The organism is uncultured Tateyamaria sp. (genome assembly GCF_947488715.1).
GTDB lineage: Bacteria > Pseudomonadota > Alphaproteobacteria > Rhodobacterales > Rhodobacteraceae > Tateyamaria.
Genome location: NZ_CANLAG010000001.1, coordinates 786,995 through 843,799, shown reverse-complemented (window position 1 = coordinate 843,799; position 56,805 = coordinate 786,995). Strand labels below are relative to the sequence as shown.

56 protein-coding genes and 1 tRNA gene (2 of these 57 only partly in view) are annotated in these 56,805 nt (G+C 62.8%); 36 read left to right on the top strand and 21 right to left on the bottom strand.

Going from position 1 to position 56,805, the window contains the following annotated elements:
* Positions 1-3,353, top strand: the 3' portion of a protein-coding gene (locus tag Q0936_RS04260; protein ID WP_299377898.1) for an ATP-binding protein. 628 nt of this gene lie to the left of the window's left edge; 3,353 of the gene's 3,981 nt are visible here — the last part of the coding sequence; its start codon lies off the left edge, out of view; its stop codon occupies positions 3,351-3,353.
* A gap of 85 nt (positions 3,354-3,438) precedes the next feature.
* Here Q0936_RS04260 and Q0936_RS04255 read toward each other — a convergent pair.
* The 6 genes from Q0936_RS04255 to Q0936_RS04230 form a co-directional block, all read right to left on the bottom strand.
* Positions 3,439-3,513: transfer RNA gene (locus tag Q0936_RS04255), tRNA-Phe, on the bottom strand.
* A gap of 100 nt (positions 3,514-3,613) precedes the next feature.
* Complete coding sequence (yacG, locus tag Q0936_RS04250) at positions 3,614-3,784, bottom strand: DNA gyrase inhibitor YacG (protein ID WP_299164633.1); 171 nt, start codon at positions 3,782-3,784, stop codon at positions 3,614-3,616.
* Positions 3,781-4,803 (bottom strand): ribonuclease E/G, encoded by a 1,023-nt coding sequence (locus Q0936_RS04245; RefSeq protein WP_299297355.1) that lies wholly within the window; start codon positions 4,801-4,803, stop codon positions 3,781-3,783. Before Q0936_RS04245 ends, yacG begins: the two co-directional genes overlap by 4 nt.
* Positions 4,800-5,396: a Maf family protein gene (locus Q0936_RS04240; protein WP_299297354.1), complete on the bottom strand. Its 597-nt coding sequence runs from the start codon at positions 5,394-5,396 to the stop codon at positions 4,800-4,802. The genes Q0936_RS04245 and Q0936_RS04240 overlap by 4 nt, the downstream gene beginning before the upstream one ends.
* 8 nt (positions 5,397-5,404) lie before the next feature.
* Positions 5,405-5,623, bottom strand: a complete 219-nt coding sequence (gene infA / locus Q0936_RS04235) for a translation initiation factor IF-1 (RefSeq protein ID WP_005978431.1) — start codon at positions 5,621-5,623, stop codon at positions 5,405-5,407.
* A gap of 82 nt (positions 5,624-5,705) precedes the next feature.
* A complete protein-coding gene (locus Q0936_RS04230) occupies positions 5,706-6,596 on the bottom strand; it encodes a carbon-nitrogen hydrolase family protein (protein ID WP_299297352.1) in 891 nt (296 codons plus the stop codon).
* Positions 6,597-6,741: 145 nt separating this feature from the next.
* Here Q0936_RS04230 and Q0936_RS04225 point away from each other — a divergent pair, with 145 nt between their 5' ends.
* A complete protein-coding gene (locus Q0936_RS04225; RefSeq protein ID WP_299164636.1) occupies positions 6,742-7,704 on the top strand; it encodes a LysR family transcriptional regulator in 963 nt (320 codons plus the stop codon).
* On the opposite strand, the gene Q0936_RS04220 is transcribed toward Q0936_RS04225, so the two are convergent.
* Entirely contained in the window at positions 7,701-8,420 is a 720-nt protein-coding gene (locus Q0936_RS04220) for a site-2 protease family protein (RefSeq protein ID WP_299297337.1), read from the bottom strand. The two genes, Q0936_RS04225 and Q0936_RS04220, sit on opposite strands and share 4 nt — an antisense overlap.
* A 67-nt stretch (positions 8,421-8,487) precedes the next feature.
* Here Q0936_RS04220 and Q0936_RS04215 point away from each other — a divergent pair, with 67 nt between their 5' ends.
* Positions 8,488-9,186 carry an NAD-dependent deacylase gene (locus tag Q0936_RS04215; protein ID WP_299297336.1) on the top strand — a complete coding sequence of 233 codons (699 nt, stop codon included), beginning with the start codon at positions 8,488-8,490 and terminating at the stop codon, positions 9,184-9,186.
* 2 nt (positions 9,187-9,188) lie between these two features.
* Here the strand turns inward: Q0936_RS04215 and hrpB are convergent, their stop codons facing one another.
* Positions 9,189-11,597 carry an ATP-dependent helicase HrpB gene (gene hrpB / locus Q0936_RS04210; protein WP_299297335.1) on the bottom strand — a complete coding sequence of 803 codons (2,409 nt, stop codon included), beginning with the start codon at positions 11,595-11,597 and terminating at the stop codon, positions 9,189-9,191.
* A gap of 90 nt (positions 11,598-11,687) precedes the next feature.
* On the opposite strand from hrpB, the gene meaB reads away from it, so the two are divergent.
* The 4 genes from meaB (at position 11,688) to Q0936_RS04190 (ending at position 14,120) form a co-directional block, all read left to right on the top strand.
* Positions 11,688-12,701 carry a methylmalonyl Co-A mutase-associated GTPase MeaB gene (gene meaB / locus Q0936_RS04205; protein WP_299297334.1) on the top strand — a complete coding sequence of 338 codons (1,014 nt, stop codon included), beginning with the start codon at positions 11,688-11,690 and terminating at the stop codon, positions 12,699-12,701.
* A gap of 106 nt (positions 12,702-12,807) precedes the next feature.
* Positions 12,808-13,098, top strand: coding sequence for a 50S ribosomal protein L28 (gene rpmB, locus Q0936_RS04200; protein ID WP_299164642.1), 291 nt, complete (start codon positions 12,808-12,810; stop codon positions 13,096-13,098).
* Positions 13,099-13,229: 131 nt separating this feature from the next.
* Entirely contained in the window at positions 13,230-13,577 is a 348-nt protein-coding gene (locus tag Q0936_RS04195; RefSeq protein ID WP_299297333.1) for a hypothetical protein, read from the top strand.
* Between the two features lie 51 nt (positions 13,578-13,628).
* The gene (locus tag Q0936_RS04190) at positions 13,629-14,120 is read left to right on the top strand and encodes a copper chaperone PCu(A)C (RefSeq protein ID WP_299297332.1); all 492 of its coding nucleotides are present in this window, start codon (positions 13,629-13,631) and stop codon (positions 14,118-14,120) included.
* Positions 14,121-14,170: 50 nt separating this feature from the next.
* Here Q0936_RS04190 and Q0936_RS04185 read toward each other — a convergent pair whose 3' ends face one another.
* From Q0936_RS04185 to Q0936_RS04175, 3 genes are all read right to left on the bottom strand, one after another.
* Entirely contained in the window at positions 14,171-15,160 is a 990-nt protein-coding gene (locus tag Q0936_RS04185) for a 2-dehydropantoate 2-reductase (protein ID WP_299377895.1), read from the bottom strand.
* Between the two features lie 4 nt (positions 15,161-15,164).
* Positions 15,165-16,070: an ornithine carbamoyltransferase gene (gene argF / locus Q0936_RS04180; RefSeq protein WP_299137943.1), complete on the bottom strand. Its 906-nt coding sequence runs from the start codon at positions 16,068-16,070 to the stop codon at positions 15,165-15,167.
* 75 nt (positions 16,071-16,145) lie between these two features.
* Complete coding sequence (locus Q0936_RS04175) at positions 16,146-17,318, bottom strand: aspartate aminotransferase family protein (protein WP_299297330.1); 1,173 nt, start codon at positions 17,316-17,318, stop codon at positions 16,146-16,148.
* 259 nt (positions 17,319-17,577) lie between these two features.
* Here Q0936_RS04175 and Q0936_RS04170 point away from each other — a divergent pair, with 259 nt between their 5' ends.
* Both Q0936_RS04170 and Q0936_RS04165 read left to right on the top strand, forming a co-directional pair.
* The gene (locus Q0936_RS04170; RefSeq protein WP_299377892.1) at positions 17,578-18,483 is read left to right on the top strand and encodes a DMT family transporter; all 906 of its coding nucleotides are present in this window, start codon (positions 17,578-17,580) and stop codon (positions 18,481-18,483) included.
* Between the two features lie 89 nt (positions 18,484-18,572).
* Entirely contained in the window at positions 18,573-19,148 is a 576-nt protein-coding gene (locus Q0936_RS04165; RefSeq protein ID WP_299296259.1) for a GcrA family cell cycle regulator, read from the top strand.
* On the opposite strand, the gene Q0936_RS04160 is transcribed toward Q0936_RS04165, so the two are convergent.
* Complete coding sequence (locus Q0936_RS04160) at positions 19,145-21,517, bottom strand: heavy metal translocating P-type ATPase (RefSeq protein ID WP_299296257.1); 2,373 nt, start codon at positions 21,515-21,517, stop codon at positions 19,145-19,147. The genes Q0936_RS04165 and Q0936_RS04160 overlap by 4 nt on opposite strands.
* 148 nt (positions 21,518-21,665) lie before the next feature.
* Here Q0936_RS04160 and Q0936_RS04155 point away from each other — a divergent pair, with 148 nt between their 5' ends.
* The 6 genes from Q0936_RS04155 to mdoH all read left to right on the top strand — a co-directional run bounded on the left by Q0936_RS04155 (position 21,666) and on the right by mdoH (position 30,747).
* Positions 21,666-23,315 carry a thiamine pyrophosphate-binding protein gene (locus Q0936_RS04155; RefSeq protein WP_299137954.1) on the top strand — a complete coding sequence of 550 codons (1,650 nt, stop codon included), beginning with the start codon at positions 21,666-21,668 and terminating at the stop codon, positions 23,313-23,315.
* Complete coding sequence (locus Q0936_RS04150; RefSeq protein WP_299296268.1) at positions 23,302-24,513, top strand: CoA transferase; 1,212 nt, start codon at positions 23,302-23,304, stop codon at positions 24,511-24,513. Before Q0936_RS04155 ends, Q0936_RS04150 begins: the two co-directional genes overlap by 14 nt.
* 181 nt (positions 24,514-24,694) lie before the next feature.
* The gene (locus tag Q0936_RS04145; RefSeq protein ID WP_299296254.1) at positions 24,695-26,041 is read left to right on the top strand and encodes a tetratricopeptide repeat protein; all 1,347 of its coding nucleotides are present in this window, start codon (positions 24,695-24,697) and stop codon (positions 26,039-26,041) included.
* Positions 26,042-26,111: 70 nt separating this feature from the next.
* Positions 26,112-27,380, top strand: coding sequence for an OpgC family protein (locus Q0936_RS04140; protein ID WP_299296252.1), 1,269 nt, complete (start codon positions 26,112-26,114; stop codon positions 27,378-27,380).
* Positions 27,380-28,912 (top strand): glucan biosynthesis protein G, encoded by a 1,533-nt coding sequence (locus Q0936_RS04135; RefSeq protein WP_299296249.1) that lies wholly within the window; start codon positions 27,380-27,382, stop codon positions 28,910-28,912. Before Q0936_RS04140 ends, Q0936_RS04135 begins: the two co-directional genes overlap by 1 nt.
* Positions 28,909-30,747 carry a glucans biosynthesis glucosyltransferase MdoH gene (gene mdoH, locus Q0936_RS04130; RefSeq protein WP_363323288.1) on the top strand — a complete coding sequence of 613 codons (1,839 nt, stop codon included), beginning with the start codon at positions 28,909-28,911 and terminating at the stop codon, positions 30,745-30,747. The genes Q0936_RS04135 and mdoH overlap by 4 nt, the downstream gene beginning before the upstream one ends.
* A 79-nt stretch (positions 30,748-30,826) precedes the next feature.
* On the opposite strand, the gene Q0936_RS04125 is transcribed toward mdoH, so the two are convergent.
* The 4 genes from Q0936_RS04125 to Q0936_RS04110 form a co-directional block, all read right to left on the bottom strand.
* Positions 30,827-31,336, bottom strand: coding sequence for a rhodanese-like domain-containing protein (locus tag Q0936_RS04125; RefSeq protein WP_299137969.1), 510 nt, complete (start codon positions 31,334-31,336; stop codon positions 30,827-30,829).
* A 1-nt stretch (position 31,337) separates the two neighbouring features.
* A complete protein-coding gene (locus tag Q0936_RS04120) occupies positions 31,338-31,862 on the bottom strand; it encodes a YHS domain-containing (seleno)protein (protein WP_299296264.1) in 525 nt (174 codons plus the stop codon).
* Positions 31,863-32,047: 185 nt separating this feature from the next.
* Entirely contained in the window at positions 32,048-32,836 is a 789-nt protein-coding gene (locus tag Q0936_RS04115) for an SseB family protein (protein WP_299296246.1), read from the bottom strand.
* Positions 32,833-33,414, bottom strand: coding sequence for a uracil-DNA glycosylase family protein (locus Q0936_RS04110; protein ID WP_299296244.1), 582 nt, complete (start codon positions 33,412-33,414; stop codon positions 32,833-32,835). The genes Q0936_RS04115 and Q0936_RS04110 overlap by 4 nt, the downstream gene beginning before the upstream one ends.
* Positions 33,415-33,513: 99 nt before the next feature.
* On the opposite strand from Q0936_RS04110, the gene Q0936_RS04105 reads away from it, so the two are divergent.
* From Q0936_RS04105 to Q0936_RS04065, 9 genes are all read left to right on the top strand, one after another.
* Positions 33,514-33,858, top strand: coding sequence for a metalloregulator ArsR/SmtB family transcription factor (locus Q0936_RS04105; RefSeq protein WP_299137975.1), 345 nt, complete (start codon positions 33,514-33,516; stop codon positions 33,856-33,858).
* Entirely contained in the window at positions 33,851-34,879 is a 1,029-nt protein-coding gene (locus tag Q0936_RS04100; protein ID WP_299296241.1) for a permease, read from the top strand. Before Q0936_RS04105 ends, Q0936_RS04100 begins: the two co-directional genes overlap by 8 nt.
* Positions 34,880-34,987: 108 nt before the next feature.
* Positions 34,988-36,235 (top strand): Na+/H+ antiporter NhaA, encoded by a 1,248-nt coding sequence (locus Q0936_RS04095; protein WP_299296239.1) that lies wholly within the window; start codon positions 34,988-34,990, stop codon positions 36,233-36,235.
* A 213-nt stretch (positions 36,236-36,448) separates the two neighbouring features.
* Positions 36,449-37,108 carry an ATP-binding cassette domain-containing protein gene (locus Q0936_RS04090; RefSeq protein ID WP_299137982.1) on the top strand — a complete coding sequence of 220 codons (660 nt, stop codon included), beginning with the start codon at positions 36,449-36,451 and terminating at the stop codon, positions 37,106-37,108.
* The gene (locus Q0936_RS04085; RefSeq protein ID WP_299296237.1) at positions 37,086-38,774 is read left to right on the top strand and encodes a capsule biosynthesis protein; all 1,689 of its coding nucleotides are present in this window, start codon (positions 37,086-37,088) and stop codon (positions 38,772-38,774) included. The genes Q0936_RS04090 and Q0936_RS04085 overlap by 23 nt, the downstream gene beginning before the upstream one ends.
* Before the next feature lies 1 nt (position 38,775).
* A complete protein-coding gene (kdsA, locus tag Q0936_RS04080; protein WP_299137987.1) occupies positions 38,776-39,609 on the top strand; it encodes a 3-deoxy-8-phosphooctulonate synthase in 834 nt (277 codons plus the stop codon).
* Positions 39,610-41,094, top strand: a complete 1,485-nt coding sequence (locus Q0936_RS04075; RefSeq protein ID WP_299296235.1) for a phosphomannomutase/phosphoglucomutase — start codon at positions 39,610-39,612, stop codon at positions 41,092-41,094.
* Positions 41,095-41,188: 94 nt separating this feature from the next.
* Complete coding sequence (locus tag Q0936_RS04070; RefSeq protein ID WP_299296233.1) at positions 41,189-42,031, top strand: hypothetical protein; 843 nt, start codon at positions 41,189-41,191, stop codon at positions 42,029-42,031.
* Positions 42,032-42,074: 43 nt separating this feature from the next.
* Entirely contained in the window at positions 42,075-44,063 is a 1,989-nt protein-coding gene (locus Q0936_RS04065) for a peptidoglycan-binding protein (protein WP_299377888.1), read from the top strand.
* A 225-nt stretch (positions 44,064-44,288) separates the two neighbouring features.
* Here the strand turns inward: Q0936_RS04065 and Q0936_RS04060 are convergent, their stop codons facing one another.
* Entirely contained in the window at positions 44,289-46,241 is a 1,953-nt protein-coding gene (locus Q0936_RS04060; RefSeq protein WP_299294655.1) for an AsmA family protein, read from the bottom strand.
* Positions 46,242-46,345: 104 nt separating this feature from the next.
* Here Q0936_RS04060 and rimO point away from each other — a divergent pair, with 104 nt between their 5' ends.
* The 4 genes from rimO (at position 46,346) to Q0936_RS04040 (ending at position 49,253) form a co-directional block, all read left to right on the top strand.
* Positions 46,346-47,716 (top strand): 30S ribosomal protein S12 methylthiotransferase RimO, encoded by a 1,371-nt coding sequence (rimO, locus tag Q0936_RS04055; protein ID WP_299294653.1) that lies wholly within the window; start codon positions 46,346-46,348, stop codon positions 47,714-47,716.
* A gap of 74 nt (positions 47,717-47,790) precedes the next feature.
* On the top strand, positions 47,791-48,138 hold the full coding sequence (locus Q0936_RS04050; RefSeq protein ID WP_299294651.1) for a hypothetical protein: 348 nt from the start codon (positions 47,791-47,793) through the stop codon (positions 48,136-48,138).
* A 54-nt stretch (positions 48,139-48,192) separates the two neighbouring features.
* Positions 48,193-48,573: a thiol-disulfide oxidoreductase DCC family protein gene (locus Q0936_RS04045; protein ID WP_299294649.1), complete on the top strand. Its 381-nt coding sequence runs from the start codon at positions 48,193-48,195 to the stop codon at positions 48,571-48,573.
* Between the two features lie 47 nt (positions 48,574-48,620).
* Positions 48,621-49,253 (top strand): hemolysin III family protein, encoded by a 633-nt coding sequence (locus tag Q0936_RS04040; RefSeq protein WP_299294647.1) that lies wholly within the window; start codon positions 48,621-48,623, stop codon positions 49,251-49,253.
* Here the strand turns inward: Q0936_RS04040 and Q0936_RS04035 are convergent.
* From Q0936_RS04035 to Q0936_RS04025, 3 genes are all read right to left on the bottom strand, one after another.
* Complete coding sequence (locus Q0936_RS04035; RefSeq protein ID WP_299294644.1) at positions 49,245-49,499, bottom strand: DUF6455 family protein; 255 nt, start codon at positions 49,497-49,499, stop codon at positions 49,245-49,247. The two genes, Q0936_RS04040 and Q0936_RS04035, sit on opposite strands and share 9 nt — an antisense overlap.
* Positions 49,500-49,580: 81 nt before the next feature.
* Positions 49,581-49,931, bottom strand: a complete 351-nt coding sequence (locus tag Q0936_RS04030) for a YigZ family protein (protein ID WP_299138009.1) — start codon at positions 49,929-49,931, stop codon at positions 49,581-49,583.
* Between the two features lie 40 nt (positions 49,932-49,971).
* Positions 49,972-50,682 (bottom strand): M48 family metallopeptidase, encoded by a 711-nt coding sequence (locus tag Q0936_RS04025; RefSeq protein WP_299294642.1) that lies wholly within the window; start codon positions 50,680-50,682, stop codon positions 49,972-49,974.
* Positions 50,683-50,816: 134 nt separating this feature from the next.
* Between Q0936_RS04025 and Q0936_RS04020 the strand changes: the two genes are divergently transcribed.
* The 3 genes from Q0936_RS04020 (at position 50,817) to Q0936_RS04010 (ending at position 52,507) form a co-directional block, all read left to right on the top strand.
* On the top strand, positions 50,817-51,056 hold the full coding sequence (locus Q0936_RS04020) for a hypothetical protein (RefSeq protein ID WP_299138015.1): 240 nt from the start codon (positions 50,817-50,819) through the stop codon (positions 51,054-51,056).
* Positions 51,057-51,133: 77 nt separating this feature from the next.
* A complete protein-coding gene (locus tag Q0936_RS04015; RefSeq protein ID WP_299294640.1) occupies positions 51,134-51,994 on the top strand; it encodes a branched-chain amino acid aminotransferase in 861 nt (286 codons plus the stop codon).
* Positions 51,995-52,051: 57 nt separating this feature from the next.
* Positions 52,052-52,507: a universal stress protein gene (locus Q0936_RS04010; protein WP_299138018.1), complete on the top strand. Its 456-nt coding sequence runs from the start codon at positions 52,052-52,054 to the stop codon at positions 52,505-52,507.
* 2 nt (positions 52,508-52,509) lie between these two features.
* On the opposite strand, the gene Q0936_RS04005 is transcribed toward Q0936_RS04010, so the two are convergent.
* Positions 52,510-53,508, bottom strand: coding sequence for a hypothetical protein (locus tag Q0936_RS04005; protein ID WP_299294638.1), 999 nt, complete (start codon positions 53,506-53,508; stop codon positions 52,510-52,512).
* A 166-nt stretch (positions 53,509-53,674) separates the two neighbouring features.
* Here Q0936_RS04005 and Q0936_RS04000 point away from each other — a divergent pair, with 166 nt between their 5' ends.
* From Q0936_RS04000 to Q0936_RS03980, 5 genes are all read left to right on the top strand, one after another.
* On the top strand, positions 53,675-54,238 hold the full coding sequence (locus Q0936_RS04000) for a NifU family protein (RefSeq protein WP_299294636.1): 564 nt from the start codon (positions 53,675-53,677) through the stop codon (positions 54,236-54,238).
* 16 nt (positions 54,239-54,254) lie between these two features.
* Positions 54,255-54,659, top strand: a complete 405-nt coding sequence (locus Q0936_RS03995) for a GFA family protein (RefSeq protein WP_299377885.1) — start codon at positions 54,255-54,257, stop codon at positions 54,657-54,659.
* Complete coding sequence (gene tsaB, locus Q0936_RS03990; protein WP_299294635.1) at positions 54,656-55,231, top strand: tRNA (adenosine(37)-N6)-threonylcarbamoyltransferase complex dimerization subunit type 1 TsaB; 576 nt, start codon at positions 54,656-54,658, stop codon at positions 55,229-55,231. The genes Q0936_RS03995 and tsaB overlap by 4 nt, the downstream gene beginning before the upstream one ends.
* Complete coding sequence (rimI, locus tag Q0936_RS03985) at positions 55,228-55,650, top strand: ribosomal protein S18-alanine N-acetyltransferase (protein WP_299294632.1); 423 nt, start codon at positions 55,228-55,230, stop codon at positions 55,648-55,650. The genes tsaB and rimI overlap by 4 nt, the downstream gene beginning before the upstream one ends.
* 191 nt (positions 55,651-55,841) lie before the next feature.
* A protein-coding gene (locus Q0936_RS03980; RefSeq protein WP_299138032.1) for a BMP family ABC transporter substrate-binding protein crosses the window boundary here: on the top strand, positions 55,842-56,805 show its 5' portion. 32 nt of this gene lie beyond the right edge of the window; only the first 964 of its 996 coding nucleotides appear in the window; it begins with the start codon at positions 55,842-55,844; its stop codon lies beyond the right edge, outside the window.

The window sequence follows — 56,805 nt, the reverse complement described above, 5'->3', positions numbered from 1 at the left end:
GCACCTGGACTAAAACGCAATTGGCACTGGAGCAGCAGGAGGAATGGCGTCATTGGAGCAGGGTTTGGCTTCTTGCCCCATTTGCCTCTCCGGTGTTCTTTGATCGCAAAGAATCAATTTCGGGTTTCTTGAGCGAAGACCATCGGCTCATCCGGCTCCTTTCTTCTTTCTTAGCACACAAGACCATCGAAAACCTTCTGGTCGTCCATGGTGCGTTCGAACTCGGCGGGAAAACGAAATTCGAAAAATTCAGAATAGCTGACTTTTTGTCTTGGCCCCGCCCTGTTCGGAATTGGAGGCGCTTTCTGATCTGGTTGCTTTCACTTGATTGGAACGAGGCAACGGCTGAAGACATAGTTGACACGTTCGACGTATGGCTGAACCTCTTTCAAAATTATCCCGACCGAATCAAAGATCGTTATGCTGAACGAATTGATCAAATTCTTACTGAGTGGGACGCCTATGACTATCGGGAGCGGGGCAAAAAGACCACTCCGCTGGGGTTTCGTAAGGACGGTTTCGGCGACAAAATTCGACAGGCTTTCTTGAGGTCCTCTCTCACCAACACGGACCTACTAAGTCGTAGGCTACAAGCGTGGACGACCGAGCGAGTTGACGACAAAGTTCAGTCAAGCGTCTTTGCGGGGAGTGTGCGCTTTGCCAGTGTGGTTCCTGATGCCCTAGCTGACTTTTCGTTCCAGGCGTTTGTCGAGCCACTGCCATCAGAGTCAGCTGAACGGTCACGAGGGCATATGATTGGTTGGTCGCCCCATATTACCGATTGGGATTCTCCGGGCATCAGTGACCATTCGCGCCACTGCCATCCAGCCTCCCCTATCCAGCAACCATTTGCGGCCCTTTTCCAGCACGCGCCTCAAGAAGGTCTTCGTTTAATTCGCAAGCTGCTCAGCCGGACCGTAGTCGCATGGAGAGAGCTCCCGCAATACGACTATCGCAACCGTGAAATTCCGGTTCCATTTAGCGTTGATTTTCCCTGGGGAACTGAAACGTTCTGGGGCGACCAAAGGATTTATGGTTGGTATCGAGGTCTGTTTTCTTGCGACATCCTCGAGTCGGCACTTATGGCGCTGGAAGATTGGGCGTTCTCCGAGCTCGAAGCCGGACGTGACATTGATGAGATCGTAAGGGAGCTTGTTACGGGACACGAAAGCGTGGCCACGCTGGGCATCGCTTTGGGGGTCTTGTTTGACAAGGACGCGCTGTCACCTGCGGCAGCCGCCCTCGTATGCTGCCAGCACATCTGGGCCATGGACGAATACCGCTGGCAACACGACGTCCAAGGCCTTCACTCAAACGAAATCGGAGCGAGCTTCGGCTTGTCCAACGAGACAACTCATCTTGAAGCGCTGAAACGCCTCAACTCGCGGCCTTCCCGGAAAAAGAACATCGGATGGCTCGCGACAGCATTCATTCTCACAGCTAACGACCAACGCGAAAAGGTAGCGGAAAAGCTTACCAGCTTTCCAAATGAGCTACCCTTCACCCACGAAGGCCAAGAAGATGATGATAAGCTAGTCGCATATTTTCTGCATCGAGCCGAGGAGTGGGCTGCGATGGCAGACCTTTCGAACTATGCTCAGGTGGAGAACAATGATGGGAAAGTCGGCGTCGCATTCCAGCCGTCAGACGAACGGGTGCAACAGGCCGAAGAGGCAGGTGAGCGGCTAGCCCATTGGAACGAAGGCTTCCAACTGCTGAAACAAGCTGAGTCTTGGTTCGAAAGCGGTGTTATTGATGATCAGGTGCGAGATGAGACCGTAGCTCTTGCCCGCGAAGTTGATAATGAGGAACTGTATACATCCGGTTTCGATGCTGGAGACCCCGGGAGCCGTCGCGCTGGCGGAGTGGCAGCCGTGTCATCAGCCCTCCTAAGTTTAGGTGCCTATCTTTCAAGGGATCAACAGGAATGGGCCGAAGGCGTTGCTTTCCGCGCCGCCAATACTGTTCCGGCAAGCAATGAGTTTTTCCATGCTGATGCTCCTGCCGACGACAGACCCGAAACATTTGCGTCAAAGGGATTGGCGGCGATAGTTGCGGGTCGCGGACCATTAGCAAGTTCGGCACCGGAAGAACTGGTTCGATTGTGCTTTCATCCCTACAAGGGCGTGCAGTTAGCTGCCTTGTCAAACGCCGTGTCATGTTGGCAAGAGCAAAAGGGCTTCGCGGACAAGTGCACGGCGCTTGCTTTCAAGCTGACGACTCTTGAATTGGTTCGTGGTTCGCCTGATTGGTACCGGCGACGCGATGAGAGAGACAGCCATCTGGCCGCCGAAAAACAGCGGCTGTTTGAGGCGACTGTAAAAGGTATAGCCTCTGGCGACTGGAACGGGCTGTCTGAGACGTACGCCGAAATTGGGCCGGAACACTTGGATCAATGGCGCGTCAAAGACTTCGCATCGATGTTGTCGATCATCCCGAAAAACAGGTTCACCGATGATGCTGGCTTTCGAGACGACGTGTTGTCGCTCTTGCGTAGCTTCGTAGCGAAGCTCGCCATAGCGATCAGTACTGCTGACGAGGCCGAACGCCGCTCGGGTTCAAGGCTATGGCGAGAGTTTTCCTCATGTATCTGGGGCTTAGCGTCGCTTTGTGAAGATTTGCCAACAGAACAGGTGCGCACCGAGATCATACCCATGTTGTCTCTATTGCCCACTGAACCGAAAAGCGAAGTCCTCTCTACCTTCGCGAATGCATACTCTTGCATGCGAGTTTTGGACGCTCCGGAGGTGCCATCAGGAATCTTCGACGTTTTCATTGATATCTTTGAAGCGGTTGCAGATCACCCCGATTGGAAACGTCCTGAGTGGCGAGAGGAGTATGGTCTTCCTGATCAGCTGCACAAATTGGTCCGTATAGCGATGGGGGCAAATTGGGACCGACCAGCAATGGGTGCGGCTCGCTTCGCCAACAATGAATGGTCTGATGCAGGTTTACTGGACCCATTGATCGATTGGATGCTTCAACGATTTGGGCATTTGCCTCAGGTCATGCAAGCGTTCTTGTTCCATGTTGAAAGGTCCTTCGAGAACCGCACTAGCGAGTTCCTTGCTTCAAGGTTGGGAGGCATCGCACCAGCCGTATGGCAGTCTAGGGGATTTTGGTCCGGGGGGCGAACTGCCCAGCTCGCCGGCCTGCTTCAATCTTTTGCCGAACGAGACACACCATTGAAGCCTGACGTCCACATTCAGTTCCTAGAGATTCTCGATCACTTGATTGAACTTGGGGATCGTCGTGCAGCAGCGCTTCAAATTAGCTCGCTCTTTGACCTTCCGCGCAGGCGAACATCACAGAGTGTTTCTTCGATAGAACCTGCAGGTGGCACGCCAACATAGATACCCGAATGATACCCGAGAACATTTAGGACAGCTTCTCGTTCGACGAAGAACCGCGCAAGTACTTGATTTTTATATATTAAAATGGTGCCCGGGGGCGGAATCGAACCACCGACACGAGGATTTTCAATCCACTGCTCTACCCCTGAGCTACCCGGGCACGGGAGACGGTCGGACCGTCGGGTCGCAGCGTGATAGGCCGAAGCGGGAACGCTGTCCATAGGAAAACAAACAAAAATCACCCAAGCGCGAACACAACTTCAATGCGGCCTCAGGTCTTGCTCCGGATCAACGTCCTGATCTTCTTCGCGCTGGGACGGCACAGCGTAGCCGCCATTCATCCAGCGGGCCAAATCCACGTCTGCACAGCGCCGCGAACAGAACGGGCGGTAGGCTTTGTGGGTCTCGGATTGGCAAATGGGGCAACTCACGCCATCACCTCTGCCAAAGGCAGGCGCGCGCGCTTGCGTTGCAGTTCAAAATGGCCCAACGGCGTCCAACCCGCCATCACAGTGTCCACATCATCGTCGCGCAACGCCGCACGCAGGGCCGCCTCGAAACTGCGGCGCTCCTTTTTCGGCATCGGAGCCAGGTCGATGGTGATCTGCCCGCCCAACCCCCTGACCCGCAAAGCGGCGGGCAAGGCACGAGCACAGGCGAGGTTGGCACGCAGCCCGGCGGCAAACGATCCATCCGCACCGGTGTTTACATCCACGGCCACCAAGGCGCGGGTTTGTTCAATAAAGAGCGACGCTCCACCCGGCAGCATTTGACGCGCGCCACAGGCAGCATCCACCGCATCGAGGACCCCTTGGTCCTCAAAACACCCGGCTTGCGTAACAAAATCCGCGGGCGCAACCCAATCCCGCCATGCCAACACGTGGGGGCCGTCACCTTCCAGCAAGACCTCTGGTCCAGAGCCTGCATCGGCCGCGACCTGTTCGGCCAGACTACGCATGGCAGCAACGTCTTCTGCGATGTCATCGGGTGCTGCATCGGCGGCGATAGACCGCAGGATGAGGCCCATGTCACTTCCCGCCATCGCATCATGGGCGATTTCCATCAGGGTGTCGCGCACGTCGTCATCCTTGATGCTCCGCGACAGATTGAGGCCCGGCGCGTCCGGCGTCACGATGGCATACCGGCTCTTGAACAGCAGCTTGTGCGTTACGGGGATCGCCTTGCCCGGTTCGGCGTAGCCGGTGACCTGCACCTGCAATGTCTCGCCTGCGCCGATGCCTTTGACCCCGCGCAGGTACGCGGCACCGTCCGGCGTTTTCAGGAATATGCCACCCTGACCCGGAACAGGCCGATCTGTCACGGCCCGGTACACCGTGCCGGGGCGTGGTGCGTCGCCGTCAATCAACAGATCATGCAACAACCCGTCCACCATGAGGGCCGCTGCCTCGCGCTGGCCGATGTGATCCAGCAATACTTGACGACCGTTCATGGCTGATCCTGACTGTTGCTGCGCGTCTTCCAGATGGCGACGCCCGCCGATTGCAAAAGACCCGCCGTTTCCGCCAAAGGCAGGCCGACGATGCCGGTGAACGATCCGCTGATCCAGGGGATAAACGCGCCTGCAGGGCCTTGAATGCCGTACCCGCCCGCTTTGCCGCGCCAGTCGTCGGTTGCGATGTACCCGTCGATTTCGTGGTCAGACAACGACTTCATCCGGACGGTGCTGACAACGTCGCGTTCCCACAATTGGTCACCGCACCGTACGGCGACGGCAGTGACGACCCTGTGCCGACGGCCCGACATCAGCCGCAAAAACGACGCAGCCTCGGCGGCATCCGCGGGCTTGCCCAGGATGCGGCGGCCTAGCGCCACAGTTGTATCCGCACAAAGGACAACGTCATTCGTATCGGCAATGACAGCCGCCGCTTTTTCGCGGGCCATACGCGCGCAATAGGGCCGCGGCAGTTCGTTTGGCGCAGGATCTTCGTTGATGTCAGGCGGCCGAACATCATCCGGCACAACGCCGATTTGCCCGAGAAGCTCAAGCCGCCTCGGACTGCCCGATCCCAGAATAAATCCCACGGGATGAACTATTTAAAGCGGTAGTTGATCCGGCCCTTGGTCAGGTCATAGGGGGTCATTTCGACCTGCACCTTGTCCCCTGCCAGCACGCGGATACGGTTCTTGCGCATTTTTCCTGCCGTGTGTGCGATGATCTCATGGCCATTTTCAAGCTCGACCCGAAACGTCGCATTCGGCAGGAGTTCCTTTACGACACCGGGAAATTCGAGCGTATCTTCCTTGGCCATGGTCTCTCCTTGCTTACACAATCCGCCGATAATGCGGACGCGCCACTAAATGCGCCTCTGCGTCCCATAATTCAAGGGCAAATCAGGGCAGTGGCGTGACTGTGACCCGTTCGGCACGCGGCGCACCCAACGCCCAGTCACGCCGGTTCAGAACGCCGCCGTCGCGCCGCACATCCGCAACCCGTGCCAGATCGACATCGGCATAGACCCATCCCGGAACGTTCAGTTCGCCCAGCGCCAGGATGCCAGTGTCCGGAAATCCGCGATCCGGTGGGCCAAAGATCCCCCCGGCCCCAACCGATACATCCACCGCCTCTGACCAATCCGCCGCTCCGACCACGGACGCCATGACCGTCACGCACTGATTTTCGAGCGCACGGGCCTGCGCACCGATCCGCACGCGCGAATACCCTGCTAGCGCCTCGGTCACCGACGGCACCAAAAGGATATCCGCCTCGGACAGCGCGCGCCCCAACAGCGGGAATTCGCTGTCATAGCAAATCAGCACGCCAATCTTGCCCAATGCGGTGTCAAACAGGCACAGCGGCCCACCGGGCACGACATCCCAGACTTCGGCCTCGAACCGGGTCATCACCTGCTTGTCCTGCACCCCCATGCTGCCGTCCGGGGCGAACAGGCGCGCGCGGTTCACCGGCCGGTGGACACCGTCAGGCAGGCCATGGGTCGCCGGGCCACTCGCCGCCAGAATGTGCACCTGAAATTGCCCGGCGAGATGCGCATGCAGCGCGTCCGCCTCCGGCAACCGATCCGCCACGGCGTGCAAAGACGCCTCTAGATCGCGCGCAACCTCAAGACCGGCCAAGGTCGCAAGCTCCATCGCGCCATATTCCGGGAACACCAACAAATCCGCGCCCTGCCCGGCGGCTTCGGCAACCCAAGCGGTCAGCTTATCCTCGTACGCCGCCCAATCGGGCAACACATCCAGCGGGTATGACGCAGTGGCGATTTTCATGCTCACACTGTGCATGTGCCCTCCGCCGCAATGCAATCCCCCCTTCAGTTTTACAAAATTGCAATTCACCAACGGTTTGATGCAAATATTTATTGACCCGAAGCCACCATAGTTTCAAAAAAAGCGAAACTAGAAAGGAACCGGCATGCTCAGCAAGGGCGTCACGCTCCGCGGTCTCGAAGTGTTTGAAGCATTGGCCGCCACAGGCTCCGTCGCTCAGGCCGCCACAGTGACCGGGCTGAGCCAACCTGCTGTCAGCCAGCAATTGCGCAACCTTGAAACGGCACTGGCCACCGATCTGATCGACCATGGCAAACGGCCCATGCGCCTCACCCCTGCCGGGCACAGTTTTCTGATCCGGGCAGAGGCGGCATTGTCGCAGCTGCGCCTTGCACAGTCCGAGTTGACGGTGATGGACCTTGCGCACCTGTCGGCCCTGTCCATTGGTGTGATTGACGATTTCGAGAATGATCTGACGCCCCGTCTGGTCACCATCCTTGCGGACAGCCTGACCCGGTGCAAATTCACGCTGGCGACGGCACCCAGCCATGAAATCCTGCAGTCCATCGCCGACAAACGTCTGCACATCGCGATTTCGGCCAGCGACGGGACGATGCGGGACGGCGTGCTGGAATACCCGTTGGCGCGTGACCCCTTTATCCTCGTGGCGCCCAAAGGCGTCGTGACATCAGACAACCCGCTTGCGGCCCTGCGCACCCTGCCGTTCTTGCGCTATGAGCGGGACCAATTGATCTCGCGCCAGATCGAGGCGCATCTTGCCCGTCAGAAAATGGACTTTGCCGACCGGTTCGAAATTGGCAGCCATCTGGCCCTCATGGCCATGGTGGCGCGGCGCATCGGGTGGTCGGTCACGACACCTTTGGGCTTCATGCGTGCTGGCCGCTTTCATGATCAGGTCGAGGCGTTCCCCCTGCCCTTCAAACCGTTTTCGCGGACCATCTCGCTCTATGCGTCGGCAGATTGGGCGGGGAACGTGCCAACGGATGTGGCCAACACCATGCGTCGCCTGATCATGACCCACATGATCGAACCGGCTTTGGGGCAACTGCCCTGGCTCAGCGGTGAATTGCGCCTGCTCGACGGTTAACGGCGGCGCAGACGGTCCAATCGCCGGCCACCGCGCACCATGTGCCAGTGCATTGCGATATTGGGCAGGAACAGCAGCACAAAGCCGAAGGTGACAAACATCACGATCATCGCTGGCAACCACACAAGCGCACAGACCAGACCAACCGCCCCAGCAACTTGCAATGCACGCGCCTCGGACATCACGCGCAACAGGCCCAGATGCAACAGTTTGCCACCATCCAGCGGCTGTACCGGGATCAGGTTCAGGGCGAACAGCATCAGGTTCAAGTGCGCCGCGAACCAAAGCCATTCAGCCACGTAGAGATAGACATATGGATCGTTCTGCGTGGGATCAGGCATGCTGAACCATATGGCCTCGGCACCCAGCGACAGAACGGCCCAAAGGCCCAGGTTCACAATCGGCCCCATCGCAACAATCAGCTCGGACGCGCGCGCGCCCGCCGCTGCATGACGACAAAACCCACCCCCGCCGTGCAAAACGATGCGATCAACGCGCACCCCTTGCACCATCGCGCCCCAGGCGTGGCCCAGTTCATGCAACAGGATCGATAGCACAAGGATCACCGCCAGGATCACCCCGTCCCCCAGCGCCGCACCGGCAGCGCTTGCATTCACCATCACAATCAGCCCGACGAGAAACAGAACCGAAGGCGCGATCTCGATCGGGACACCCCATGGGCCGCGGAATCGCAGGATCGACGTTTCGTTTTCCATAGGGACCCCTTGCCTTGTGCGCGTTGACTTGGTCAGGTGCGCTATAGGCGGCAATCAAAGCAAGAATATGGCACATCCTTCCATCGTTATCCTCACCGGCGCGGGCATCTCTGCCGAAAGCGGGCTTGGCACCTTCCGCGATGAGGGCGGCCTGTGGGCGCAGCACCGCATCGAAGACGTTGCAACCCCCGAAGGGTTCGCCCGCAACCCGCAGTTGGTCGTGGATTTCTACAATGCCCGCCGGGCACAAGCGGCCGAGGCCACGCCTAACGCCGCTCACGCCGCCTTGGCGCGGCTTCAGACAGAGCATCCGGGTGACGTGATGCTGGTGACGCAAAATGTCGATGACCTGCACGAAAAGGCGGGCAGCCCAAACGTGGTCCACATGCACGGGGCGCTGAACTCTGCGCTGTGCGGTGCCTGCGATCACCGCTGGCCCGCGCCGTTGCAGATGGCGGTTGGTGACGTCTGTCCCGCCTGCGCCCAACCCCGCGCGCGCCCGGACATCGTCTGGTTTGGTGAAATCCCCTATCACATGGACGCAATCGAACGCGCCCTGTCACAGGCCGACATTTTTGCAGCCATTGGCACGTCGGGCAACGTGTACCCCGCCGCAGGCTTTGTACAATTGGCGGCACATGTGGGCGCGTTGACCGTCGAGATGAACCTCGACCCGTCTGAAACGGTCGCCTTGTTCGAAGACACCCGCCCCGGCAAAGCATCCGAAACCGTCCCCGCATGGGTCGACAGCATTCTCGCCAACTGACCTCAGCGCCGTGGTTTGGCGCGCAAGGTCGGATCGGCCTGTGTCGGGTCCTCGGGCCAGGGATGCTTGGGGTACTGCCCGCGCATATCCTTGCGCACATCCGCATATGTGTTGGCCCAGAACCCCGGCAGGTCGGACGTTATCTGGATCGGGCGCTGCGCGGGCGACAACAGCGTCACCTGCAGCGGCACCTGTCCCACCACCGGATGCCGCATGACGCCAAACAGCTCCTGCAACCGCACCGAAATGCCCGGCGTCGCGCCGTCATAGTCGATTGCAATACGCCGCCCCAACGGCGTCACAAAGTGCCCCGGCACCGCGCGATCCAACTCTTGCATCGCGGCAAAGCCCAGATGCGCCTGCAAGGCAGGCAGAATGTCGAACCGTTTCCAGTCTGCTGCTGATGTCACACCACTCAGATAAGGCACCAACCAGTCTTCGAGCGTGTCCAGAAGATGCGCCTCAGACAGGTCTGCAAACTCAGGCCCCATCAGTGCCGCGCGGGCCATCAGACGGCGCGCGGCCTTTGATGGCAACAGCCCCTGAATGCGCACACCCTCGGCCATGGCAAGGGCCAGCGCATCATCAGGCGCATCGTGCCAGGGTGCGTCTTCCAGAACCAGCGCACCAAAGCGCCGCTGCTCCCGTGCGCGCACCGCCTTGTCGCGCTTGCTCCAGTTGCACACCCGAACCTGTTCAATCTGGTCACCGAACAGCGCCTCAAACGCGGCGCGGTCCAAGGGGATCGCTTGACGAATGCGCGCCTCGCGCGGGTCACCATCAAGGTCCGTGGCCACGATCATGCTTTGCCCGGACAACCTATCCCCTTGCGGCAGCACGGCCCCCTTGCCCCCCGACAGGATATAGCGCGGCGCATCACCCGCCCGGCGCAAGCCGATGCGGTCCGGATAGGCCAGCGCCGCCATTTCGGACGCATCACGGGGCGGGCGGTCAGACGCGCGCGATTTCAGACGTTTCGCCTCGTCCCGGATGCGCGCCAACGTGCCACGATGCGCATCGGGAAAGGCTCCGGGATCGCGCATCGCCCGCAACCGCAGGCCAAGGTCCGTGCCGCGATTGCGCAGCGGGTCCCGTTCGGCCAGCAACGCCGCCAACGGGGCCGCGCCCTTGCCCGCTGTCTCCAGCATATGCGCCAAACGGGGATGCAGAGGATAACGGGCCAGGGCCCGGCCATGCGCCGTGATCCGATGGTCCGCGTCCAGCGCGCCCAACATGCGCAACACTGCCCGAGCCTCGGCCAAACGACCGCGATGCGGGGGCGTCACAAATCGCAGGTCTGCCTCACTCGCGCCCCACAGGCTCAACTCCAGCGCAAAGCTCGCCAGATCACCCGCTTCGATCTCGGGTGGAGGAAACGCCGCCATTGCGCCGTCCTCTCCACGCGTCCAGAGCTTGTAGGCCACACCGGGTGCCACGCGGCCCGCGCGTCCGGCACGCTGGGTCGCCTCGGCCCGCGTCACCCGTTCGGTGATCAGGCGCGACATCCCCGAACTTGGATCAAATCGCGCCCGCCGTGACCGGCCACCATCCACAACGATGCGCACGTCCGGGATGGTCAGCGATGTCTCTGCGATGGCGGTGGCCAGAACCACCTTGCGCCCCTTTGACGGCGCAAGTGCCGCCCGTTGCGCTTTGAAATCCATAGCCCCAAACAGCGGCAGCGCCTCGACACCCCCCGGCAGGCGCGGCGTCAGCAAAGCCAAAGTACGCCGTATCTCCCCCTCGCCCGGCAAAAAGGCAAGCGCACCGCCATCCGCCGCGCCCAATGCCTCAAGAATCAAATCCGCCATTGCGGCTTCGAACCGGGTGTCCTTGGCCACGGGGCGGGGCAACCAATGGGGTACAACTTCAAAACTGCGCCCTTCGGACGTCAGGATTTCGCACCCCATCACTTCGGCCACCGGGGCGGCATCCAACGTGGCCGACATGGCCAAAAGGATCAGGTCGTCCCGCAGCGCCTCGGCCACCTCAAGGCACAGTGCCAAGCCCAGATCAGCATTCAATGACCGCTCGTGAAATTCGTCAAAGATCACCGCGCCTACGCCGGGCAGATCAGGCGCGTCTTGCAACATCCGGGTGAGGATACCCTCCGTCACCACTTCGATACGCGTGTCTTTGCTGACTTTGCTCTCGCCCCTGACCCGGTAGCCGACCGTCTGACCCGGCACCTCGCCCAGAGTTGTAGCCATACGTTCCGCAGCAGCGCGCGCGGCCAAGCGCCGGGGCTCCAGCATCAGAATGCGCCCCTTGCACAGACCGGCCTCGTGCATCGCCAGCGGCACGCAGGTCGTCTTGCCTGCACCCGGCGGGGCTTGCAACACGGCCCGCCCGTCCCGGCGCAAGGTGGCGATCAGGTCGGGCAAGATGTCATGGATCGGCAACTGGGTCATGGGTCGCGTTATGCGCCAACTGTGCGGCGCCGCCAACTCTGGACATTTCACGCCTCATCCCGGACATGTTGCATCAGGGAGAGCACGCTCATGGACACAGCCGACCTGGCACATCGCATTGCCGCCGGAGAACGGCGGGCCCTTGCACGCGGTATCACGCTGGTCGAAAGCGCGCGGGCCGATCACAGGGATCAAGCAGCGGCTGTTCTGTCCAGCCTGCCCCGTGACCGCCAGGCGCTGCGCATCGGCCTGTCCGGCACACCGGGCGTCGGCAAATCCACCTTTATCGAAGCGTTTGGCATGATGCTTGTCGCACGTGGCCTGCGTGTTGCCGTGTTGGCAGTGGACCCGTCATCGGCGCGCTCCGGTGGGTCAATCCTGGGCGACAAAACCCGCATGGACCGGTTAAGCCGTGTGCCCGAAGCCTTTATCCGCCCCTCGCCCAGCCAGACCCACTTGGGCGGCGTGGGCCGTCGCACCCGCGAAGCGGTGGCCCTGTGCGAGGGTGCAGGGTTTGACGTCATTTTGATCGAAACCGTTGGTGTCGGACAATCCGAGACTGTGGTAGCGCAGATGGCGGACCTTTTTCTGCTGCTATTGGCACCGGCAGGCGGCGACGAGTTGCAGGGGGTCAAACGCGGGATCATGGAAATGGCGGATATGATCCTCGTCAACAAGGCGGATGGCGATCTGAAACCCGCTGCGACACGGACCTGTGCCGACTACGCGGGTGCGCTGCGCCTGCTGCGCAAACGTCCACAGGACCCAACGGGCTACCCCAAGGCGATGATGGTATCCGCCCTTTCCGAGGACGGGTTGGACACTGCTTGGGCCGACATGCAGTCCCTCGTGGCATGGCGTAGGGAAGCGGGCTTTTTCGCACGGACCCGCGCCGATCAGGCGCGCTATTGGTTCGAGCAGGATGTGCGCACCGCACTGCTGTCACAGTTGGAAACACCCGACGTGCAAACCCGCATGGCGACACTGGGCGCAGAGGTGTCCTCCGGCGCATTGGACCCCGCCATCGCCGCAGCACACATCCTGTCTGAATTGGGGGTGGATTTAAGCCCACGGCGGGTTGACCCTGACCCCGATTCCCCCTAAAGCCTCCAGACCAAATTCGATGGCGCCGCCGACATCGCGCGGTGCCTGTGTCGTTTCAGGGCGGGTGACCCGGTGTGAGGCGGCAAAACGTTAAGAGGATAAGCCCATGTCGCGCGTATGCGAATTGACCGGTAAAGGCCCGATGGTTGGCAACAATGTCAGCCACGCGAAAAACAGAACACGTCGGCGTTTCTTGCCGAACCTGAACGACGTGACGCTGCAATCCGAAACGCTGGGCCGTGGCGTCAAGCTGCGGATTTCGGCATCGGCGCTGCGCTCAGTCGATCACCGTGGTGGTCTGGACGCGTATCTGGCCAAGGCCAAGGACGTTGAACTGTCCGACCGCGCGCTCAAGGTCAAAAAAGAGATTGCCAAGGCGCAGGCTGCAACAGCCTGAACCACGGTTCATCCCGATGCACATCACCCCGTCTGCGCAGGCAGGCGGGGTTGTTCGTTTCGGAACAACCGCAATGCGCCGACCCGCAACGCATTGCCGCAGTTGAGTGTACCCACACGCTGATCTAGAACATGCCCATGATGCGCGCGTGCCTGTCCATTCTGCTGAGCCTGATGCTACTTGTGACAAGTCACAGCATGGCGGTGGCGCGTGGTGCGGATCGCGCCGTGGACCGCATCGTCATCTGCACCGGCACAACTCTTTCCGCGATCTACGTTGATGCGGACGGGCAGCCGACACAGGCCCCGCACCTTTGCCCCGATTGTGCACTGCACAGCACAGACGCGCTCGCCCCTCCCGCCATCAGCCTGACGGCTCCGACACGGTTTCACCTGTTGCAGGTGTGGGAACCTGTTGCGTTTGCGGAACATTGCGCCTCGGGCCGCCCCGGCGCACGCGCACCGCCTTTGGTGATCTGACCCACCCTTCAGAACAGCACTGCAATTCAGATCACCAGAAAGGGGACGTTCATGTCCTTTCCCAAACCCATCTTGGCGGCTGTAACCGCTACCCTCATCGCCCTTCCAGCCCTGGCTGACAACATCATGGTCATGGATCCATACGCCCGTGCGGCCAGCCCCTCGGCCAAGGCTGGCGCAGCCTTTATGATGCTGCACAACACATCAGGCGCGGATGACGTTCTGATCGCGGCCCGTTCCGACGCGGCAAAACGGGTCGAGCTGCACACCCATGTCGAAGTCAGCGACGGCGTCATGAAGATGACCGAAATCGAAGGCGGCATCGCCATCCCCGCAGGCACCATGTACGAAATGAAACGTGGCGCCGATCACGTCATGCTGATGGGCCTTACCGGGCCGCTGGAACAGGGCAGCGACATCGAAGTCACGCTGGTCTTTGAAAATGCGGGCGAGGTGGTCGTGACCATCCCTGTCGACAACGAACGCAAACCGGCGGCAGACGCCCATGGTGGCCACGACGACCACAGCACCCACTCGAACTGAAAACGGCCAAGGCGGGGCAAGTCCCCGCCAACGCCACCCGGTCGAGCGGGCTAGAGCGTGCGTCTGATCTCGTCCACACTCAGGCCCGGCGGACCGTTGCCTGCGGTCTCGGCGGCCTGGATCAACTGGCGCATCCGCGCATTGACCGGGGCCTGACGACCAAAACGATCGGCAAGTTGCAGGATCGTGCCTTGCAGGGCGTCAATCTCGGTCGTCCGACCACGCTTCAGGTCTTCCCACATTGACGAACGCGCGGTTGCATCAATGGTCAGCATCTGCGCCGCCACCAGCCGGAACACCGGCGTGGGCAGCCGGAGGATCATCGGGATCAAACCGGGTGCCACCGCCGTGGTCTTGGCCGGGGTGATGCCCGCCGCACGCAGCACGCGCAGCGCCTCGCGCATCTGATCGGCCAACAGACGACGCCAGCGGACGTCCTGCAATTGCTCCAACAATGGCAGGTCCGACAGCGCGTTGACCGCGTTCCCCAGGTTGATCAATAACTTGCCCCATTGCACGGCCTCGATGTCGGTATGTGCGGTCCAGGCCAAATGCGCAGTGCTCAGCGCAGGCAGGGGACCCGCCTCAACGAGGATATCGCCGGATGTGGCGCGGTGCACATGCGCGGCGCCCTCTGCCACGACATTGAACGGCACCATGGCTGCGCGCACATCATGGCGCGGCAAGGCGGCGCGCAAAGTGGCGGCATTGGTCACCCCGTTTTGCAGGCTGATCACCTGCGCGCCGTCGGCATATTGCGCGATCTGCGCGGCCATCGCGGCGGTGTCACCGGATTTGACACAGACCAGAACCACGTCCGCGTCCGCGAGACCCACCTCGGGCGAGGCGGTCGCTTGAACCTGCTGCAGATGCAGGTCCAGACCATCATAGCCGGTCAATCGCAGGCCCGACGTCGCGCAGGCATCTACCAGTCGCGCCCGACCAAGAAAACGCACGTCGTGTCCCGCATGCGCCAGCAGCCCACCGACGAAACAGCCGATGCTGCCCGCTCCGGCCACTGCGATGCGCACGCCGGTCATCCCGTCAAACGCCCAGACACCAGCGCATGATCGCCTTTTGCGCATGCAGCCGGTTTTCGGCTTCGTCAAAGATGACAGAATGTGGCCCGTCCATGATCTCGGACGTTGCCTCGTCATCGCGGTGGGCGGGCAGGCAGTGCATGAACAGGCTGTCCGCCTTAGCCTGGGCCATCAGGTCCGCGTTCACCTGATAACCGCGCAACTGGTTGTGCCGCCGTTCGCGCGCGGATTGGGGATCATGCATCGACACCCAGGTGTCCGTAACAACCAGATCGGCACCTTCGACGGCGCGCGCGGGGTCCCGCTCGGTTGTGTAGAGACCGTCCAACGCCCGTTCGGGATCAAGCGGTTCTGGACCGGTAAAGACCAGATCAAACTCGAATTGCTTGGCCGCATGGGCAAAGCTGGCAAAGACATTGTTGCCGTCACCGGACCACACGACTTTCTTGCCGCGGATCGGGCCGCGATGCTCTTCGAAGGTCATGATGTCCGCCATGATCTGGCAGGGATGCGTGCGATTGGTAAGGCCGTTGATTACAGGCACGGTCGCATATTCCGCCATTTCCAGCAGCGTCGCTTCTTCGAATGTGCGGATCATGATGAGGTCCACATAGCGGCTGAGGACACGGGCAGTGTCGGCAATGGTCTCGCCATGTCCCAGTTGCATGTCCGATCCGGACAGCACCATCGTCTGGCCGCCCATCTGGCGCACGCCCACGTCAAAGGACACGCGTGTCCGAGTAGAGGGTTTTTCGAAAATAAGGGCCACCATGTGCCCATCCAGCGGCTGATCATCGTCCCGCGTCCCCTTGGGGCGGCCGGCACGGGCGGTTTTCATGTCGCGGGCGCTGTCGATGATCTGCCGCAGGTCAGGTTGCGACGTCGTATGGATGTCTAGGAAATGGGTCATGTCATGTCTCTTGGTGCGGGTTGCCGGGGGCTGTCTGCCCCCGAACCCCCGAAGGTATTTGATGCGAAAGGAAAGTCAGGACGCCAAAGCGATTGCGGCGGCATCAAGTCGGTCCACAGCGGCTGCGATTTCGTCGTCGGAAATATTGAGCGGAGGCAACAGGCGGATCGTGTTGTCTGCGGCAGGGACGGTGATCACCTCTTGGGCATAGCCGGCAGCGACCACGTCACCGCATGGCACTTTGCACTTGATCCCCATCATCAGCCCGGACCCGCGCACCAGGTCGAAGACATCCGGATGGGCGGCAGTCAAACCTTCGAGTTTCTGGCGCAACAGGCCTGCGCGGCGGTTCACATCCGCGAGGAAGGCAGGGTCAGCGACAATATCGAGGACGGCACAGCCCACGGCGCAGCCCAGCGGGTTGCCGCCATAGGTCGAGCCATGCGTGCCTGCGGTCATGCCGCTTGCGGCGTTTTCGGTGGCCAGCACACAGCCCAGGGGAAAGCCGCCGCCGATCCCCTTGGCGACCATCATGATGTCCGGCGCCACGCCCGCCCATTCATGGGCGAAAAGCTTGCCCGTGCGGCCGACACCGCATTGAACTTCGTCAAAGATGAGCAGGATGCCATGCGTGTCGCACAGGTCGCGCAACCCTTTGAGGCATTGGTCAGGCACAGGGATGATCCCGCCCTCGCCCTGGACAGGTTCGATCAGGATGGCTGCGGTCTGGTCGGTGATCGCCGCCGCAACCGCGTCGTGATCACCAAAGGCCAGGTTGGTAAATCCGGGCAGGAGCGGGCCAAAGCCCTTGGTCATCTTTTCAGACCCAGCCGCCGCGATGCCCGCAGATGACCGGCCATGGAAGCTGCCGGTGAAGGTGATGATATCGACCTTGTCGGGTTCACCTTTGTCGAACCAGTATTTGCGCGCCATTTTGACGGCCAGCTCGCAGGCCTCGGTGCCCGAGTTGGTAAAGAACACCGTGTCGGCAAAAGTGGCATCGACCAGTTTGTCGGCGAGGGCCTGTTGCTGGGGGATGTGGTACAGGTTCGACGTGTGCCAGAGCGCATTGGCCTGGGTGGTCAGCGCCTCGGTCAGAGCAGGATGGGCGTGGCCCAGCGCATTGACCGCAATACCGGCGCCCAGGTCGAGAAAACGTCGCCCGTCCGCTTCGATCAGCCAGGCGCCTTCGCCTTTGACAAAGGTCAGAGGGGCGCGGTTGTAGGTCGGCAAAACGGACGTGATCATGGGGATCATCCTCTTGGGTCAGCCAAAAACGTCAAAACACGTTGGTGCATGAGGCATTGGGCGGGGTCAACAGATTTAAGAGAGGGATGTGTGGCCAAATCCGGCGCACACGCAAAGATCGTCGGCAGCCTCAGCTGCGGCGCAAGGGTCGTCGGAGATGTGTCGCCGTGATCTTCATGCCCGTCTGATAGACGCCCCGTTTGAAAAAGACCAGATGAAATGACTTGCACCTGTCCCGGCTTGGGCGCAGGTCACGTACATGTATGCCGCCAAACCTCCGAATCCTGCCCTTGCCGCTGGCCTGATCGGCATCGCCTGCGCGTTCATTGCGGCCACCACCCTGTTTGCCAAAGCCTTGGGCACAGACCAATTCGGCCCGGCCCTGCACCCGTTCCAGATCAGCTTCGGGCGGTTCCTCTTTGCCTTTGTGGCGCTCGGGACGGCGGCAGCGATCCTGCGGCCCGAATTTCAACGGCCCCATCTCGGTCTGCACCTGGCCCGCACGGTGTCGGGCTGGCTGGGTGTGACGCTGATGTTTGCAAGCGTGGCGTATATCCCGCTCGCCGACGCCACCGCGATCTCGTTCCTCAACCCGGTGTTCGGCATGATCCTGGCCATCCCCCTTTTGGGCGAACGCGTGGGCAAGTGGCGTTGGCTGGCCGCCGCTATTGCCTTTGCCGGGGCCATGATCCTGCTGCGCCCGACACCTGCCAGCTTTCAACCTGCGGCGCTGCTCGCCCTTGGGGCTGCGCTTGTTCTGGGGTTCGAGTTGAGCATCATCAAGAAACTGACTGGACGCGAGGGGCCGTTTTCGATCCTTGTGGTCAACAACCTGCTGGGCATGATCGTCGCCGGGCTGGCCGTGGTTTGGGTCTGGCAAGCGCCAACAGGTGCGCAATGGGCGCTGATGGCAGGCATCGGCGGCGCCATGGCCGTGGCGCAGACCTGTTTTGTAAATGCCATGGCGCGCGCAGACGCCAGTTTTGTTGCGCCGTTCAGCTATGGAACGCTGATCTTTGCGGCACTTTACGACACGATTTTCTATGGTGTCATCCCGGACGGCATCACACTGTTGGGTGCTGGCATCATCATCACCGGCGCACTTTTGCTGGCCTGGCGCGAGGGGCGAAATGCCCGCAGGCAACGGGACCATGCTCCCTTGTAACTTTGGCGTGGGTGACTAGAATAGAACGCTGACATGAAATTTCAGGGCGGCCCCATGGGAGGCCGCCTTTTAGCTAGGAAAGCCTGCCGATGTCTTGGACCGACGAGCGCGTTGAACTTCTGAAAAAGATGTGGGGGGAGGGCCAATCCGCCAGCCAGATCGCCAAGGAGTTGGGCGGCGTGACCCGCAACGCGGTGATCGGCAAGGTGCACCGGCTTGGCCTGTCGAACCGTGCAGGCAGCGGCGCAAGTGCTGCAGCAGCCAAAGCGGACCCCAAGCCCAAGCCAACACCCAAGGCCAAGGCAGAGCCGAAACCGCAGCCCAAGACCGAGCCAGCGATCAAACCTGCCCCGGCACCCGAGACAAAATCGACCCTGCCCGCACGCAAACAGATCATTCCCGCCGGACAGCCGCTGCCACCGCAGCCGTCCGCAAACGAAATCAGCCCAGAGGCGCTGGCCAAGGTCAACGAGATCGAGAAAAAGGCCAAGAAGATCAGCTTGATGGAGCTGACTGAACGGACCTGCAAATGGCCCGTGGGTGACCCCGCGACTGACAATTTCTGGTTCTGTGGCCTGCCCGTCCAGCAAGGCAAGCCTTATTGCGAGGCCCATGTCGGCGTTGCATTCCAGCCGATGTCGTCCCGCCGGGACCGCCGCCGCTAGGCCCCAGCCCTGCGCAGGCGCAGGGCGTTTGTCACCACAAACACCGATGACAGCGCCATTGCCAGCGCGGCCAGCGCGGGCGACAGCTGTGGCCCGCCAAACGGGACAAGCAGGCCCGCCGCAACCGGGATCAGTACCGTGTTGTAGCCAAACGCCCAGAACAGGTTTTGCCGAATGTTGCGCAGTGTCGCCTGACTGATGTGCAGGGCGCGCAGCACCGCGCCCGGATCGGGAGACATCATCACCACGTCCGCCGCCTCGATTGCGGCGTCACTGGCCCCGTTCACCGCCAGCCCGACATCAGCCCGCGCCAACGCGGGCGCATCATTGATCCCGTCACCGACATAAGCCACCGGGCCAAACTGGTCTTGCAACGCCTCGATCGCGGCAACTTTGCCATCGGGGCGCACCTCGGCCACCACATGTTCAATCCCCAACTGGCGCGCCACATACTGTGCCGCCGGTGCTGCATCGCCCGAGATCATCGCCACCTGACGCCCGGAGGCTGCGATATCGGCCAGCGTGTCTTTTGCCCCTGGTCGGACCGCATCACCAACGGCCAGCGCCGCAACATGCGCGCCGTCCACAGCCACATGTACAACGGTGTACCCGTCTGCCGCCCAACCCGCACCGGTATCCATCAGGGTGGCCTCTGACGCGACACCCTCACGGGCCAACATCGCGGCATTCCCGACCACAACGGTGTGTGCATCCACCTGCGCCCGCGCGCCTTCACCCAGCACGGCCTCAAACCCATCGACCTGTCCGGCAGAGGCTGGCGTGAACGCGACGATGGCGCGCGCAATGGGGTGCTCTGACCTCTGTTCCACAGCGGCGGCCAGCATGATCGCCGCATCGTCACCGGCCACATGCATCACACTCGGTGTGCCTTGGGTCAGCGTCCCGGTCTTGTCAAAGGCGACAACGCGCGCGTCCTGCAAGCGCTGCAAGGCCGCGCCCTTGTGAAACAACACGCCCAGTTCAGCGGCGCGACCTGTGCCCACCATGATGGACATCGGCGTGGCAAGACCCATGGCACAGGGACACGCAATGATCAGGACCGACACGCCCGACACAACTGCAGGGGCCAGTCCGGCCAAGGCCCACCAAAGAACAAAGGTCACAGCCGCGACAATCAACACCGCAGGCACAAACCGTGCGGTGATCCGGTTGACCAGCGCCTCGACCGGCAATCGTGCGGCCTGTGCCTGTTCCGTAAGCGTCGTGATGCGCGCCAGAACGGTATCCCGTCCCACATGCGTCGCGCGGTAGGTCAGCGTGCCCGTGGTCACCAACGTGCCAGCATGCAGCATATCGCCTGCTGATTTCAGAACAGGGACCGGTTCGCCGGTCAGCATGCTTTCATCCACATGGGTCGCGCCGTCTACGACAACGCCGTCCACCGCGATGCGCCCACCGGGGCGCACCCGCAGGACGTCGCCCACGACGACCGCGTCGAGCGCGCGTGGGGCAAAGGTGCCGCCGCTCTCAACCTCCGCCGTGTCGGGGCGCAGGCCCAGCAGACGGCGCACCGCGTCGCCGGTGCGTCCCTTGGCACGCGCCTCGAGCCAACGGCCAAGCAGGATCAACGTGACAATGACCGCCGCCGCCTCGAAATAGACACCCGAAGGCGGCAACAGGCCCGGCGCCAGCACCGCGAGCGCAGAGAACAGGAACGCAGCCCCCGCACCCAGCGCCACCAGCGCATCCATATCCGGGCGCGCCTTGATCAGGCCGGGTATCCCGCGCCGGAAAAACCCAGCGCCCGGCCCGGCCAGCACCGCAAAGCTCAGAACCAATTGCAGGATATGACTGTTGGCCTGACCAATCGTCGCGGCAACCCAGTCATGGACCGCAGGCACGGCATGGCTTCCCATTTCGATGGCAAAAACGGGCAGGGTCAGCGCCGCCGCGATCCCGAAACGGCGCAAATAGCGCGCCGCCGGATCGTCTGTTGGTGCAGCCTCTGTCTCGTGTTGTGCCGGATACCCCGCTTCGGCCAGCACGGCCATGACTGCATCTGCGGACCCTGCGGTGTTGACCTGTACCACGCGCGTCGGCAGATGCGCCTGCACATCCAGCACGCCATCCGCCCGGCCCGCCGCATCCTCGATCCGCGACACGCAGGACGCACAGGACATGCCCGGCACCGACAAGGTCAGATGATCGACGCGCGCAGGATACCCCGCCGCCTCAAGCGCAGTCACCACGTCGGTCGCGGCAACACCGCCCACACGCGCACTGTGATCGGCCAGATTGACACGCACATCCCGCGCGCCCGGCAACGCCAAAAGCGCCGCCTCGGCCCGACCAACACAGGACCCGCAATGCAGGCCCGTGATCCCGATATTGAGAACTTGATCCGTCATTCTACTCTCACATAAGGACCCGCACCGGTGAAACGTCAAGGGACGGACCGCACGACTGAAACAATGCGCCACGCAGGTGTGAGTTGTGCGCAGGCCTGACCCGTGACAGGAAGGCGCGGTGCCGCGTTCCGACAAGAAAGACACGACAATGAAAGACCTGCCCCCTAGCCCACCACGGGCCGCCGATGTTCTGGCCGCACGGCTGTATGATGCCGGGTGTCGGCTCGCCTTTGGCATGCCCGGCGGCGAGGTGCTGACACTGGTGGATGCGCTGGAACGTGCAGGCATCCGCTTTGTGCTGTGCAAACACGAAAACGCCGCCGCCTTCATGGCCGAAGGCGCATGGCACCGCACCGGCGCGCCCGGCATTCTCGTGGCAACGGTTGGACCCGGCGCTCTGAACGGGGTCAACGCAGTGGCCAACGCCCATCAGGACCGCGTCCCGATGATCGTGCTCGCTGGCTGCGTCGACGCGGACGAGGTGCAGACCTACACCCACCAGGTCCTTGACCAGACACAAGTTTTCCGCCCGATCACCAAGGCGACGTTCACCCTGAACACCGGAGCCGCCCATGTCATTGCCGACAAGGCCGTTGGCATCGCCCTCGAAGGACGCCCCGGCCCAGTCCATATCGATGTGCCCATCACCGTGGCCGTCACGCCGGTCAGCCCGGGAATCCCCTGCCGGCGCACAACGGCAACAGCCACCGTTCCAGCGCCCGCCGTGCTGGACGCGATGCGCGCTGAACTGGCGCGGGCCAAACGCCCGATCCTGATCGTGGGTGTCGATGCGCTCAACCAGGGCTTTGACACCCAGCGTACCGACATGGCCGACCAGCTGCGCCAATTCGCCGAGACATTCAACGTCCCCGTCATCACCACCTACAAGGCCAAGGGCCTCCTGCCAGAGGATCACGCCCTGGCTCTGGGTGGTGCAGGCCTGTCGCCCAAAGCGGACAAGATCCTGTTGCCGATGGTGCAACGCGCCGACCTGATCATCGGGCTGGGCTATGACCCGATCGAAATGCGTACTGGCTGGCGGGATTTCTACTTTCCCGGCATCCAGACCATGATCGACATCACCGCCGAACCCAACCACCACTACATGCACCAGGCCTCCATGAACGTGGTTGGCGATTGCGCCGAAACACTGGCGGCAATGGCGCAGGGCGTCACACCGCAACCCACATGGACCGAAGGCGAAATCCCGGCGGCCAAGGCCGACCTGACCCGCGCCTTCCCCGCCGACGAGGCATGGGGCCCCGCAGCCATCATCGACACGTGCCGCACCACCCTGCCCCGCAACACACTGGCCACCGCCGACAGCGGCGCGCACCGCATCCTGCTCAGCCAGATGTGGGAATGCTACGAGCCGCGCGGCCTGATGCAATCATCGGCCCTGTGCACCATGGGTTGCGCCATCCCACTCGCCATGGGGGCCAAGGTCGCAGACCCCGACCGCCCCGTGGTCAGCTTTTCCGGCGATGCCGGGTTCCTCATGGTTGCGGGCGAATTGTCCACCGCAGCGGAACTGGGCCTGAACACGATTTTTGTCGTCTTCGTCGACGCCTCGCTGGCCCTGATCGAACTCAAACAACGCCAGCGCCAACTGACAAATGCTGGTGTGGATTTTGCCAAACACGACTTTGCCGCCATGGGCCGTGCCTTCGGCGGGGCGGGGCACACCGTCACGTCCCGCGCAGAACTTCAGGCCGCACTGGAAGCGGCGCAAACCGCAACAACCTTCACCGTGATCGCAGCCGTCATCGACCGTGGGGCCTATGATGGCCGCATCTGATACGCAAACACCCGGCGCGCTGGACGGTGTCTATGTGCTCGACCTATCGCGCATTCTGGCTGGCCCCACCGCCACGCAAATGCTGGGCGACCTTGGCGCAACGGTGATCAAGGTCGAGAACCCCAAGACCGGCGGCGATGATACGCGCGGCTGGGGGCCGAACTATGCGCGCGACCATGAAGGGCAACCGACGGACCTGTCGGCTTATTTCATGTCCGCCAACCGCAACAAACAATCCATCGCCGTCGATCTTTCGACGGACGAGGGTCAGGACATCATTCGACAACTGGCCGCGCGTGCGGACATCGTGATCGAGAACTACAAGCCCGACGGGCTGGTCAAATACGGGCTTGATCATGCGACGCTGTGCAAGGCGCATCCGGGGCTGGTCTACTGCTCAATCTCCGGATTTGGGCAGGTTGGCCCCAACCGCGATCAACCCGGCTATGACCTCATGGCCCAAGGCTACGGCGGGATCATGTCCCTGACTGGCGATCCCGACGGCGCACCTATGAAAGTCGGCGTAGGCATCGCGGATGTCATGTGCGGCATGTACGCCACCATCGGTATTCTCGCCGCACTGCGCCACCGCGACCAGACCGGCGAGGGCCAGCACATCGACCTCAGCCTCGTGGACGCGCAGATGGCGTGGCTGATCAACGAAGGGTGCAATTTCCTGACCAGCGGCCAGGTGCCCGAACGGCGCGGCAATGCCCACCCTAACATCGTGCCCTACGACGCCTTTGCAGGCAGCGACGGACACGTGCTGGTTGCGGTTGGCAATGATGCCCAGTTTGCGCGGTTTTGCGACGTGATCGGCGCACCCGAGTTGGGGACCGATCCGCGCTTTGTCACCAACCAGTTGCGGATCGAAAACCGGGACGCCCTGATCCCGGACCTGCGGACACGTCTGGCGCGCCTGACCAAGGACGACATCCTGTCCCGCCTGCGCGGTGCCAAGGTACCCTGCGGGCCGATCCACGACGTGGCCGAAGCGCTAGGATCCGATCAGGCGCAGGCACGCGGCACGGTGGTCGAGATTGCACGCGATGATGTGGCTGACGGTCACGTCCGGTTGCTGGCGAATCCCCTGAAATTTTCTGCGACACCCGTGCGTTACAACCGCCCGCCCCCCCGCTTTGGACAGGACACCGAAGCCGTTCTTGCAACATTGGCACCCCAAAAACCGCAAGACTGATCACGAAATCGCAAGCGCTTTGGCTGGTTTCCGCCTGCTTTGGGCATCTATGCTCACAATTTGCTCACGGATCGCTAGTACAGCCTTCACGCTTGCGTGTTTCGAGCCCGCAAATGGTCCCAAACCGTCTTAGATGCTTTACACCCGTCGCCAATAACACTCCGTAAGAGGTACCGCTCTCATGATGCACGATATTTGCCAAGCTCCCGTCAGCCTGGACGACCCCGCCCTGGTTGCCGAGTGGAACGGCATGATCCGCGCCTTCATGGCACATGGCACAGCCACGCCAACTCATTTGGGCGCCGTCCTCTCGGGCGCTCCGAACTTTGCGATGGGCCACGCCACCAAGGGGCTGTTTTCGCTCATGATGGGCCGCAAGGAACTGAACTCGGTCGCGCGCGAGGCCGGTCAGACGGCTGTGGCCGCACTGGCCACCTCTGGCGGTTCTGCCCGCGAACGGCTCTGGGTGCGGGCATTGGGTGAATGGCTCGATGGACGCCCCTCCGGTGCCATCGCCGCGATGGAACGCGTTCTGGCCGAACACCCCACCGACACGCTGTCGGCCAAGGTCAGCCATGCCATCCGTTTTATCCTGGGTGATGGCGTGGGCATGCGTGCCTCCATCGAAAACGTGCTCGACGCACACAAGGGCCACGCCCTCGAAGGATACGTTCACGGCTGCCACGCCTTCACGCTTGAGGAAACGGGTGACTATGACGGTGCCGAGGCCGCTGGCCTCAAAGGGCTGCAACTGGCAAGCGACGACGCCTGGGGCCTGCACGCCGTGGCGCACGTCTACGACATGACCGCCCGTCCCGATCACGGCATCGCACTGATCGAAAACAACTGCGCGGCCTGGGATCACTGCAACAACTTCCGCTACCATGTCTGGTGGCACAAGGCGCTGCTGCACCTCGACCGCGGCGAGAATGACATCGTTCTGGCCCTCTATGACCAGCAGATCCGCCACGAAAAGACCGACGACTACCGCGACATCGCCAACGCCACATCGCTGCTCATGCGTCTGGAACTCGAAGGCACCCAGGTGGGCGACCGCTGGGACGAATTGGCTGACTTTGCGCAACACCGTACCGATGACGGTTGCCTGGTGTTTGCCGACCTGCACTACCAGCTTGCTCTGGGGGCTGCTGGCCGGGACGACGCGCAATCCGCACTGACAGCGCGCTTTGCCGTTGATGCCGCGCGCCAGGGTGAAATGCCCTCGCGCGTTGCCGATCCGGGCAAGGCCGCACTTGCCGGTCTCAACGCCTTTGCCGAAGGACGCTATGACGATGCGTTCCGCAATCTGGCATCGGCCCGCCCCGGCATGCAAACCATCGGCGGCAGCCACGCCCAGCGCGACGTGTTTGAACGCATGACGATCGATGCGGGCCTGCGCTCTGGCATGTACGACGCCACCGAGGCCCTGCTCGAAGACCGCATCGCGCGCCGCGCAGGTGCCGTTGACCGGTTCTCGGCCACCCGTCTGGCCAGCGTCAGCGACGCCCGCCGCATCCCCGCGCAATAAACGCGCCGGCCCCCGCGTCTGCACGCGCGCGGGGCCTGACTCTTTGACCAAAGAAGACTAGACAGCGGCCATGACCTTTGCCGATCCCACCCAATCCGCAGCCGCACCCGCGGCGGCCGCCCCGGCGGCACAGCCCGTGCGCGTGCGCGACGTCCGCCTCGACTTCTTTCGCGGGCTTGCGATGTTCATCATCCTGTTTGCCCACACGCCGGGCAACTTCCTGACCTCATGGATCCCCGCACGCTTCGGCTTTTCCGATGCGACCGAGATCTTTGTTTTCTGCTCGGGCATGGCCTCGGCCATCGCCTTTGGCGCGACCTTTGACAGGGCCGGATGGCTCTTGGGCACGGCGCGCGTCATCTACCGCATCTGGCAGGTCTACTGGGCCCATATCGGCCTCTTCTTTGCGACCGCCGCGATGCTGGCATTCCTGACCAACCTCGATGCCACAACGCGCAACTACTGGGGCCAGTTGAACCTCTGGATGCTCTTTGTCGAACACTCCGAGGGCCTGTGGGAAACGCCGGACATGCTGTTCCGGTTCATGACCCTGCAATGGGTGCCGAACCTCTTTGATATCCTGCCGATGTACATGGTGATCCTCGCCATGATGCCTATCGTGATCGTGTTGGGCGACCGCCATATCGGGCTGCTGGCCGCCGCCAGCCTGATCATCTGGTTCCTCGCCCAGCGCAAGTTCACCGAAAGCCTGGGCTTGCCCTACCTGAATTTCACCGCCGAACCCTGGGTCGGCAATGACGACTGGCAACGGCGCTGGTTCCTCAACCCGTTTGGCTGGCAACTCGTGTTCTTTACCGGCTTTGCCTTCATGCGCGGCTGGCTGCCTAAACCACCCGTCAACGCCCTGCTGATGGGGATTGCCGCCTTCTTTGTGCTGGCCAATGTGCCGCTGTCCAACATCGGCGTGCGCGAGTTCGGCTTTGACTGGGCGCGTGAATGGCGCGTGGACAACCGCCAGTGGATCTCGAAATCCGACTTCGGCCTGCTGCGCTATGTCCAGTTTCTGTCGCTGGCCTACCTCGCGTGGGTCATCGCCGGTGACAAGGGCCACCGCCTGATCACCAAAGGCACAGGCCTTGCCGCGCGCGTCTGGCAACGCACCCTCGCCATCATCCTGCGTGTGGGCCAGCAATCGCTTGCCGTGTTTGTGGTGTCGATCTTTGTCGCCCGCTTCAACGGCTTTGCAATGGACATGCTGGGCCGCGACACCGGAACCGTTCTGGCGGTCAATGCGTTTGGCTGTGGATGCTTGATCCTCACCGCCTACCTTGCCGGGTGGTTCAAGACGACACCGTGGAAACCAAAGGTGACCCGCTGATGCTGCGACGTGAATTCCTTGCCAGTCTGGCCGCCCTGGCGGCAGCCCCCCGCGCCTCTTGGGCGCAAGAGGCGGCAGAACCCGGTCTGCAACTGGGTGAGACAACCGCCTTTGCCCCGTCGGACGTGATCGACATGGCGCGCGAAATGGCCGCGCGTGACTATACCCCGCGCCCGCTCATTCCCGAGGCATGGCGCAACCTGACCTATGACCAGTACCGCAAAATCTGGTTCGACAGCCGCAATGCACTCTGGGAAGGGTCCGATGCACCACAGCGCATCGACGTGTTCCCTCCCGGCCTCTACTTTCCGCAAGCCATCCGCACCTATGTGGTGGACGGCGATCAAGCGCGCCCCCTGTCCTTCGACATGGGCGTGTTCGACACCACCGACAAATTCCCCGATGTGCCAATTGACGACACGCTGGGCTATTCCGGCCTGCGCTTGCGCGCCGAACTGCGCCAGCCCGGCATCTACGAGGAATACGCGGTCTTTCAGGGCGCGAGCTACTTCCGTGGCATCGGCACCGGCGACATCTATGGCCTGTCCGCGCGCGGCCTTGCCCTGAAAACTGGCGACCCGTCGGGCGAGGAATTTCCCGACTTCACCCATTTTTGGCTCGAACGCCCGCAGGCTGGTGCCGCCGAGATTGTCCTGCACGCCCTGCTCGATAGCCCGTCCTGCACCGGTGCCTACCGGTTCGAGATCATGCCCGGCCAGCCCCTGAAAATGCGCGTCGAGGCCGAGATCTTTGCCCGTAGCACGCTGACCCATGTGGGGATCGCACCGCTCACATCCATGTTCCTCTACGACGATATGGACCGCCAACGCTTTGACGATTTCCGCCCCGCTGTGCACGACAACGATGGGCTGATGATCCACAATGGCGCGGGCGAAGTGATCTGGCGTCCCCTCGCCAACCCGCTCACGCTTCAGATCAGCGCGTTCGGCGACAACAACCCGCGCGGCTTTGGCCTGATGCAGCGGGCGCGCAAGTTCGAGGATTTCAACGACCTCGAGGCGCTGTACCACCGCCGCCCTGGCCTTTGGGTGACACCGGGCGAGGGATGGGGGCGCGGCAACGTGCAACTGGTCGAGATCCCAGCCGACCGCGAAATCTATGACAACATCGTCGCCTACTGGCGTCCCTCTGCGGACATCGAGGCAGGCAGCTCGCACCGCATCACCTACCAGCTTGATTGGGGATCCGATCCCGCGCCCAAGGCGGCCATGCCACTGCGCGTGCTGAACACGGCGGCGGGTGGACGGCCCGAGGGCGGGCGCATCTTTGCCATCGACTTTGAGAATGCCGACCACGTGCCAACGGACCTCAGCAAGATCGACCGCCTCGTGCGGTCAAGCGCGGGCGAAGTGACCGAGGGCATCATTCAACGCAACCCTGCAACCGGTGGGCCGCGACTGGCCTTCACCTTCATGCCGGGCGAGGCGACATGGGCCGAGTTCCGCGCGCAATTGCGCCTCGACGGCGAAGCGCTCAGCGAGGTCTGGCTCTACCGGTGGACGCAATCGTGAACCCATTCCGCGACATGCCCCCAGAGGCCCCTCTGGCCATGCCAGAGCAGGACTTTGCCACCGCACCGGACGTGATCGACACGCCGGTCGACGGGCGAAGTCGCCTGTGGCGGATCGCGGTGTTCCTGCCTGCCCTTATAATCACGGGCGGCATGGTCTGGGCGCTCTACGGCCTGTTTGAAATGGCTGGCATGACCGGGTTCGAATATGTGCTGTTGGTGTTGATCGGCCTGACCTTCGTTTGGGTCACCCTGTCCGTGTCGACCGTGGCCGTGGGCCTCGCGGGCCGCTTCGAGGACCCGCCCGAGCTGCCCGATGCCGCGCCGCTCGACGTGGCACTGCTGGTGCCTGTCTACAACGAAACACCCTCTGACGTGTTTGGCAACGCGGCGGCTATGCTCCGCGACCTGACTCGCGAACGCGGCGGCCACCGCTATACGCTATTTGTCCTCAGCGACACGCGCGACGACGCCATCGCCCTGCAGGAATGGCAAGCCTTTCAGGCGCTCAAGGCCAGCGCCCCCTTCCCGGTCCACTACCGCCGCCGCGCAGCAAACACCGACAAAAAGGTCGGCAATCTGGTGGACTGGATCACCGGTTGGGGCGCCGACCACGAGGCGATGCTGGTGCTGGACGCCGACAGCCTGATGACCGGACGCGCCATCGACCGCCTGGCCACCGAACTTGCCGCCGACCCCCGCGCGGGCCTGATCCAGAGCTTTCCGCAACTGATCGGAGCCAACACGCTGTTTGCGCGGATGCAGCAGTTCTCCGGCGTCACTTACGGCTGGCTTCTGGCCGAAGGACTGGCGCACTGGTCGCGCAGCGAAGCGAACTATTGGGGCCATAACGCCATCATCCGCACACGCGCCTTTGCCTCGTCGGCGGGTCTGCCGCACCTGCGTGGCCTGACCGGGCGCACCGACCTGATCCTCAGCCACGACTTTGTCGAAGCGTCCCTGCTGCGCCGCGCAGGCTGGCGCGTGCGGTTCCTGCCGCGCATCACCGGCAGCTTTGAGGAAACGCCCGGCACCCTGATCGACTATACCCTGCGTGACCAACGCTGGTGCCGGGGCAACCTGCAACACCTGCGCCTGCTCGCCACACGCGGCCTGCACCCGGTCAGCCGCTTTCACCTCTTCCAAGGGGCCGCCGCCTACCTGATGTCGCCCGCTTGGTTTGTCCTGCTGGTGTTCTGGGCGCTGCTGGGCCGCGACGCGGAAACCAACGTGATCTCGTACTTCAACGAGGCGAACCCCCTCTTTCCCAACTGGCCGCCTGCCATGACCCATATCGACAGCGCCATGTTCCTCGTGGTGATGTACGGCATGCTGCTGACACCCAAAATCACCAGCGCCGTCATCATCGCCAGCAATGGCAAGGCCGCGCGCCTCTTTGGCGGACGCCGGGCCTTTGGCCTCGCGGTGCTGGTCGAACTGGCCCTGTCCATCGCCTACGCCCCCATCATGATGATCCAGCAAACCCGCGCCGTACTGCGCAGCCTGACAGGCCGAGGCGCAGGCTGGCAGCCACAATCACGCACCGCGACCAGCTATCCGCTGCGCACGCTGGTGGCCTTTCACTGGGTGGAAACCGTACTGGGCGCGCTGCTTCTGGCGGGCCTCAGTGCCGGTCTGGTGTCCTGGTGGCTGTTCCCGATCATGGCCAGCCTGCTGATGTCGGTGCCGCTGTCCGCCCTCAGCGGTCGCACCGCCGCGATCCTGCGGCTGGACAATCCGCTGACCCTGCGCGAGCCGACAATCGTCTCCGATGCGCGTACCGCCCGTGCCGAGATGCAGGCCCAGATCGACACGCCGAACATCGCCGCAGAATAACCGCAGCACCCACGCATGAAAAAAGGCACGCATGTCACTGCGTGCCTCGTCTCTGTGTCATTCTACCGGATGAAACCGGCTATTCCGCCCATGTCACTGTGGGCAAACCGCGCTTGAGCCACCCAGGCCCAGCACCCGATCCCAGCATGCCCTCCGGCACGTCGATGATCGTCGTGAACCCTGCCGCCGTCAGCCGCTCGGTCATGCGCCGGGACCGCACGCCGCGCGCGCAGATCAGCGCGACCGGTGCGTCCGTGCGTCCCGCCGTGTGCTGCAATAGAACATCGGTGAAATCGTCACGCCGCATGTCGATTGTCACAGCGCCTTCGCCCACACCCGTGCGCTCCCACTCGTCGGGGCGGCGAATGTCGACCAACACGATGTCACCGGACACAGCCGCCTTGTGCGCGTCAGGCGTGCTCAGCGTGCCTTCGACACCGGCCTGTGCGCCGATATTGTACCATTGCGATGCAAACACCGCGCCGCCAACGATCGTGGCACCGGCCATCAGGCCAAAACCCCGACGCGACAGGCGCGCCGGGGTCTCACCCGAGGTTTGTTTTTCGAGGGTCTCGGGGTCTTGGGTCATATCAGGTATTCGGAGCCTCACTGGTGAATTTGGGGATGGTACGATCAGAGGCCGGGGCGTCGTCGATCGAGACCCAGTTGCCTTCCGACTTGTTCAGGTTGCCAGGAATGTCCTCTTCCCAGAACCCGACCACAACGTCGGTGATGTTGAGATACAGCTTGTCGTCCACGATCCGCCACAGGTTCGGGTTGGCAGGCACTTTGCCGCCCTGCGCGACACCGTAAGCACAGTGGCCGTCATATTGCGGCGCGTAACGGGCCGGGTCCGCGACAAAGGCGTCGCGATTGGCTTCTGTCGAAAAGGCGAATGTCGCGCCGTTGTACTCGGCCGTGATCGATGCCTTGCCCGGCACGCCAGCCGGTTGCGACTGCCCCACGGGGTTCTGCGCCAGGCCGAAATAGGCCACGACGTCATAGCCGGACACGGCAAACCCTGTCTCATCGACATATTGGTCTCCGGCAAAGGCCGTGGTGGCCAACGCCATCGCACTGGCAGCGGCGGCAATCGTCATGGTGAAGCGGTTCATCATTGGGCGGTATCCTTCAGGCAGCTCGGTTTCGGTTGCATATGTTTGTGATGCCCAGCCGTCTTGCGACCCGGCAATGATGCGGAAATAGGGCATGCCTGTCCAGCATTGCAGACCGTCTCGCGGTGATGTGACCACGCGCCAGAGTAGCGTGATGCAAGCCGCCTGAGGCTTTCGCTATCGCTCTAGCGCAAGCGCGGCGGGCGGTTCGGGTCCGATCCGGGTGCCGTGGGCTCTGGCGCCGTCGTGGGGGCCGGTTGTGGCAGATCAAAGCGCAGCCCAACCCGCGCCAGCCGTTCCGTCACCGGATCATTTGCATCAAAGAAACCGACATCCATCGCGCCTGCCTCGATGCCTGAGAACGTCAACGCCTCTGCTGCGGCCCGCGCCAGCGCCTCCTGTGCGCCCGGCGTCGCCCCCACCAGTGCCAGCATATGGCCCCGCTTGCCCTCGGTATCTGCTGTGCCGACCAGATAGGCCATCTGCGCCAACCCCGTCGCCGTCGCCAGCTTGGTATCGAGGGCTGCAATCAGTGCATCGGGCAATCCCGTGGGGGCCGTGACTTCGGCCAGCCGCGCCTCGACCGTGTCCGGCGCATTGTCCAGCGTCTGCGCCAGCCACCGCACACCGTCCGCGTCCAACAGGAAAGACGACGGCGCCACATCCAGGTTCAGGCCAAGGCCCAGCCCCTGCTCCGCCAACAGCCCCGCCACAATCCGGCCCGACAACGCAGCATAATCTGCCGCCGCACCGGCAAAACTTGCCAGCCTGTCTTCCCGATCAAACACCAGCACCAACGGCCCCGTTCCGGGATCGAACACCTGCGGCGTCACCTGATCGCCTACGGCCTCCGCCTCCAGCAACAGGAACAGCTCCGCATCGCCCAGCCGCTCGAAAAAGCGCAGGCGCAGCGCGTCGTCCTCCGGGGCCGCCTGCATCGCCGCGTGGGCCAGGTCCAATGCTGTGTCTGTCATGCCAAAACCTCTTGCACCCGCGCGCGCAGAGCCGGCAGCACGTCGGCCTCGAACCACGGGTTTTTCCTGAGCCAACCGGTATTGCGCCAGGACGGGTGCGGCAACGCAAAAGCCCGCGGCGCATGCGCGCGCCAGTCGGCGACCGTTTCCGTGACCGATGTGCGGGTGCCCAGATGCCAGCTCTGCGCATAGCCCCCGATCAACAGCACAAGCGGGACGTCACCCACATGCGCCATCACCTGCGTCCGCCACGTCTTGGCGCAGATCTTTGGCGGAGGGCGGTCGGACCCCTTGGCGTCATAGCCCGGAAAGCAGAACGCCATCGGCACAATCGCCAGCTTGTCACGGTCATAAAACGTCTGCTCGTCCATCCCCAGCCAGTCGCGCAACCTGTCACCAGACGGATCGGTAAAAGGCCGCCCGCTCTCATGGACCAGCGCACCGGGGGCCTGGCCCGCAACCAGAATGCGCGCACCGGGGCGGAACCAGACCACAGGGCGCGGCGCATGCCCCGTCTCGGTCGCGGCAAACCGGTCGGCGCACAGCGTGCAGGCGCGGATGTCGTGGGTCAGGCTCATGGACCCGCAGCTAACCCGCCACCCACGCAAAGACAAATACTTCGATACTTATCGAAATAAAACTTGGCGCGGCTAATTCATTTCGATAATACTAGAAACATGAAAATGGAATCACACACCCCGCTCGACCTCACACGTGCCGCCAGCGCCTTTGCGGCGCTGGGGTCCGAACAACGCCTGTCCGTGCTGCGCACACTTGTACGGGCCGGGCCGGATGGCCTGAGCATCGGCGCGCTAGGGGACCGCACGGGGGTCACCGGCTCGACCCTGACACATCACATGAAAATCCTGGCCACCGCCGGGCTGGTCACACAGGCCCGCCAGGGCCGCTCCATCATCTGCGCCGCTGTCGCCTATGACGAGGTCAGCGCGCTCTCCAACTTTCTGCTCACCGAATGCTGCGCCGACAGCGCGGCCCCTTGCGAGGATCACGACCATGGCTGACACCGCAACCCAAACCCCACCCCCCTGGCGCAAACGCATCGATGGCGCCTGGGCGTTCTCGGCGGCTCTGCTGGCACTGGTGGCCCTGCTCGATCTGCCGCAATTCGTGCCCACAGTCACCTTTGCCGCCCGCGCCATCGCAGGAACCGCCCCGTTCATCCTGTTCGCGGTCTGCGCCGTCGCCTACCTCAAGGCCACCGGGGCCGAAAACCTGCTGGCCCGCGCCTTCGAGGGCAACCCGGCCCGCATGATCGTCATGGCTGCACTGCTGGGCGGGCTTTCCCCCTTCTGCTCTTGCGAAGTCATCCCCTTCATCGCCGCCCTGCTCGCTGTGGGCGCACCACTGGGCGCCGTCATGGCATTCTGGCTGGCGTCACCGCTGATGGACCCGGCCATGTTCGCCATCACAACCGGTGCCATTGGAACCGAATTTGCCATCGCCAAGACACTGGCCGCCGTGGGCCTCGGCATCTTTGGCGGCTTTGGCACGCAACTGCTGTCCGGCACGCCTATCTTTGCCAACCCGCTGCGGGAAAAACCTGCCGTCGGCGGCTGCTGCGGCGTCTCACAGCCCTTCTCGGCCAAACCGGTCTGGCGCTTCTGGACAGAACGGGCCCGCGTGACGACCTTCCGGGACACCGGCCTCGAAAACGCGGCATTCCTGCTGAAATGGTTGACGCTGGCCTATATCGTCGAGGCACTCATGGTCCACTACATGCCTGCCGACCTGATCGCCAACGTGCTGGGCGGATCCGGGCTTGGCACGGTGATCCTGGGCGCGCTGGTGGGCATGCCTGCCTACCTTAACGGCTACGCCGCCGCACCATTGGTGGCTGAACTGCTCGAACAGGGCATGTCCAACGGTGCCGCCATGTCCTTCATGATCGCAGGTGGGGTCAGCTGTATTCCCGCCGCCATCGCGGTCTGGGCGCTGGTCAAACCACGGGTCTTTGCCGCCTACCTGACCTTTGCGCTGACAGGGTCGATCCTGGCCGGGGTGGTCTGGCAGGTGGTCGCCTGACCACTGGCAACCGCCACGCAAACGTCATGGCCCGTGACCCCGGCCGCATTGCCCGACGGCATCGAGTGGTGCTAGGCCCATCCCATACCGACGTGGGGTGGGCCAAACATGTACCGTGTCTGGAATTTTCTGACCAACTACTCGCTGCTCTTGATCATCGGCGCATTGACCGCGCTGGTCTGGGCCAACATCGACGCTGACAGCTACCACCACTTTGTCGAATACACCCTCTGGGATCACGCCCCCATCGGGCACGCCCACGACGGCCACCGCACCCTGACGCTGCACTATCTGGTCAACGACGTGCTCATGGCGTTCTTCTTTGGCATCGCCGCAAAAGAGGTCTGGGAGGCCGTCGTGCTCAAGGACGGGTCACTGCGCGGGAAAAAGGCCGCGACCCCGCTCTTTGCCACACTGGGCGGAATGCTGGGACCGATTGCGATCTATCTGGGCATGGCGTCCCTTTTTGGGTCCACCACCTATGACGCGGTTGCAAACGGCTGGGCCATACCCACGGCCACCGACATCGCCTTTTCCTACCTTGTGGGGCGGCTGGTGTTTGGCGCTGGCCACCCAGCGGTGCGGTTTTTGCTGCTGCTCGCCATCGCCGACGATGCGGCCGGGTTGATCATCCTCGCCATTTTCTACCCCTCGGGCGAACTGGCGCTGGAATGGCTGGTGATGTCCTTTGCCGCGGCGGCCATCGTCTTTGTGCTGGCCAACTGGCTGCCACGCCGTCTGGACCGCCACAAACAGGACCGCCCGAATTCTACCTGGGTCCGGCGGCGGCTGGGCGTTCTGCCCTATGCCATTGCCGGCTGCTTTAGCTGGTATGGCTTTATGGCATCCGGCCTGCACCCCAGCCTCGGGCTGTTGCCGATTGTGGCCACAATCCCCCACGCCGACCGGGCCTTTGGCATCTTTGCTGACGCGGAAAAGTACCTCACCGACCTGCTGAACCGGATCGAACACGGGTTGAAAAACCCGGTCGAGATCATCCTGTTTTTCTTTGGCCTGCTCAATGCAGGGGTCGAGCTCGGGTCCATCGGGGATGCGACCTGGCTGGTGCTGGCGGGGCTGCTGGTGGGCAAACCGCTGGGCATTTTTGTCATGGGCTGGATCGCCGCGCGCCCTCTGGGACTGGGTATTCCCGAAGGGATGCGCATTGTTGACCTCGTTGTGATCGGCTGTGTTGCAGCCATCGGCTTTACCGTGTCCTTGTTCTTTGCATCCGCCGCATTTGACCCAGGCCCCACCCAGGACGCGGCCAAGATGGGTGCCCTCTTCAGCTTCGCCGCCGCAGTCCTGGCGCTTGTTTCGGGCAAATTGCTCCGCGTGCAAAAGCACCCCGGCTGATTATTCACCGCACTCACAGGCTTGTGCAGCAGGGCCTGTGCGCTGTTCTTTCCCCGTCAACAGTACCGGGTCAAACCTGTACATTTGTTGCCAACTTCGACATAATGTTGCCTAAGTCGATGATTAGAGCGTTAAGACACCTCTGGTAAGGAGGGTTCCGGTTTCCCACCTTAAAAACGGGGCGCCAATCACAGCACACCGCGGAGCAACGGGATGCTAGAGTTCGAAAATGTATCCAAGTCCTTCTGGACAGGCACACAGCGCAAGGTGATCCTTGACCGTGTGTCTTTTCGGGTGGAATTGGGCCATTCCTTCGGCGTGCTGGCCCCCAATGGCACCGGCAAAACGACGCTGATCAACATGATGGCAGGGCTTGAGAAACCGGATGAGGGCGAAATCCGGCGGATGTGCAACATCTCATTCCCGCTGGGCTTTATGGGCGGCGTGATCCCCAAGATCTCCGCCCATGAAAACAGCCGCTACATCGCGCGGCTCTACGGGCTCGACCCCGACTATGTCGAAAGCTTCTGCCGCTGGCTGTGTAATCTGGGCGAATATTTCGACCAACCCATCGGCACCTATTCATCGGGCATGCGGGCGCGCTTTTCCTTTGCGCTCATGCTGGCCCTCGACTTTGACATCTACCTGATCGACGAAGGGATGCCCTCGTCCACGGATGTCGAATTCAACCGCAAAGCAGGCGAAGTGCTGCAGGAACGTCTGCGCACCACAACAATCATCATCGTGTCACACCAGGCCCAAACGCTCGAGAAATTCGCGCGTTCGGCGGCGGTCTTGCTGGACGGCAAGCTGCATATGTTCGACACGCTGGAAGAGGCGAAACGGCTCTATGACTACGAAACCCAAAGCTAGAAAATTCCGCATCAAGCGGTCAGCACCAAGCCTGGGCAGCGCAGCCGCCGCCCAGCCCGAAAACCCGCAGGCCGCGCCACCACCGCAGCAACAGCCCCGTGCCGCAGCCCCGCAACCACCCGCAGCCCCCGCGCCGCAAACGGGCGAGGTCGCCTCGGCCGGACAGGTCGCAGGCGAGAACACCATCGATGCCATACGCCAGGAGGGCCTGACAGGCCGCCAGCTGCGCATGGCCCGCCGCGTGGCGCAGAAACACGACCTGCCCGCCACCTCTGACTTTGACGCGGTGCGCCTGCTGCGTGACAAGGGCATCGACCCGTTCCAGCGCTCGAACATGCTCGAACTTGTCGTGCCACAGGCGGGTGCCGAACCCCACGAGGGCGGCGCACCCGACGCCTTCGCCAGCCTGCCTGCCACCACGGGTGGCGCGGGCGCGCAGCAGGGCAAGGTGCAACTGCCCCAGACCGTCCCGGTCAAGAAACAACAGCTCCCCTCAACCGAGGTCAGCCCCGCCGAACGCCGCGCCGCCGAGATCCAGAACATCCAGCGCGACATCGGCCGCCGCCGCCGCAAGAAAACCGGCCTCCTGCTGGTCCGCCTGGCGTTCTTCGTCATGCTGCCGACCTTCCTCGCGGGCTACTATTTCTACGCCATCGCCACGCCGATGTACGCCACCAAATCCGAATTCCTCATCATCCAGAACGAGGGGTCGGGCGGCGCGGGCCCCCTTGGCGGCCTCCTGCCCACGCAATTTGCCACCAACTCCGACAGCATCGCGGTGCAGGGCTTCCTGCAATCCAAGGACGCGATGCTGCGGCTGGACCGCGATGTCGGCTTCAAGTCGCACTTTACCCAAGGGTGGATCGACCCGATCCAGCGCTTGTCGACGGACCCCACCAACGAAGAGGCCTACAAAGCCTACAAAAAGAACATCAAGATCGGCTATGACCCCACCGAGGGCATGATCCGCATGGAAGTCGCCGCCGCCGACCCAACCGTATCGGCAGAGTTTTCGCGCCAGCTGATCGACTACGCCGAACAGCGGGTCAACAACCTCTCCGCCCAGAAACGCGACGACCAGATGCGCGACGCCCGCGAAGGGTTTGAACGGGCCGAAGCCGAACGGCGCGCCGCGCAGGAAAACCTTGTCCGCCTCCAGATCCAGGGCTCCACCCTCGACCCCGAAGGCGTGATCGCATCCCTGCGCACCCAGATCGGGCAACTCGAAACCCAGATCATCGAAAAGCGGATCGAACTGAACAGCCTGCTGAACAACTCGCGCCCCAACCAGTCGCGCGTCGATGGTGCCCGTGGCACGCTCGAAATCCTTCAGGCCGAACTGGCAACGCTCAACAACAAGATGACCGACGTGTCGCAGGGCGAAAATTCGCTCGCGGAACTGGCCGCCAACATCCAGATCGCCCAGGCCGACCTGGCGGCGCGCGACATGATGATGCAATCGGCCCTGCAACAGATGGAACAGGCCCGCGTCGAGGCATCGCGCCAGGTGCGCTACCTGACCGTCGCCGTCGAACCCATCGAAAGCGAGGAACCGTCCTATCCCCGCGCATTCGAGAACACGATCTTGGCTTTCCTCGTCTTTGCAGGCATCTACCTGATGATCTCGCTCACCGCGTCGATCCTCAGAGAACAGGTAACCAACTAGAATGAAACATGTCGCCGTCGCCGACCTGACCGTTGGCAATGACCGCCCGCTGACCATCATCGCAGGCCCGTGCCAACTGGAATCCGCCGATCACGCCCAGATGGTCGCCGGCGTGATGAAAGAAGCCTGCGATGCCGCCGGCGCGCAGTACATTTTCAAATCGTCCTTTGACAAGGCCAACCGCACCTCTGCCGACGCCTCACGCGGGCTGGGCATGGACAAGGGGCTGGCCGTTCTGTCCGACCTGCGCAGCAAGATCGGCGTGCCCGTGCTGACCGATGTCCACAAGGAAAGCCAATGCGCCCCCGCCGCCGAAGCGGTGGATGTGCTGCAAATCCCTGCCTACCTGTGCCGCCAGACTGACCTGCTGCTGGCTGCGGGCAATTCCGGCGCGGTTATCAACGTGAAAAAGGGGCAGTTTCTCGCCCCCTGGGACATGGAAAATGTCGCCGCGAAAATTGCCAGCACCGGCAATGACAAAATCATGCTGACCGAACGCGGCGCGTCCTTTGGCTACAACACGCTGGTGACCGACATGCGGTCCCTGCCCCAGATGGCGCAGACGGGCTATCCGGTGGTGATGGATGCCACCCACTCGGTGCAACAGCCCGGTGGCCTGGGTGGATCGTCGGGGGGGCAACGTGAACTGGCGCCTGTGATGGCACGCGCGGCTGCCGCGATTGGCGTGGCCGCGATCTTTATGGAAACCCATCAGGATCCCGATACCGCGCCCTGCGATGGCCCCAACATGATCTATCTCGATCAGATGCCTGCGCTGGTGACGATGTTGATGCAGCTCGACGCGCTGGCCAAGGCCAACCCGATCCGCCTCTGAATGACGCGCCCCGATCCCACAGTGACACCAAACACGTGGGCGTTCCTGCGCGACCCCATGATCGCGCCGTCGGGCTTTCGTGAATATGACTGCCGCTGGCAATATCCAGAACAGATCAACCTGCCCGGCGTGACGGCGCTGGGTCTGGGTCTTGGCACCCAGATGCACCGGCGCGGGATCAAACCCGTGATCGCTGTGGGCAACGACTACCGCGACTATTCCCTGTCGGTGAAAAACGCGCTGATGCTGGGGTTGATGCAGGCGGGCATCCACGTGCGTGATATTGGCCCCGCCCTGTCACCCATGGCCTATTTCAGCCAGTTTCACCTCGACGCACCCGCCGTCGCGATGGTGACGGCCTCGCACAATCCAAACGGCTGGACCGGGGTCAAGATAGGCTTTGACCGCCCCCTGACCCACGGCCCCACCGAGATGAGCGAGCTGCGCGACATCGTGCTGTCCGGTCGCGGCGAGGCGCGGCCGCGCGGGCGCTATGAATTCGTGGACGGCGTGGCTGAGGCCTATCTGGACGATCTCGCCGGTGACTTTCGCCTGTCGCGCCCGCTCAAGGTGGTCTGCGCCACCGGAAACGGGACCGCAGGTGCCTTTGCCCCCGCCTTGCTGGAACGGATCGGGGCCGAAGTGGTCCACCGCCACACCGACCTCGACTACGGCTTTCCCAACTACAACCCCAACCCCGAAGCGATGGAGATGCTGCACGACATGGCCGACGCCGTCCGCACCAGCGGCGCGGACTTTGCGGTGGGGTTTGACGGGGATGGCGACCGCTGTGGCGTCGTGGATGATCGCGGGCACGAGATTTTTTCCGACAAGGTCGGCGTCTTGCTCGCGCGCCACTGGGTCACAAAACACCCCGGAGCCACCTTTGTGGCCGATGTGAAATCCACCGGCCTCTTTGCCTCTGACCCCGTGCTGTTGGCGCACGGCGCACAGGCCGATTACTGGAAAACCGGCCACAGCCACATGAAACGCCGGGTCCGCGATCTGGGCGCCCTCGCCGGGTTCGAGAAATCCGGCCACTACTACCTCAACACCCCCATCGGGCGCGGCTATGATTGCGGCCTGCGCGTCGCGGTCGAACTGTGCAAACTGCTGGACCAGTCCCTCACCCAGACCATGTCCGCCCTGCACGACAGCCTGCCCAAGACCTACGCGACACCCACCATGGCCCCCTTCTGTGGGGATGCCGACAAATACGACGTGCTGGCCCGCATCGTCACCAAACTGCAGGCCCTGCCCGACCTCGCCGGACGCGCGATCACCCACATCACCACAGTCAACGGCGCGCGCATCCACCTCGAGGGCGGCGCATGGGGTCTCGTGCGCGCCTCGTCCAACACACCCAACCTCGTCGTGGTCTGCGAAAGCCCGAATTCCGATGCCGAAATGCGCGCGATCTTTGCCGCCCTCGACACAGTTATCCGCACCGAACCAGACGTCGGCGCCTACGACCAAGAGCTCTAAATTCCCGTCCCGCTTGTTTTTGAACTGTTAACAACGTACGATTGAAAGCAATTCAGCGCCTTTTGCGCACAAATATTGCTCGACGGTTTTTGACATGCGACAATTTCTGGCTCCGCTTTTCCTCGCACTGAGCGTGCTCAGCGCCTGCGCCTTCGGGGCCGCAGAGTTTGCCACCTACAGGCAGGCCTTTGAACTCCAATATGTCGAGGGGCAAAAGGTCCTGGACGAGGTCGGACGCGCCGAACGCACCCTCGTCGACCAACAGTTCAGCCGCAAACCGGGCATCCGCGCCTTCGACCCCGACGAGGCGAAATACTACGTCCGTGTCGGCGATCCTCCCCTCACCGGCGCCATCCGCGCCAGCCTGACCGCCCTCAAGGACTACAACGACGCGCTGTCCGGCCTTGCCACAGGCGAAGCCGCCGCCGCCGTCCGCGGTGAACTCAGCTCTGCCAACACCACGCTCAAATCGGCCCTCACCAGCCTCGGTGGCGCCACCGGCGTGGACGTGAACTTTGTCAGCACCCTCTCTGGCGGCATCGCCAAGGCGATCACCGTGCTCGAAGTCCTCGAACGCGCCCAGAACCGCATCGACTTTCGCCAGCAACTCGTGGCCGCGCACCCCGACATGAAATCGCTCCTGACAACCCTGCGCGCGGGCACGCCCGAAATGTTCGACGTCGTCCAGCTGTCCCGCACCACCGTGGGCGGGCTCGGCGGCACCGACGGCGTCAGCGGCGACAACCTCACCCGCCTGCAGGAATTCCGCACCCTCATGGCCGGTTGGGTGATCCTGCTCGACCAATCCGCACTGGCCCTGGACCAGGCCGTCGTGGCCGTCGCAACCCAGGCCGGCAATCCTGACCTGACCTCTCTCATCGACGCCTCCGTCGAGCTGGAAATTCTCGCAGGCGCGCTCAAGGCCGCCCGCAACTGACCCAACCCACCTGCGCGAAAGGAACGTCATGGACCTGGACCAGATGAAACAACAGCTGCTGACCATGCGCCGCGCGCTCGAAGCGCCATGGGCCGCCGCCAAGGCCGCAGGCAACACCGCCGAAATGCAGCGCCTCGAGGCCATCGCCAAGGACATCGATGAACTGCGCATCGACGCCGCCTTGATCGGTCTCGCGCAACTGGCCACCGAAGTGACCAAGATCCGCGCCCGCATCGACGGGCATCAGGCCAACCTTGATGACCTGACTGGCGGCCCCCTCTCGCGCATCAAACAGCAAATCCAGGACATATTCGCCCAAACCGCCGAAGAGGACGTGACCGCCCCACCGGTCGCCGTAACAACCCGCGACGCCCCTGTGGTGGCCGCACCGACGCCCGCCGCACCTGCCCCAACACCCGGCACCCCCACACCGCCACCCGCGCACACGGGCCAGCTGGTTCTCACCGACGCACACCTGATCGGCCTCTGGCGCCGCTCGCTCTTTCCCATCGACGACAGCCGCATCACGGTGTTTGGCCTGCGCGGCTGCCGCCCGGTCGATTTCTCCGGCACAGCCCTCGCCGCAGGGCACGAGATCGTGCTGACCCCTGTGGACTACCAGGTGATGAAATGCACGTTGGGCCATTGGCACCCCGGCAAGGGCCTCGCCCTGTTCCCCGGCTCAACCGTGCCCTACGGTGCTGTGGTCGCCTCGAAACGCGCCAACAACGGTGTCGGCGTCAACCAGATGGGCCGCGGTCGTTACAGCCGCTATGTCGGCGGTTGGCACAAACGCAGCGAAGGACCAAATGGCCACTGGGCGCTGCGCCAGGAATGCGCAATCACCATCCAGCGCACCGGGGATGACACCGACTTTGACCTCAACGACCGGTGGGAGGTTGGCCGCATCGCAGGCGACAACATCCACTGCGCCTTCCACATGGGCGTGGACGGCAACCCGGCGGACGCCAAATTCTCCTCCGCCGGATGCCAGACCGTCGCCGGCACGCTCCGAAAGGGTGTACGCGGGTCCGAACTTGGCCCCTACAAGGATTTCATCGCCCCCTTCACCGACGCCCTCGGCACCCAAAAGGAAACCCAATACGTCCTCTTTGGTGCCGAAGAGGCCCAGATGATGATCCGCACCCACTGCGCGGGCAAAACGGTTCTGCTGCGCTTTGGCTCCTTCGGCCCGCTGGTCGAGGACCTGCAAAGGGCGCTGAACCTGCAAGGCGCGCACCTCAAGGTCGATGGCGACTTCGGGCCGGGTACATTCGTGGCTGTGACCGACTTCCAGACCCGCAGCTTTGGCCCCAGCGGCGATGACGGCATCGTTGGCCCCGGCACGGCGGCCAAACTCGGACTGACCCTGCCCATCTTCGATTTCGATGACGCCGTGCGTGGCGGTCCCGGCCATACCGGCCCCTCGGGTCCGCCCGCCGGGGCGGGGACCAGCGACAATGCCAGCCTCTTTCCCGGTGCCGTGCCACCCGTAGCCAGCCCCGGAACGGAAATCGCTTTTGGTGCTGTCACCCGCGCCAAACACGGTCAGGCCTTCAACGACAAGGTGATCGCCATCGCCGCGCGGCTCAAATGCGACCCAAATCACCTGATGGCGGTGATGGCCTTCGAGACCGGCGAACGGTTCACCCCGGACGTCAAGAATGCCGCAGGCAGCGGGGCCACAGGGCTGATCCAGTTCATGCCCAAAACCGCCATAGGGCTGGGCACAACCACGGCCAAACTGGCGCAGATGTCTGCCATCGACCAACTCGACTTTGTCGAGGCGCATTTCAAAAGCGTGGTGGGCCGTCGCGCCATGCCCGCCCTCAGCGATGTCTACATGGCCGTTCTGCTGCCCAGCGCCGTGGGCAAACTGGACAGTCACGTGCTCTTTGCCAAAGGCACCCGCGCCTATGACCAGAACAAGGGGCTGGACAAGAACAAGAACGGCAAGATCACCAAGGCCGAAGCCGCAGGCAAGGTGCAGCTGAAACTCGAACTGGGAATGAAAAACGGACGTTTCGGATAATCGCGCCCTCCGGGTCGGCGGGCGGGCGCCTTTGCGCAACGCGCAAACAGAGCCGCCCGACGGCAAACCCACCGTCCGCGCCCCTTCGGCTCACAGAGTGCCACGCGCGGCCTTAACGCCCAGTAACCCAACCGCACGGCGCGCAACCCTCTGACGCCCAACGGTTCCCTGTAAATTCTGAACAGAGGGTGACCCCAACGCACACCCTGTCCCCGCGGGGACAGATCAGTCAAAGAGGCTGCGCAGCCCTTTCTTGACCTCATCCTCCAGCTTCTGCTTGGCCGCATCCTCCAGACTCTGTCCTTGGTCCGCGACACCCAACTCCTCGGCGACTTTCGCTCGGACCTTCTCTTTGGCTTTAGCTTCCAGCTTGGCCTTTTCCTCTTCGATCTTCTTGTCGAGGTTCAGGTCAATGGCCGCCTCCAGGTCCGGTCGGATCCGCGGGCTGGCCCAGGGACCAACAATGCGCACAGGGATCGCAATCCCGTTGCCTTCGTTTGCGCGCAACGCCACCGGGGTAAAGGTATAGTCGATGGTCTGAAGCCCCAGCCCAACCTGCCCCGCGCCCCGCGCCTCGTAGTTCTTCAGCTTCAACAACAGGTCCTGATTGCGCAGCACCCCATCCGCAATGTCCCAGCTGGCGCCCAGGCTGTCGAACACCGTTGTCCCGCCCCCGACCTGGCCCGACCGCATCAGCCGGTCCAGATCAATGCCCAGGATCGTGCCCTGCCCAAAGCGGATCGCGCCTTTGCCGGACAGCGACTTCATGATCGCATCGACCGTCTGACCCACACCCAGAAACGACATCTCACCATTCGCCTTGCCGGTCAGCCGGTCAATGCCCGCCGCGTCCGTCAGCACCGCCTGCATGTCCAGCGCGGCCATGTTGATCTTGCCACCCACCGACAGACCAGAGCGGTTGTTCATCACAAACTCGCCCGTGACCGTGCCGCCGTAAGCCGCAACCTCGCGCAGCTCGAACACCATCCGGCTGCGCTCATTGCGCAGCAACGTGCGGGTCTGACCCAGTTTGAACTGCCCAAGATCTATGCTGGACGCAGTCAGTGCGATCTCTCCATTAAAGGCCGACAACCCGCTGGCGTCGATCGGGTCGCGGGGCCAACCGCTGCCCGCCGGGGCCGCCGCTTCGCCGCCGCCGCCACCTGACGCACCGCTGGACGTAGGACTGCGCAAATCGAGCGCGCCCGCGTTCAGCTGGGCGTTCACCGTCGGTGTCCCATTGAGCCCGATGTCTGCCGCCCCACGCAGCGCATTGCCCCCAAGATCCACGTTCAAATCGCGCAGCGACAAACGCCTGTCCGTCGTCAGCGTCAGATCGGTGGTCATGTCCACAGACCGTCCCAACGTGTCCGGCAGGCCCGGCGCAGGCAGGCCCAGCGCCGTCAGGAACCCGTCCGTGCTGGGCAGATCAAGCGACAGCTTGCCCGCCACCTCACCCGCCGTGCTGGCGCGACCGTTCAGGGTCAGCGTGCCGCCCCCCGCCCGGATGGAGGCATCCACCGGCTGCACAGCCCCGGTGATAAAGGCGTTGAACCCGCCAATCGTCGCCGTCACATCCACGTCGCTGCCCGCAGGGCGCAAGGTCGCGGCAATCTCTGCGGGACCGGTCCGCACAGGCCAGTCCAGCGACAGATCCACACCTGTGTAAGACACAAGATCCGCACCCTCGGCGTCATAGATCAGGGTCGCATCGGTGATCTGCATCCGCTCGATCACGATGTCCTGCGGGGTGCGGTCCGGCGCCACTTCGGTCTCGATCTGGGCGGCCCCGCTGGCATCGGTGAAGACCCAGCTGGCGCGCCCGTCCGCACGGCTTTCCAAGCGGATGGTGGGGCGGGTCGCCTCGATGTTCTTGATCTTGATCTCACCGGACAAGAGCGCCATCGCATCCACGCCGATGGCCGCGTTCTCGGCGGTCAACATCGGCCCCTGCCGGGACCAGTCCGCATTTCCAACCTCAAGCCCGTCCGCGCGCACACCGAGCACCGGCCAGAGGGTCATCGACACGCCCGAGATGGTCACGTCGCGCCCCGTCGCCTTACGCAACTGGTCCGCCGCCAACGCCCCGATCCGGTCAGCCGGCAAAAAGAACACCGACACCACCGCCACGAGCACAAGCACGACGACAAAGCCAATCAGGCGTAAAATCCATTTCATCGAGGGCTGCTCCGTTCTGATGACGTGTTACCGTCAGCTTAACGCAGCGCACAGGCACGCCCCAAGCCTTTTCCCGACGCTCAAGTTCACATATGAGGCAAACCATGAGCACAAACCCGCCAAACCTGCGCCCCGACCTCGCCCCTGCCGCCAAAATGGACGGCACGCGCCGCCCCGGACAGCCGACCATCGGCATGGTCAGCCTTGGCTGTCCCAAGGCGCTGGTGGACAGCGAACGCATCCTGACCCGGCTGCGCGCCGAAGGGTATGGCGTGTCGCCCGATTACAGCGGCGCGGATGCGGTGATCGTGAACACCTGTGGGTTTCTCGACAGTGCCAAGGCAGAGAGCCTCGACGCCATTGGCGAGGCGCTGGCCGAAAACGGGCGCGTGATCGTGACGGGGTGTCTGGGGGCCGAGCCCGACTATATCACCGGCGCGCACCCACGCGTGCTGGCCGTCACCGGGCCACATCAATACGAACAGGTGCTGGACGCGGTGCATGCCGCCGTGCCGCCGGACCCGGACCCGTTTGTTGACCTATTGCCCGCCAGCGGCGTGTCGCTGACGCCCCGGCATTTCAGCTATCTGAAGATTTCCGAAGGCTGCAATCACAAGTGCAAGTTCTGCATCATCCCGGACATGCGCGGGCGACTTGCGTCGCGGCCCGCCCATGCGGTGGTGCGCGAGGCGGAAAAGCTGGTCGAGGCAGGCGTGCGCGAGTTGCTGGTGATTTCGCAGGACACCTCGGCTTACGGCGTCGACATCAAGCATGCCGAGGATCGTGGGCACCGGGCGCATATCACCGATCTGGCGCGTGACCTTGGGTCTTTGGGGGCTTGGGTACGCCTGCATTATGTTTACCCCTATCCGCATGTGCGCGAGTTGATCCCGCTGATGGCGGAGGGGTTGGTGCTGCCGTATCTCGACATCCCATTCCAGCATGCGCACACCGACACGTTGCGGCGCATGGCGCGCCCGGCGGCGGCGGAGCGGACGCTGGACCGGATCGCTGAATGGCGCGACATCTGCCCGGATATCACGCTGCGCTCGACCTTTATCGTTGGCTATCCCGGCGAGACAGAGGCGGAGTTTCAGACCCTGCTGGATTGGATGGACGAGGCGCAATTGGACCGCGTGGGCTGTTTTCAATACGAAAACGTCGATGGCGCGCGGTCAAACGCGTTGCCCGATCACGTAGCCCCCGAGGTCAAGCAGGAGCGGTGGGAGCGGTTCATGGAGAAGGCTGCGGCCATTTCCGAGGCCAAGCTGGCGGCCAAGGTTGGCCAGCGCATCCAGGTGATCGTGGACGAGGTCGACGACGAGGCCGCCACCTGCCGGACCAAGGCCGACGCGCCCGAGATCGACGGCAACCTGTTCATCGACGAAGGGTTCGCACATCTGACGCCCGGTGACATCGTCACGGTCGAGGTGGACGAGGCGGGCGATTACGACCTGTGGGGCAAGTTGGTTTAAACCCGCGATTTTGCGTGGATGTTGCATTTTGAGATAGATGTTCTATATTTGTTCTCTACGATAGGAGAACGCTCATGTCCATACATCCCACGCTTCCTGGTCTGTTTGAGCCTGTGCAAGCCGCACTGCCGCTGGATGTGCAGCCGGCGACGGAAAAGCAGATTGCCTTTGCCCGGTCGCTGGCGGCCCGGACGGGGCAGCCATTGCCTGCGGCGCTGTTGGCGGATCGGGCGGGGTTGTCCGCGTGGATTGACCGGGCGCGGCCCAAGGCGCCCGAGGGTCGGTTTGCCGCCTATCCCAGCGCCAAGCAGGTGCAGTTTGCGGAACGGATTGCGCGGCTGAAGCGGCGCGAGATCCCGGCGGAGTGTTTCAAAGACAAAGGGTTGATGTCGCGCTGGATCGACGGGAACAAGCCACGCTGACGCTGCGGCGCTTTGCCCCTTCGCGCTTGCACGGGCGGAGATTATCTTTGGGTTATGACTGATGACACCCGCGTTCTGTACAATGCCAACTGCCCTGTGTGCAGTTTCGAGATCGACCACTATGCCGCGTATAGTGACCGGATGGGCCTGCCGATCCGGTTCGAAGATTTGAATGCGGCCGAGATGGACGATTGGGGGCTGAGCCGGGACGCGGCTGCGCGGCGGCTTTATGTCCTGAAGGACGGTCAGATGTATTCGGGCATTCCGGCGTTCATCGTTTTGTGGCGTGATATGCCGCGCTATCGCTGGTTGGCGCGGCTGGTGTCGGTGCCGGGGGTGCATTGGCTGGCGTCCAAGGCCTATGACCATGTGCTGGCGCCTGTGATCTACCGCTGGCACATGCGCAGGCTTCGCGCGACGTCAACGGTTTCGTGACGGTTTGTGCCCTAGACTGAGCGGGCAATGACCGTCAGGCTGGTGCCATGTCATATCCCTATTCCCTTCGTGAGACCCTGGCTGATGCGTCGGTCCATGTGATTGGTGTCAGTTTTGCGCTGTTGGCGGGTGGTCTGTTGATCACGCATGTGGTGCAGCACCATGGTGCGCCGCAGATTGCCGCGACCAGCGTTTATGCGGTGTTCATGGCCGCGTCGCTGGTGGCGTCGGCGCTCTATCACCTGTTGCCGTGGGACCGGACGCGCCCGTTCTTTCACCGGATGGATCACGCGGCCATCTACCTCAAGATTGCGGGCACCTACACGCCGCTTGTCGTGCTGATCGGATCGGTCTTTGCCTATGTGGTGCTGGCCGCCGTTTGGGTTGTGGCGTTGGCGGGTGCCGTGGCCAAGATGAGCTTTTGGGCGACGGACGCGAAGGGGTCGCTGGCGCTGTATCTCGCGCTGGGTTGGGCGAGTGTGCTGCTGATCTGGCCGATGTGGCAGCACCTGCCGGGACCAACCATTGCGCTGATCGTTGTGGGTGGGGGTCTCTATTCCCTTGGCACGGTGTTTTACGCGATGAAGGCGCTGAAGTTTCAGAACGCGATCTGGCACAGCTTTGTCCTGGCAGCGTCGGTCTGTTTCTTTGCTGCTGTGGCGGTGGGCGTGTCAGCCTGAGCCCTTGGCCAACGCGTCAAAGGCCTGTGCATTGCGGCAGTAGTCCGGTGTGGTGCCTGTCTGAGCGTCGAGCCATGCGGCACAGTGATCCGCGCGGACGCACCCGGCACAGCGCAGCACAAGCTCTGACTGGTCCGCGGGGGTCAGCGCGCCGCGCAGGGAAGCCTCTTGCAGGTCGAGGCCGCGTGCCGTGGCCATGCGGTCCACAAGGGTGGCGTGGTGTTTCAGACGGGCAGTGGTGGACATGGGCGTGATCCTGTGTGGCGTGGCGCGTTCGGGTGCGCCCCCTCACCCTGACATGCCGTCACGCCCGCACATTGACCCAGATCAAAGCGCGTCCAGATAGGCCCGCACGCACGTCTGCACATGGCGAAACCGATCGCCGCCCAGATGTTTGCCACCGTACCAGCGGGTCACCACCACCATGTGATCGCGCAGACCCTCACGCATCAGCATGCGCAGGATCACCATGCCTGCGCCGCTTTCGCCGTCATCACCCTTGATAGGCCCACCCGAAGACAGGTCACAGCCCCATGTGTTGTGCGTCGCCTTGGCGTAGGATTTGTCGCGCCGCAGCACCGTCAACGCGGCATCGATGCCCGCACGGTCGGTCACCGCACAGCCGGACACCGCGTATTTCGACCCCTTGTCGGTCAGGATCAGCCCAAGCTGTTTCATGGATTTGGTACGCCGGTCACAACCGCAGGCATGATGCCGGTCAGAGACCTGCCGCCGTGCGCCGCACTGTTTCAATGCGCTGCGCGTTGGGCGGGTGCGTGCCGAGGAACCGGTCGCCTGGGTCCGGGATACGGTTAAAGAACTGGGACCCCGCAATCGGATCATAGCCCGCCAGCGACGTAATCACCGTACCCAGCGCATCGGCCTCGAGCTCGAAATCCTTGGAATAGGTGCGCGCGCCGACCTGGGCGCCCAGCCGTTGAGCCGATTCGACATCGCCACCCGCGATCGAGGCCAGCCCACCAAACACCACCGCACCGGCAGCCGCATTCTGGCGCTGGCGCGCAATGTGGCCACGGATGTGGTGCGCCGCCTCATGCCCCATGACAAAGGCGATTTCGTCCTTGTTCCGCGCCTCGTTCAAAAGCGCCAGGTTGAAGACCAGCAACGGGCGGCCGTCGTCGTCCAAGGTCTGAAACGCATTGGGCGGCTGCCCACGACGATCATCCACCAGAATCTTGAAGTCGCAGTTCACACCATTGGTCCGCCGCCTGCATTCGCGTTCGGCGACCGGCTCGACCCGGCCAACCACTTCGACAAAGGCGCGCCCGGTCTGGTCGCCGCTGCGCAATTGGTCCGGCACGTCGCCGCCAGACGGCGCAGGCCCGGTGGGCGCAGACGTTGTTGTCAGCGTTTCGTCACAGGCCGCAGCAAACAGCGCCACAGCCAGAACTGCCATCCAACGGGTCATCGGCATCCATCCTTTGATCATACAACGTGCATCAGCCTATCACCGAAATAATCCGGGTGCAGCCCCGATCAACGGCCTGATCAAGGGGATGTGTTCCCCTTTGCTTCGTGCGGCGGATCCCCTAGCGTTGCCCTATGTTTACGATTGAGCACGAATTCGACGCGACCGTCATCACACTGGTCGACGAAGGCCAGGCGCCCCTGCAAGAGGACGTTGTGGTCAACAGCTTTGCCGAGGTGATCACGGTCGAGCAATATGATCCGCGCACAGATCAGGTGGTGCGCATTGCGCTGTCACCCGAACAGGTGCGCGATCTGGCTGCAGCACTGGATTTGCCCGAGGGGGTGTACCAGCTCAAGACCGGCGCGCCCTAGCCCGGCGCCCGCGAAAAAGGTCTGGACCTATGACCTGTCTCTGATAGCGTGTTCGCGTTCAAGGGGGAGAGAAGCGCATGGCAATTGGCAGCAAGATCCGCACGTATTTTGAAGGGGCCTGGCACGAGGGCGATGTGCCGATCATGCGCGCGGCGGATCACGGGTCGTGGGTTGGGTCGACTGTGTTTGACGGGGCGCGGTTCTTTGACGGACGTGCGCCCGATCTGGATGCCCATTGCGCGCGCGTGAACCGGTCCGCCGAAGCCTTGATGCTGACGCCCACGATGGCGGCAGAGGATATTGTCGCCGCCGTGCGCGAGGGTTTGTCGACCTATAGCGCGGACGATGCGGTCTATATCCGCCCGATGTATTGGGGTTTGGACGGCGATCCGTCAGGCATTGTGCCACAGGCCGCGTCCACCGGTTTTGCCATTTGCCTCGAGGCCGTTCCGATGGCCGATCAGGGTGCGTCGACAACCTTGGGCCGGACCCGGTTTCGCCGCCCTGTCCTTGAGGACAATGTGGTCAACGCCAAGGCCGGGTGTCTTTATCCCAACAACGCGCGGATGCTGACGGATGTGCGGTCGCGTGGGTTTGGCAATGCGCTGGTTGCTGATGCGATGGGCAATGTGGCCGAGAGTGCCACGGCGAATGTGTTCATGGTCAAGGATGGCGTGGTGTTCACACCGATCCCAAATGGCACCTTTCTGGCCGGTATCACCCGCGCGCGGCACATGTCGAACATGCGCGGTGACGGGATGGAGGTGCACGAGGCTGTGCTGTCCTTTGACGATTTTGCCGAGGCGGACGAGGTGTTTTTGTCGGGCAACATGATGAAGGTCACGCCTGTGTCGGCCTTTGAGGACACGCAGTACCAGATTGGTCCGGTGACGCGCCGGGTGCGCGAAATGTATTGGGACTGGGCTGCGAGCGCCTAGCATCCGGGTTGCACGGCCCGTGTGGTTGGTCCATGCTTTGGCCAAAGAGGGGTCAGCATGCGCAAATTTCTGGTGGTATTGGACGACAGTCAGGAGTGCCTGAATGCGATGCGGTTTGCCGCGATGCGGGCGTCGCATACAGGCGGCGGCGTCGAGGTTCTGTCGGTGATCCCGCCGGACGAGTTCAACCATTGGATCGGTGTGGGCAACGTGATGCGCGAAGAGGCGCGGGAGCGTATCCACGCGCATTTCGAGGTGTTCGCCAAATGGATGCGCGACAAGCAGGGTGTTGATCCCGAACTGGTGATCCGCGAAGGCCCGCCCGTCGACGAGATCATGGCGCAGGTGCATGACGACCCCGAGATCGGCGTTCTGGTTCTGGGTGCGGGCACCGACAAGAAGGGCCCCGGCCCGTTGGTCACCCAACTGACCCGCAATGCTGGCAACCTGCCGATCCCGATCACAATTGTGCCCGGCGATCTGAGCAAGGAAAAGCTGGAAGCGATTACCTGAGCTTATTGGTCGATCGCAAATGCCACCGCGCCAACGGCCTCTGAGGTGTTCTTGTACTTTTCAATAAACGCGATGGCGCGGTCCTGGATGCGTGCGCTTTCAGCAGATTGCTGGCTTACAAAACCCTGTGTCGCAAGGCGTCCAAGCAGGTTCATGTAGTTTTCCATATCGAGTTCGTTCAAGTCGTCGATATCTGCGACCAAATCGACAATCGCGTTTTCGGGGCGACCCTCAATCATCCAAATAATCGGTTCGTGTGCTAAGAACACTTCCGGAAATCCGTTTTCCCGCGCGAGTTCGGAGTACTTTCGGTAGATATTGAATGCTGCGGCGCTTGGTTGCCCTTCGGCCCATGTCTCCGGAGCCCCTGCTGCGCCGATGACGCGACGCCCATATGCCTGTGTCAGCGTTTGAATAGCGGTGCGACTGGTCGCGCCATATCCCGGAGCCTGAGACAACAGTCTTTCGATACGGCCGAAGTCACCGCCCTGCCCCAGGTTGCGGATCAGCAGATCAAAAGACGGGCGCAATGCGTCCTTATTTTCATCCAGCTGACCTTCCGGGATGTCTGATGAGCTGCTGCTCCTCTTGGCATACGCCTCGTTCAAAACGATGAACTCCCGAAGTACGGGCTCAATTTCACTGTGTGTAAATCCGCTCGAGAGGTCGATCCTTGTCAGTTGCACCCCAAGTGACGTGGAGCGCTGCAGGAATTCCACCCGAGATACAAAGCCTTCCTGCGCTGTCTCAAACTGCTTTCGGACCGCGCTTTCAATGATGATGCTGCCAAAATACCCTCCGATTGCGATCAGGGCCGTCAACCCGACACCAATCAGCGATGTATAAAGCGAGCGTCTCGCCCGCCGATCAACGTCCAGCTGAGAGCGCACACGTTGCGACACGGCGTCAGTGACAAGCGCATAGGCCTGTTCGTTGGAAAAGAGGTTGGATGCGTCTGGCGTTTTTCGGGCGCGCGTTGCGCGGGATGTGTAATTTTTCATTTTCGTCCTGAATACTTGGATTTTAATGCATTCAGAATAACACGTATTAAGCGAAAATTGGACCCTGACCGTTAGAATTGTGGCCCTACAAGTTTAGAACCATTCCAAACCTTGACTCTGCACCACCGGACCCGCATATCCTAGTATAACGCTCAGGAGATGCCCGATGTTCATCCAGACAGAATCGACACCCAACCCCGCCACGCTGAAATTCCTGCCGGGTCAAACCGTGCTGGAAATCGGCACGGCTGATTTTCCGACTGCAGATGCGGCGGCGAAGTCGCCACTTGCTGCGCGGGTGTTTGCCGTGGAGGGCGTGACGGGTGTGTTCTTTGGCACAGATTTCGTGACTGTGACCAAGGCCGACGCCGTCGACTGGGACCACATCAAACCCGCGCTGCTCGGCGCCATCATGGAGCATTTCCAGTCGGGTCAGCCCGTGATGGACGATGGCCATGCGCCCGCATCCGGTCATGCCGAGCATGATGGTGAGGACGCCGTTGTTGTGGGCCAGATCAAGGAATTGCTGGACAGCCGGGTTCGCCCTGCCGTGGCGCAGGACGGGGGCGACATCACGTTCCACGGCTTTGACCGCGGCGTTGTCTACCTGCACATGCAGGGCGCCTGCGCGGGCTGCCCGTCTTCGACGCTGACGCTCAAGATGGGGATTGAGAACCTGCTGCGGCACTACATCCCCGAAGTGACCGAAGTGCGCCCCGTCGCGGTGTGATGGGCCACCGGATCCGGTGCTGACCGCCAGATGCTATTGCGGCGCGTCCCGTTGGACGCATGATGGGCCACCCCTGTTGGTGGCCTATTGCCATTGTCGCGACTGCCGCCGCTGGACAGGCGCACCGGTGGCTGCCTTTGCCGCCTTTGAAAGCACGGGCCTGCACATTCCGGGCACCCGTCACAGCCACACCCAAGGGGTCGAGCGCTGGAACTGTTCGGCCTGTGGATCGCCGCTCGCGGCGCGGTTCGACTATCTGCCGGGACAGACCTATGTGCCCGTGGGCGTTCTGGATCAGGCCGAAACCCTGCAACCAGTGCTGCACAGCCACGCCGATCGCGCGCTGCCCTGGTTGCACATCGAGGATGACCTGCCGCGCGCAGAGGCATCCGCGCGCGATATGCTGGACCCCGCGCGATGACGGATCTGCCGCTGATCCTCGGGCTGGACACATCTGGCCCGCACTGTGCCGCCGCATTGATCCGTGGCCCCGAAGTGCTGGCCGCGCAGGGCGAAGACATGGCCCGTGGACAGGCCGAACGCCTGATGCCGCTGCTCGAAGAAGCGCTGGAGGCGGGCGGCGCCACATGGCGTGACCTGAGCGCGCTGGCCGTGGGCACCGGGCCGGGCAACTTTACCGGCATCCGCATCGGTGTCTCGGCTGCGCGGGGTCTGGCGCTGGGGTTGGCTGTGCCAGCCTATGGCGTCACCGGGTTCGAGGCGCGCGCGCGTCTGGCCGCCCCTGGCGAGACCGTGACTGTGCCGGCACCTCGCGGCATGGTCTATGTCATGGACGCCACTGGCGCACATCAGGTGCCATTGGACAGCGTGGACCACCCTGCCCCGCCCGTTTCCACAGCACTGCTGGCGCAGGCCATTGCACAAGCGGCCGCCGCGCGTTGGCCCACCGCTGCCCCATCACCCGCACCATTCTACGTGCGCCCACCGGATGCGGCACCGGGACGAGACGCGCCACCGGTCCTGTTGCCGTGACGCCAGAGACGGCCGCCGCCATTCATGCCGCCGCCTTTGCGGACGGGCGACCCTGGACCGCATCCGAGATTGCGGATTTGATCGCATCGCCAAACACCTATCTGACTGCGCAGGATGCGGCGGGGTTTGCCCTGTGGCGTGCGGTGGCGGGTGAGGCCGAGCTGTTGGCCATAGCCGTGTCGCCGGACCGTCAGGGACACGGCATCGGAGCCGCGTTGATGCAGGACTGGATGCAAGCGGCGCGCGCTTTGGCCGACACTGCGTTTCTGGAAGTGGCCCATGACAATGTCCGGGCCTGCGCGCTTTATGCCCGGTGTGGGTTTGTCGAGGTGGCGCGGCGGACCGGTTACTATGCGCGACCGCAGGGTCGTGCCGATGCGTTGGTGTTGCGAGCGGCCTTGCGCGCCGTGCCATCCTGAAGAATCCGCCCCACCCCGCACAACCGTTCAGCTTGCCCTTGCGTCCATGGGCAAAACCCTTGCCCAAATGGTCAAAAAGCGGTTGACCCCACCCCGCCCCTGCGGCCTAATCCCGTATGATCACTGCGATCCCGGGCGTGCGGAGCCCTGCTGCTGCTGCCCCAACCATGACAACTGGGAGAAATGACACCATGACCCTGATGCAGAAATTCCTCGGCGCGACCGCCGCTCTGGCCCTGTCGGCCGGTGCCGCGCTGGCCGATCCTGCGCTGATCTTTGACCTTGGCGGCAAGTTCGACAAATCCTTTAACGAAGCGGCGTTCAACGGTGCCAAGCGGTGGGCAGACGAGACAGGCGGCACGTTCCGCGAGATCGAACTGCAATCCGAAGCACAACGCGAGCAGGCCCTGCGCCGCTTTGCCGAAGCGGGTGCAAACCCCATCGTCATGGCTGGCTTTGCCTTTGCTGACGCGCTGGGTCAGGTGGCTGCGGACTATCCCGACACCAAATTCACCATCATCGACATGGTCGTGGACGCACCCAACGTGCGGTCCGTGGTGTTCAACGAGCATGAGGGTTCGTACCTCGTGGGCATGATGGCGGCCAAAGCGTCGAAATCCGGCACCGTCGGCTTTATCGGCGGCATGGACATCCCGCTGATCCGCAAATTTGCCTGTGGTTATGCGCAGGGCGTGAAGGCCGTGAATGGCGACGCGACTGTTGTGGCCAACATGACCGGCACAACACCCTCCGCATGGAACGACCCCGTGAAGGGTTCCGAGCTGACCAAGGCGCAGATCAGCCAGGGCGCTGATGTGGTTTATGCAGCCGCAGGTGGCACCGGCGTGGGTGTTCTGCAAACTGCTGCTGACGAGGGCATCCTGTCCATCGGCGTCGACAGCAACCAGAACTATCTGCACTCGGGCAAAGTCCTGACATCCATGATGAAGCGCGTCGACAACGCCGTGTTCTCGGCCTTTTCTGACGGTGTCGACATGGAAACCGGGTTCCAGGTGATGGGTCTGGCAAACGGCGGCGTGGGCTATGCCCTGGACGAGCACAATGCCGAGCTGGTCAGCGATTCCATGCGCAATGCAGTGGATGATGCCGCCGACAAGATCGCCAGCGGCGAACTGGCTGTGCATGACTACATGT

Coding starts and splice junctions, on each gene's coding strand:
- argF (WP_299137943.1), bottom strand. CDS start 16,070: ATGACCCATTTCCTAGACATCCATACGACGTCGCAACCTGACCTGCGG.
- Q0936_RS04020 (WP_299138015.1), top strand. CDS start 50,817: ATGTTTACGATTGAGCACGAATTCGACGCGACCGTCATCACACTGGTC.
- hrpB (WP_299297335.1), bottom strand. CDS start 11,597: ATGACCCAGTTGCCGATCCATGACATCTTGCCCGACCTGATCGCCACC.
- Q0936_RS04175 (WP_299297330.1), bottom strand. CDS start 17,318: ATGATCACGTCCGTTTTGCCGACCTACAACCGCGCCCCTCTGACCTTT.
- Q0936_RS04120 (WP_299296264.1), bottom strand. CDS start 31,862: ATGAACCGCTTCACCATGACGATTGCCGCCGCTGCCAGTGCGATGGCG.
- Q0936_RS04215 (WP_299297336.1), top strand. CDS start 8,488: ATGGCACATCCTTCCATCGTTATCCTCACCGGCGCGGGCATCTCTGCC.
- Q0936_RS04115 (WP_299296246.1), bottom strand. CDS start 32,836: ATGACAGACACAGCATTGGACCTGGCCCACGCGGCGATGCAGGCGGCC.
- Q0936_RS04225 (WP_299164636.1), top strand. CDS start 6,742: ATGCTCAGCAAGGGCGTCACGCTCCGCGGTCTCGAAGTGTTTGAAGCA.
- Q0936_RS04050 (WP_299294651.1), top strand. CDS start 47,791: ATGTCCATACATCCCACGCTTCCTGGTCTGTTTGAGCCTGTGCAAGCC.
- Q0936_RS04230 (WP_299297352.1), bottom strand. CDS start 6,596: ATGAAAATCGCCACTGCGTCATACCCGCTGGATGTGTTGCCCGATTGG.
- Q0936_RS04095 (WP_299296239.1), top strand. CDS start 34,988: ATGTACCGTGTCTGGAATTTTCTGACCAACTACTCGCTGCTCTTGATC.
- meaB (WP_299297334.1), top strand. CDS start 11,688: ATGGACACAGCCGACCTGGCACATCGCATTGCCGCCGGAGAACGGCGG.
- Q0936_RS04190 (WP_299297332.1), top strand. CDS start 13,629: ATGTCCTTTCCCAAACCCATCTTGGCGGCTGTAACCGCTACCCTCATC.
- Q0936_RS04195 (WP_299297333.1), top strand. CDS start 13,230: ATGCCCATGATGCGCGCGTGCCTGTCCATTCTGCTGAGCCTGATGCTA.
- Q0936_RS04060 (WP_299294655.1), bottom strand. CDS start 46,241: ATGAAATGGATTTTACGCCTGATTGGCTTTGTCGTCGTGCTTGTGCTC.
- Q0936_RS04000 (WP_299294636.1), top strand. CDS start 53,675: ATGTTCATCCAGACAGAATCGACACCCAACCCCGCCACGCTGAAATTC.
- Q0936_RS04145 (WP_299296254.1), top strand. CDS start 24,695: ATGATGCACGATATTTGCCAAGCTCCCGTCAGCCTGGACGACCCCGCC.
- Q0936_RS04110 (WP_299296244.1), bottom strand. CDS start 33,414: ATGAGCCTGACCCACGACATCCGCGCCTGCACGCTGTGCGCCGACCGG.
- Q0936_RS04170 (WP_299377892.1), top strand. CDS start 17,578: ATGTATGCCGCCAAACCTCCGAATCCTGCCCTTGCCGCTGGCCTGATC.
- Q0936_RS04045 (WP_299294649.1), top strand. CDS start 48,193: ATGACTGATGACACCCGCGTTCTGTACAATGCCAACTGCCCTGTGTGC.
- Q0936_RS04070 (WP_299296233.1), top strand. CDS start 41,189: ATGCGACAATTTCTGGCTCCGCTTTTCCTCGCACTGAGCGTGCTCAGC.
- rpmB (WP_299164642.1), top strand. CDS start 12,808: ATGTCGCGCGTATGCGAATTGACCGGTAAAGGCCCGATGGTTGGCAAC.
- Q0936_RS04085 (WP_299296237.1), top strand. CDS start 37,086: ATGACTACGAAACCCAAAGCTAGAAAATTCCGCATCAAGCGGTCAGCA.
- Q0936_RS04125 (WP_299137969.1), bottom strand. CDS start 31,336: ATGACCCAAGACCCCGAGACCCTCGAAAAACAAACCTCGGGTGAGACC.
- Q0936_RS04090 (WP_299137982.1), top strand. CDS start 36,449: ATGCTAGAGTTCGAAAATGTATCCAAGTCCTTCTGGACAGGCACACAG.
- Q0936_RS04035 (WP_299294644.1), bottom strand. CDS start 49,499: ATGTCCACCACTGCCCGTCTGAAACACCACGCCACCCTTGTGGACCGC.
- Q0936_RS04010 (WP_299138018.1), top strand. CDS start 52,052: ATGCGCAAATTTCTGGTGGTATTGGACGACAGTCAGGAGTGCCTGAAT.
- Q0936_RS04135 (WP_299296249.1), top strand. CDS start 27,380: ATGCTGCGACGTGAATTCCTTGCCAGTCTGGCCGCCCTGGCGGCAGCC.
- Q0936_RS04005 (WP_299294638.1), bottom strand. CDS start 53,508: ATGAAAAATTACACATCCCGCGCAACGCGCGCCCGAAAAACGCCAGAC.
- Q0936_RS04105 (WP_299137975.1), top strand. CDS start 33,514: ATGAAAATGGAATCACACACCCCGCTCGACCTCACACGTGCCGCCAGC.
- Q0936_RS04185 (WP_299377895.1), bottom strand. CDS start 15,160: ATGACCGGCGTGCGCATCGCAGTGGCCGGAGCGGGCAGCATCGGCTGT.
- Q0936_RS04245 (WP_299297355.1), bottom strand. CDS start 4,803: ATGAACGGTCGTCAAGTATTGCTGGATCACATCGGCCAGCGCGAGGCA.
- Q0936_RS04155 (WP_299137954.1), top strand. CDS start 21,666: ATGAAAGACCTGCCCCCTAGCCCACCACGGGCCGCCGATGTTCTGGCC.
- Q0936_RS04140 (WP_299296252.1), top strand. CDS start 26,112: ATGACCTTTGCCGATCCCACCCAATCCGCAGCCGCACCCGCGGCGGCC.
- Q0936_RS04075 (WP_299296235.1), top strand. CDS start 39,610: ATGACGCGCCCCGATCCCACAGTGACACCAAACACGTGGGCGTTCCTG.
- Q0936_RS04100 (WP_299296241.1), top strand. CDS start 33,851: ATGGCTGACACCGCAACCCAAACCCCACCCCCCTGGCGCAAACGCATC.
- Q0936_RS04030 (WP_299138009.1), bottom strand. CDS start 49,931: ATGAAACAGCTTGGGCTGATCCTGACCGACAAGGGGTCGAAATACGCG.
- rimO (WP_299294653.1), top strand. CDS start 46,346: ATGAGCACAAACCCGCCAAACCTGCGCCCCGACCTCGCCCCTGCCGCC.
- tsaB (WP_299294635.1), top strand. CDS start 54,656: ATGACGGATCTGCCGCTGATCCTCGGGCTGGACACATCTGGCCCGCAC.
- Q0936_RS04220 (WP_299297337.1), bottom strand. CDS start 8,420: ATGGAAAACGAAACGTCGATCCTGCGATTCCGCGGCCCATGGGGTGTC.
- Q0936_RS04015 (WP_299294640.1), top strand. CDS start 51,134: ATGGCAATTGGCAGCAAGATCCGCACGTATTTTGAAGGGGCCTGGCAC.
- infA (WP_005978431.1), bottom strand. CDS start 5,623: ATGGCCAAGGAAGATACGCTCGAATTTCCCGGTGTCGTAAAGGAACTC.
- Q0936_RS04065 (WP_299377888.1), top strand. CDS start 42,075: ATGAAACAACAGCTGCTGACCATGCGCCGCGCGCTCGAAGCGCCATGG.
- Q0936_RS04165 (WP_299296259.1), top strand. CDS start 18,573: ATGTCTTGGACCGACGAGCGCGTTGAACTTCTGAAAAAGATGTGGGGG.
- Q0936_RS04150 (WP_299296268.1), top strand. CDS start 23,302: ATGGCCGCATCTGATACGCAAACACCCGGCGCGCTGGACGGTGTCTAT.
- kdsA (WP_299137987.1), top strand. CDS start 38,776: ATGAAACATGTCGCCGTCGCCGACCTGACCGTTGGCAATGACCGCCCG.
- Q0936_RS04040 (WP_299294647.1), top strand. CDS start 48,621: ATGTCATATCCCTATTCCCTTCGTGAGACCCTGGCTGATGCGTCGGTC.
- Q0936_RS04160 (WP_299296257.1), bottom strand. CDS start 21,517: ATGACGGATCAAGTTCTCAATATCGGGATCACGGGCCTGCATTGCGGG.
- Q0936_RS04025 (WP_299294642.1), bottom strand. CDS start 50,682: ATGACCCGTTGGATGGCAGTTCTGGCTGTGGCGCTGTTTGCTGCGGCC.